The following is a 57,470-nucleotide window of genomic DNA, read 5'->3' as shown; positions in this document are numbered from 1 at the left end:
CTACCGCAGCACGTACTTCTCCCACATCTGGGCGGGCGGCTACAGCGCGGGCTACTACTCCTACATCTGGAGCGAGGTCCTCGACGCCGACACCGTCGAATGGTTCAACGAGAACGGCGGGCTGCTGCGCGAGAACGGCGACCGGTTCCGCCGGGAACTGCTGTCCAAGGGCGGCAGCGTCGACCCGATGGCCGCCTTCCGCGCGTTCCGGGGCCGGGACCCCGAGATCACCCCCCTGCTCGCCCGCCGCGGCCTCCTGTGACCGTTCGGGCTTAGGATGACGAAGCGGCGGGAGGACCGGTCTCGAGCTCGGCGATGGTCGACCTCAGCCATTCCTTCTCCGCCGTGGAGATCGCCTGCGCCATGACGAGCATGCCCCGGCGGAAGCGGTCCGTGGTCTCCGCGGCCTTGACCGGGCTGCCGGAACGATAGAAGAAGCTCGCAGGCGTCTCCAGGAAGCCGAGCCGCCTGCGAAGCACTCTGACCTGTTCCTCCGCCGGGATCACCGAGAGGAACGCGAGTAGGGTGAAGTACCGCGACCGGTCGCTGATCTCAAGGTCCGACGGCTCGCACAGGCGGCGCACCAGTTCCTCTCGGCCCGTCTCGGTGAGGGCCAGCACCTGGCGAGGAGCGGCTCCCGAGCCCTCCTCCTCACGCCGGTTCAGCATGCCGCTCTTCTCCAGGCGGACGATCGCAGGATAGAGCGCCCCATCACTCACCGGACGCACGTGCCCGCTCAGCTCGGCGATCCGTTGCTTCAGCTCATATCCGTGCATCGGCTCCTCCGCGAGAAAGCCGAGGATCGTGAGCGCCAGGTCTCCACTTGCCATGGGCACATCGTATCGCTATACCTCTAATCGAGATAACTCGAATCGAGGATAAGATGCCCAAACTCGTCCGCCTGGCACTACCCGTCTACATCGAGTTGCTCACCGCGGTCGTCGCGGTCGGCCTGATCGACACCTTCTGGGTCTCCGGCCTGGGCAGCGAGGCGGTGTCCGCCGTCACGATCGCCACCACCACCGAACATCTGGCCTTGGGGGCGATCCTGGCCCTCACCACCGGCACGACGGTGCTGATCGGCAGACGGGACGGCACGGCCCCGCTCGGTCCGCTGATCGGCACTTCGTGGGGACTGTGGGCGGCCTACAGCGTCGCCGTGCCGGTGCCCGGAGTCCTGCTGCGCGAGCCGCTGGCGCGGCTCTTCACCGACGACGCCGCGACGGCGGGGCTCGCCGCGGACTTCTACCTGGTGTCGCTCGCCGGTCTTCCCGCCTTCTTCGCCCAGACGCTGGTGGACGGCGTCTTCAAGGGCTTAGGCGACACCAGGACGCCAATGCGGACCGCACTGCTCTGCAACGGCCTGGTAATCGCACTCGATCCCCTGCTCATCTACGGCCTCGATCTCGGCGTGCCCGGGGCCGCCCTGGCCACCGTGCTCGCCCGCACGGTCTCGCTCGCAGTCGCGATCGCTCTGCTCGTACGGCGATTGCGGCGACGGCCGCGACGGCATGCCGCGCGCGATGCGCGACAGGGCGGAACGAACCTTCGCGAAGCCGCGACGATCCTGCGAACGGGCCTGCCGATGTCCGTCGACTTCCTGGCACGCAGCCTGGTCGGCATGGTCATGGCCGGGATAGTGGGCGGCCACGGGGTCGCCGCGCTGGCCGGCTACGGCATCGGCCTGAAGATCATGCTGGCCGGGACGATGGTCTTCTACGCCCTGCGCCAGGCAGCCATGATCAGCACTGCGAGGACGGACGGTGACGGCGCGGCCGCCGGATCAGCGCTGCGGCTCGGTCTGGCAGCGGGGCTGGGCACCGCCCTCCTCCTCAACCTTTCGGCTTCACCGCTGATCGGCCTGTTCAGCGACGATCCCGCAGTCACCGTCGAAGCCGTCTGGTTCCTCCGGTGCATGACGCTCTACCTGGTGCCGTTCGGCGGGCTCATCGCCATGGGCGGCGTGCTCCAGGCGAGCGGAAAGGGCGGCAGGCTGCTCGCCGCCACGCTGGCGGGATTCGCCGTACAGTTGCCCCTCGCATACTCGCTGAGCCGTCCGATCGGCATCACCGGCGTGTGGCTCGCCATGGCCGCGGGCGCGACGCTCACGCTCGCGGCCATGACGGTCAGGAGAGCTTGGCGAGAGCCGTACGGAGCCGGTCGAGAGCGCGCTCGCGGCCGAGGACCTCGATCGACTCGAACAGCGGAAGGCCCACGGTCCTGCCGGTGACCGCCACCCGCACCGGGGCCTGGGCCTTGCCGAGCTTGAGCCCGTGGGCTGTGCCGACCTCCTCCAGGGAGGACTTCAGCGACTCGGGATCCCAGTTGACCGACTCCAGCCGCTCGGCGTACCCGGCGAGGATCTCCGCCGCGCCCGGCTTCATGCCCTTGTCCCACGACGCCTGGTCGAAGACGGGCTGTTCGAGGAAGAGGAAGTCGACGTTGGCCGTGACCTCGGACAGGACGGCCACCCGGGTCTGGACCAGGGGCGCGACCCTGGCGAACACACTCCGATCCCAGGACGGGTCGAGCCACGGCTCGCAGCGGCCGATGAAGACCTCCAGCGGCAGTGCCCGGATGTACTCGCCGTTGAAGGCGCGCAGCTTCTTCTCGTCGAAGAACGCCGGCGACGGGTTCACGTCCTCCAGCCGGAACAGCGGCATCATCTCCGACCACGGCATGATCTCCCGGTCGTCGCCGGGCCCCCAGCCGAGCAGCATGAGGTAGTTGACCATCGCCTCCGCGAGGTAGCCCTCGTCCCGATAGGACTCCAGCGCGACCTTGTCACGGCGCTTGGACAGCTTCTGCCGCTTCTCGTTGACGATGACCGGCACGTGCGCCCACACCGGAGGCCGTACGCCGAGCGCCTCCCACAGGAGCTGCTGCTTGGGCGTGTTCGACAGGTGCTCCTCGGCGCGGACCACGTGGCTGATCCGCATCTCCATGTCGTCGACGACGTTGGCGAGGATGAACAGCGGCGACCCGTCGCCGCGCACGATGACGAAGTCCTCTATCGACGCGTTCGGGAACTCCACCCGCCCGCGTACCAGGTCGTCCAGCACGGTCACGCCCTCATCCGGGCTGCGGAACCGGATCGCGCCCTCGGCCAGGCCCAGGTCCCGGCAGTGGCCGTCGTAGCCCTGGTGCTCAGAGCCGGTCCTGGCCTTCACGTCGTCCCGCGTGCACGTGCAGTGGTAGGCCTTGCCGTCCTTGAGCAGCCGTGCCGCCGCCTCGCGGTGCTGCTGCTCGTAGGCTGACTGGAAATAGGGCCCCTCGAAGTTCGGCGAGTCGCCGTTGATGCCGATCCAGGCCAGGGCCGAGATGATCCCCTCGGTCCACTCCGGCCGGTTGCGCGCGGCGTCGGTGTCCTCGATGCGGAGCACGAACTTGCCGCCGGACTGTTCGGCCAAAGCCCAGTTGAACAGCGCGGAGCGGGCGCCCCCGACATGGAACATGCCGGTGGGCGAAGGGGCGAAGCGCACCCTAATCACGTGAGATCACCCGGTTAGTGAGAGTTCCGATTCCTTCAATGCCGACGCTCACCTCGTCGCCCACGGACATCGGGCCGACTCCGGCCGGCGTGCCGGTCAGGACGACGTCACCCGGCAGCAGGGTCATGACCGCGCTCACGTACGCGATGAGCGCGGGGACGTCATGCAGGAGCTGGGAGGTGCGGGCGCTCTGCCGCAACTCGCCGTTGAGCGTGGTCGTGAGCGCGACGTCGGCCGGGTCGAGCGAGGTCTCGATCCACGGGCCCAACGGGCAGAACGTGTCGAACCCCTTGGCCCTCGACCACTGGCCGTCCCTGGACTGCAGGTCCCGTGCGGTCACGTCGTTGGCGCAGGTATACCCGAAGATCACATCATGGGCCCGCTCAGCCGGCACGTCACGGCACAGCCGGCCGATCACGACGGCCAGTTCGCCTTCGTAGTCGACCCGCTGCGACAGCTTCTCCGGATAGGCGACGGGCTCCCCCGGCCCGACCACCGAGGTGCTGGGCTTGAGGAAGACGACCGGCTCGGCCGGCGGCTCGCCGCCCATCTCCCTGGCGTGGTCGGCGTAGTTCTTGCCGATCGCGATGATTTTGCTGGGCAGCATCGGTGCGACCAGTCGGACCTCCGCCAGCGGGTAGCGCTCGCCGGTGAACTCGACCCCGCCGAAGGGATGGCCCGCGACGTGGGCGATCACCTGCTCGCCCTCTTCCACCACTCCGAACGCGACTCCGTCGCCCTTGGAAAACCTCGCGATACGCACGTCACGAGCCTAGTACGCCCGGCCGGTGATCCGTGTCGGAGGCGAGCGGGCCGCGTGCCCCTCCGTATGGTGGTGCCGAATGGCCCGTAACCGGCCACCGAGAACCGAGTCGTACGGGAGTGCTCGTGCCTTCTGTCGTGAAGATCAACGTGCTGACGGTGCCCCAGGAGATGCGGCAGGAGTTGGAGAGGCGGTTCGCCGGCCGGGCGGGGATGGTCGAGTCGTCCGACGGGTTCGAGTGGTTCGAGTTGCTGCGGCCTGTCGAGGGAACCGACCGCTACCTCGTCTACACCCGCTGGCGGAGCGAGGAGGACTTCCAGCGCTGGCAGCAGAGCCAGGCCTTCCAGGCCGGCCACGCCCAGGCTCAGGGCCACGGACACGGCCACGGGCAGGGCCACGGGCACGACCAGGGCCCGGCGGCTACGGCCTCCGAACTGTGGTCGTTCGAGGTCATCGAGACCGCCACCCCCACCCCGTGATCTTGCCAATTCCGGCAGACCGAGACTCAGGGATGTTAACGATGTGATCAAAGTGGCTTGACCGCATTGATGTGATTCGGACAGCATGGCGCTTCCCGTCTTGAATCTGGCCGGAAGGAATCTGGCGTGCGCGGCCGCACTCAAGTCCTCAGGAAGCACGGCCCGGCTCTGTCCGCCCTGGTCCTTCTGGGCACCGTGTCGCCCCTTGTCCTTCCGGGCGGTCCGCCGGCGGCCGCCGCGTCGGTGGCGGGCGTGAAACAGACGGCCGAATGTCAGGGGGACTGGCTGCCCGCCACCCCCACCTCTTCGGAGATCATGGACGGCAAGCTGTCGTTTCTCGACTTCCCGGCCGTCAGCGTGGGCAAGGACGTCAACTGGCGGATGGATCCGTACCGGAACCGGTCCTGGCAGATGGTCTTCCAGTCGCTGCGCTGGATGGGCCGGCTGGTCGCCGACTACGAGACGACCGGCAACGGGGAATACCTCAAGCGGGCGGTCGAGATCGCCGAGGACTGGGTGGCGGACAACCCCTACGGCGGCCGCGGCACCGCCAAGTACGCCTGGGCGGAGCACCCCGTCGCACTCCGCGCCCCGGCCCTGGTCTGCCTGAGCCGGCATGTCAAGGGCTCCTGGCTCACCCGCAGCCTCGCTCAGCACGCGAAGTTGCTGGCCGATCCGAGCAAGTACGAGGCCGGTCACAACCACGGCTTCGACCAGGACATCGGTCTGCTGCGGATCGGCTGCCGCTACGGCAACAAGGGCTGGAAGGATCTGGCCCTGCGCCGCATGGTCAGGTCGGCGAAGCTCGACATCGACTCCGAGGGCGCCCTCATGGAGCAGGCCCCCCGCTACGCGATCTACGTCCATGAGCGGCTCAGGGTCGCGATGGACACGATCGACTACTGCGGGCTGAAGGCGCCGAGCACGCTGACGCGGCGCTGGAAGAACCTGACGGGGCACATCGCCGCGGCCACCATGCCGAACGGCTACCTGGTGCCCATCGGGGACGGCGGCGCCGACGTCCAGCCGACCGGCTTCGACCACGGCAAGAAGACCGTCGAGGTCTTCAAGGCGGGGTACGTCTTCGGCCGCACCGCCTGGGACGACCCGCAGTCGGCGTACTATTCGATCCGCTTCGGCCCGGGCCAGAAGTTCCACGGGCACGAGGACCACCTGGGCGTGACCTACTACGCCCAGGGCCGCTCCATCCTCACCGAGGCGGGCTTCCACTCCTACGAGGGCACTCCGTACCGCCGCTGGACATTGACGCCCGAGGCCCACAACGTGCCGGTGATGGTCGGCAGGAAGTTCCGCGGCCACACCGCGTCGCCCCTCACCCGCCGTTCCATCGGCAAGGACCGGCAGTCGTTCACACTGACCGACCTGGCGTACGGCGTGCGCCGCACCCGATCGGTGCTGGTCAATCATCACGATGACCTGATGGCCGTCCTCGACACCGGGGACGGGAAGCTGCGGAACCTGTGGCACTTCGACCCGGCGTTGAAGGTCGTCTCCGCGGAGCGGGGACGGATCGTGGTGGCGGACGGCGACTGGCGCGCCACTCTCGTCCAGCTCGCCATTCCGTCATGCCGGCCGATCGGGGGGCAACGGGTGGTCAGCGGGCAGACCAGTCCCTACCAGGGGTGGATCTCGCCCTCCTACATGAAGAAGGTGCCCGCCCCGGCGGTGGTATCCCCCGCGTCCGGGGCGCTGCTGACGGTCATCGTGCCCGGCACGGACAAGCCGAACGTCACCTGCTCGGGACGCACCGTGGCCGTCCAGACCTCCGGCGGCTCGGTGACCCTGCGGGTAGGCGCCTCGGGCACCCTGTCCTGACAATCAACGGGCCTGATCGACCACGGGCCTGATGCCCATCTCCCGGGCCGGCCTGTCCGGACAGGCCGGCCCGGGAAACCGCGCTCAGCTACATCGTCGCTGTCAGGCGTGGTGTCCCGCACGGAGGAGTCCGTACGTCACGGCCTGCTCCAGAGCCTGCCAGGACGCCTCGATGATGTTCTCGTCGACGCCGACGGTGGCCCAGTCGCCGGTCGAGTCGCTGGACGTGATCAGAACCCGGGTGATCGCGCCGGTGCCGTGCGTCCCTTCCAGGATGCGGACCTTGAAGTCGATGAGCTGGACGGCGGCGAGCTCGGGGTAGAGCTTCTCCAGGGCCAGCCGTACCGCCTTGTCCAGGGCGTTGACCGGGCCGTTGCCCTCGCCGGTCGCGACGATCCGCTCGCCCTTGGCCTGGAGTTTCACCGTGGCCTCGCTCACGACCTCGAAGGTCGCCGCGCCGGTGAGGGGGTCGACGACGGGGCGGCGTTCGACGATGACGCGCCAGGACTCGACGGTGAAGTACCGCTTGCGCTCGCCGGCGACGGTGTCGCGGAGCAGCAGCTCGAAGGAGGCGTCGGCGGCCTCGAAGGTGTGCCCGCGCGACTCCAGGTCCTTGACCCGCTCGACCAGCTCGCGGGACTGCTCCCCGGTCAGCTGGTAGCCCAGCTCGCGGCCCTTGAGCTCCACCGAGGCGCGGCCGGCCATGTCGGAGACCAGCATGCGCATGTCGTTGCCGACCATGGCGGGATCGATGTGCTGGTAGAGGTTGGGGTCCACCTTGATAGCCGAGGCGTGCAGCCCGGCCTTGTGGGCGAAGGCCGAGGCGCCCACATAGGGCTGGTGGGAGTTGGGCGTGACGTTGGTGACCTCGGTGATCGCATGGGCGATGCGCGTCATGTCGGCCAGCGCCTGCGGCGGCACGAGCTCGAACCCCCGCTTGAGCTGGAGGTTGGCCACCACCGTGAAGAGGTTGGCGTTGCCCGAGCGTTCGCCGTACCCGTTGGCGCATCCCTGCACGTGGGTGGCGCCGGCCCGCACCGCGGCCAGGGTGTTGGCCACCGCGCAGCCGGTGTCGTCGTGGCAGTGGATGCCGATCCGCGCCCCCGTGGCGGTCGCCTCGTGGACGACCTCGGCGAGCTCGTCGGGGAGCATGCCGCCGTTGGTGTCGCACAGCGCCACCACGTCGGCGCCGGCCTCGGCCGCGGTGCGCAGCACCTCGAGCGCGTAGGCGCGGTTGGAGCGGTACCCGTCGAAGAAATGTTCGGCGTCCAGGAAGACGCGCCGGCCCTCCGCACGAAGGTGGGAGACCGTGTCGCGGATCATCGCGAGGTTCTCCTCCAGTGTCGTGCGGAGGGCCAGCTCCACGTGCCGGTCATGGCTCTTGGCGACAAGCGTCACGACCGGCGCTCCGGATTCGCGCAGGGCGGCCACCAGCGGATCGTCGGCGGCCTTCACACCGGCCCGGCGGGTCGCGCCGAACGCGGCGAGCTGCGCGTGCCTCAGGTCGAGCTCGGTCTGAGCCCGCCTGAAGAACTCGGTGTCCTTGGGGTTGGCGCCCGGCCAGCCACCTTCGATGAAGCCGACGCCCAGACCGTCCAGGTGACGAGCGATCGCCAGCTTGTCGGCGACTGACAGGTTCAGCCCCTCCTGCTGGGCTCCGTCACGGAGCGTCGTGTCGTACACGTGGAAGCCGTCGTCGGTCATCTCTTCGTCTCCTTCGCGGGTCCGTCGTCGCCGCGCGCCCATCGGCCCCAAACAAAAAGACCCCTCACGGACGTGAGAGGTCTGCGCGCCGGCGTTGTCCCTTTAGTGGCCGGCGCGCCTGCCGATAATGAGCAGACCGTAGAACATGGTGCCTAGGAGTCTGCCACATGCTCCCAGCCTCTGGCACATCGATCTCAGAGTACGAGACGCGGACGAGTGCTCCGACCACGCTTCGCCCGCTCGCGAACCGCCATGGTTAGTGTGGTTCGCATGAAGGTTGCCGAGTTCATCGATACCGCAGTGGCCGAGTACACCATCGCGCACACCACCCCGCCCGACGATCTGCTCCGCGCCCTCACGGAGGAGACGCACCGGCTCGTCGGCGACGACGACACCATGCAGATCTCCCCCGAACAGGGCACGCTGCTCACCATGCTCGTGGGCCTCGTCGGGGCCCGCCGGGCCGTCGAGGTCGGCACCTTCACCGGCTACTCATCGATCTGCATCGCCAGGGGCATGCCGGCGGACGGCCGCCTCATCGCCTGTGACGTCAGCGAGGAATGGACGTCCGTTGCCCAGCGGTACTGGGACAAGGCGGGCGTCTCGGACAGGATCGAGCTTCGCCTCGGACCGGCCGCCGAGACGCTCCGGGCCATGCCCCGCGAGGAGTGGATCGACTTCGCCTTCATCGACGCCGACAAGGCCGGCTACCCGGTCTACTACGAGGAGCTTCTCGTACGGCTCAGGCCGGGCGGGCTGATCGCCGTGGACAACACGCTGCAGGAGGGCGAGATCGTCGACCCGGCCGCCGGGGGCAACGTGCCCGGGATGCGGGCGTTCAACGACCTGGTCAGCGCCGATCCGCGGGTGACCAGCATCCTGCTCCCCTTCGCCGACGGACTCACCCTCATCCGCAAGAACTGATTTTCGACAACCCCGGCGAGCGCCACGCTTTGTGACTACTTTATGTCTTGAGTCAATCACGTTGCGTTTTCCCGCCGGGAGGGGATGATGCTCTCATGGCCAAGGTCCTGGATCCACCCGCTACGACACCTGAAGAGACCGCACGCGCAGATCTCCAAAGCCTCTACAGGAAGATCTGCTTCAGCAGCGCGGAGCAGAAAGTCGAAATCCTCCGCGGCAGGGTCGTGATCAGAGAGGTGCCCACACTCGATCACAACAACGTCGTCTTCCGCCTGCTACTTCAGCTCATGTCGTTCGTGGACAGCAAGAAGTGGGTTATCTGCAATGACATCAAGATCTTCCTGGGCGCGCAGCTCGACCGATATCGGCCGGATGCCACTGTAGTGCCGCGGAGTCCCCGAATGTGGGATCCGGAGAACGTCTACGGAAACCAGACACTGCTTGTCGTCGAGGTCGTCTCTCCCAGCAGTCAGGATGACGACCACGTGATGAAGCCGAAGAACTGTGCCATCGCCGGGGTTCCGCTCTATTTGGTGATCGACACCTTCCAGAACGTCGCCCGGCTTATGGCCGAACCGAGCGAGAACGGCTATCAGCACCAGGTCGAAGTGACCTTGGGCAAGCCGTTGCCCCTGCCGGAGCCGTGGGATCTGACGATCGACACGGGCAAGCTGATCGAGGCCTGAGCCGTACGAGACGACTGAACGAGGGCCCGGCCGGATGGTTCCGGGCCGGGCCTGTTCCGTGGTTTCGGGGACTCAGCAGATCTTGTGGATCCAGTCGCGGGTGTCGGGGCGGAAGCCGTACTGAATGCCGACGAGCTCCTCGCGAATCTTCATGGTGACCGGGCCGGGGGTGCCGTCGCCCACGGCCCAGCCGCGGTCGGCGCCCTTGACGGAGCCCACGGGGGTGACCACGGCGGCAGTGCCGCACGCGAAGACCTCGGTGAGCTCTCCCGACTCGCAGGCCGACTGCCAGTCCTCGATCGAGATCTTGCCCTCCTCCGGCCGGAGGCCGAGCTCGGCGGCGATGCTGAGGATCGAGTCGCGGGTGATGCCCGGCAGCAGAGTGCCGGTGAGGGTGGGGGTGACCAGGCGGTCGCCGAAGACGAAGAAGAGGTTCATCCCGCCCATCTCCTCGACCCAGCGATGCTCGAAGGCGTCGAGCCAGACGACCTGGTCGCAGCCCTCCTGGACGGCCTGACGCTGGGCGACGAAGGCGGCGGCGTAGTTGCCGCCGCACTTGGCGAAGCCGGTCCCGCCGGGAGCGGCCCGGGTGAACTCGGTGGACAGCCAGACCGAGACGGGCTTGACGCCGCCGGAGAAGTACGAGGCGGCGGGCGAGGCGATCACCATGTACTTGTAGGTCCTCGACGGGTGGTTCACCCCGAGCGCCGCCTGCGTCGCGATCATGAAGGGCCGCAGGTAGAGGCTGTGGCCGTCGGTGGTCGGCACCCACTCGCGGTCGGTCTGCACGAGCAGCTCCAGCGACTGGACGAACACGTCCTCGGGCAACTCGGGCATGGCCATTCTGGCCGCGGACCTGTTGAAGCGCGCCGCGTTGGCGTGCGGCCGGAAGGCGACGATCGAACCGCCCGACTGCCGGTACGCCTTGAGCCCCTCGAACAGCTCCTGCGCGTAATGGAAGACCGACGTCGCGGGATCGAGGACCAGCGGGCCGTACGGCTGGAGCCGGGCGTCGTGCCAGCCGCGCCCCTCGGTCCAGTCGATGGAGATCATGTGGTCGGTGAAGAACTGCCCGAAGCCGGGGTTCGCCAATACTTCCTCACGCTCCCCCGCGCTGCGGGCTCGCGGATTGAGCTGCACATCGAAGCTGAGCTGAGTCATGGCGAAGATCCTTTTCTCGACGTCGTCGTCACGGTTCATTGTGCGGCGACGACCTGTCTAACGGAAAACTACGGCATTGGGCAGGTATGAAAAAGCGCATGGCGCCCCGCGGGCCGCCATGCGCATTGATCAGGTGACGGCCCGGATCACCCCGCTACTCGTGCCGCGATGTCGTCGCCGATCTCACGGGTCGCCCTGGCCGTCCAGGCTCCCTGCCGTTCGACCAGGTCGTCGGCGACGGCCTGCTCGACCCGGGCCGCGGCCTCGGCGGACCCGATGTGGTCGAGGAGCATGGCGATGGACAGGATGGTGGCGGTGGGGTCGGCCTTGCCCTGGCCCGCGATGTCGGGGGCGCTGCCGTGCACGGGCTCGAACATCGACGGCGCCGTACGGGCCGGGTTGACGTTACCACTGGCGGCCAGGCCGATGCCCCCGGCGATGGCCGCGCCGATATCGGTGAGGATGTCGCCGAAGAGGTTGTCGGTGACGATCACGTCGAAGCGCTGCGGCTGGGTGATGAAGAACATCGAGGCCGCGTCCATGTGGCAGTAATCGGTCTCCACGTCGGGGAACTCCTGGCTCACCCGGTCGACCGTACGCGCCCAGAGGTCGCCCGCGAAGGTCAGCACGTTGGTCTTGTGGACCAGCGTGAGCTTGCGGCGGGGCCTGGCCTGAGCCTTCTCGAACGCGTAACGCACGACACGCTCCACGCCGAAGGCGGTGTTCAGCGACTCCTGCGTGGCGATCTCCTGCGCCGTGCCGCGGCGCAGCACGCCGCCGGCTCCGGCGTACGGACCCTCGGTGCCCTCACGGACGACGATCATGTCGATGTCCTCGGGGCGGGCCTCGCCGAGCGGGGTCGCCACCCCGGGGAACAGCTTGACCGGGCGGAGGTTCACGTAGTGGTCCAGCTCGAAACGGAGCCTGAGCAGCAGCTCGCGCTCCAGGACGCCCGGGGGGACGCTGGGGTCGCCGACCGCGCCGAGCAGAATCGCGTCATAGCCGCGAAGCTCCTCCAGCACCGCATCGGGGAGGGTCTCTCCGGTCGCGTGATAGCGCTTCGCCCCGAGATCATATTCAGTCGTCTCGGCCTTGACGCCGACGGCGTGGAGGACCTTGAGCCCCTCGGCCACGACCTCGGCGCCGATCCCGTCACCAGGGATGACGGCCAGACGGATGTTGCTCGACTCCATGGGAGTACCTTACCGGGTGTCTCGGAGATCGAACGCCGATCTCACCATTCGGGCATTCCGGCTGATTGGTCGTGCCGAGCTCAGCGGACCGGCTGACCGCCGTTGTCACGACGGTCGAGCGCGATCTGCAGCGCGGCGGCGGCCTCGTCTTCGGCGTCCTCGGGACGGTTCCAGGGATACATCTCGTACATGGTGGATCTCATTCGCGAAGAAGAACGGGAGAAAGGAGAGCAGATCCGGGTCGCGGATCCCGGAATGTCGGCTCCGACTCGGCGTGGGTCACACGCTCTCGGTCACAGAAGCCGACGGCCGACGGCGCACAACGCCGCACACCGCGGCGGGCCGGCCCACCCTGATCAGGCCCCGCCGCGGCAGGTAATGAGTACGGATACCTGGCGCGTCATACCGTTTCAGGTTATCGCAGAATCTTGTAGGACGACCTAGTATCTCATTATGTGAGACAACAAGAAGCCCGTACGGCGGGGGCACCGCCGTACGGGCTCAGGAGACGAGGGCGACCCGGGACAGTCTCCGAGGTCCCGCTCAGTCCTCGATGTTCCGCTCGAGTCCCCGAGCTTCCGCTCAGTCCTCGAGGTTCACCGTGCGGCCGCCGTCGGCGCCGATCTCACCGGCGATCTGCTCGACGACGTCGGCCGGGATCGCCGAGTCGACGGTGAGCGCGATCAGGGCCTTGCCGCCCTTGACGTCGCGGGAGACCTGCATGGAGGCGATGTTGGTCCCGTGCTCGCCGAGCAGCCGGCCGACGGTGCCGACGATGCCGGGCCGGTCCGCGTACGTGAAGAACGCGAGGTGATCGGTCGGCTCGATCTCCATGGCGAAGCCGTTGACCTCGACGATCTTCGTGACCTGCCGGGGGCCGGACAGCGTGCCCGAGACCGAGACCGTACGGCCGTCGGCCAGCACCCCGCGCACGGTGACGACGTTGCGCCAGTCGGGGCTCTCGGAGCTGGTGACCAGCTCGACCACGGTGCCGCGGTCCTGGGCGAGCAGCGGGGCGTTGACGTACGTCACCGCGTCCTCGACCACGTCGGTGAAGACCCCCTTGAGCGCGGCGAGCTCCAGCACGCGCACGTCCTGGGAGGCGATCTCACCGCGGATCTCGACATCGAGCCGGGTGGCCACCTCGCCGGCGAGCGCGGTGAAGATGCGCCCGAGCTTCTCGGTGAGCGGCAGGCCCGGCTTGACGTCCTCGGCGACCGCGCCGCCCTGGACGTTCACCGCGTCGGGCACGAACTCGCCGGCGAGCGCGAGCTTGACGCTGCGGGCGACCTGGGTGCCGGCCTTCTCCTGGGCCTCGTGGGTGGAGGCTCCGAGGTGCGGGGTGGCGACGACCTGGTCGAACTCGAACAGCGGGCTGTCGGTGCACGGCTCCTTGGCGAACACGTCGATCGCGGCCCCGGCCACCCGGCCCTCCTTGAGTGCGGAGTAGAGCGCGTTCTCGTCGATGATCCCGCCGCGGGCGACGTTGACCAGGCGGACGGTCGGCTTGACCAGATGCAGCTCGCGGTCGCCGATCAGCCCGATCGTCTCCTTCGACTTGGGCAGGTGGACCGTGAGGAAGTCGGCCTGCGTCAGGACCTCCTCCAGCGAGAGCAGCCGGACGCCCATCTGCGCGGCCCGGGCCGGCTGAAGGTAGGGGTCGTATGCGACGAGCTCGACGCCGAACGGCTGCAGGCGCTGGGCGACGAGTTGACCGATCTTGCCGAGGCCCAGGATGCCGACGACCTTGCCGTCGAGCTCGACGCCGGTGTACTTGGACCGCTTCCACTCGCCGCCCTTGAGCGCGGTGTGCGCCTGGGCCACGTTGCGTGCGCCGGCGAGGATGAGCGCGACGGTGTGCTCGGCCGCGCTGGTGATGTTGGAGGTCGGCGCGTTCACGACCATGACACCGGCCTTGGTGGCCGCCTCGACGTCGACGTTGTCGAGTCCGACGCCCGCGCGGGCGACGACGCGCAGCTTGGGCGCGTTCGCGATGGCCTCGGCGTCCACCTGGGTGGCGCTGCGGACGATCAGGGCGTCCACGTCGGCGAGAGCCGGCAGGAACTGCGAGCGGTCTGCTCCGTCGGTGTGACGGACCTCGAAGTCCGCGCCGAGCACGGCGAGACCCGCGTCGGAAAGCTCCTCTGCGACAAGAACGACGGGCTTGTTCACTGGTGAGTCCTTCGAAAAGTTCGAGAAGTGCGACAGCACGGACAGTCGTCGAGTGTATCCGGGCTTGTGAAAGCTCTCACGAGCGATCCGCCATCCGAGACGGCGCCCATGTCGGCCGCCCGGGAGCCGGCCGGGCGGGGCCGGCGATGCGGGACCGACGGGCCGGCAGTGCGGGCCAGGCCGCCCCCTATGACGCGAGGAAGTCGCATGGCCGCCGTGTGTGATGGCCTGAGCCGTTGCCGTACCCAGTTTGGACCGGTCCTATTCGTGCGGCCCGCCATCTCGGTATTGATCGCACCCATCTTCGGGATTAGCCTGATTCGCTATGGTTCACCCCCTATTGTTCGGCCTATGAGCATCGGGAACCCCTCCCTGGGTGACGTTCTCGCACGGCACGGCAGCCCCCAGCAGTTGCTGTCAGCCCTAGCCGAGCGGGGCATCCTGGTGGCCGTCCGCCCCGACCGCTCCGTGGTGCTCGGCACGACGCAGAGCGGTGATCGCGTGCTGCTCGGCTACACGGCGCCGGCGACCTACGCCCGGCACCGCGGCAGCCACTCGTTGTCGGCCTGCGACGCCGACACCATCCTCGACATCCAGCAGGTCACGGGTGTCCGGGAGATCGTCATCGACGCGGCGGGTCCGGCGGCGGCAGCCGTACCCATCGACGACCTGCGGCGTCACCTCCAATCAAGCCGGACCGGTCCCACGCCGGCGGTGTCGGCGATGCGCTCGGCCGCCACCCCTGCGGCGTACGCCACCGGCGCCATGGCGACGGTGACCCGCTCGCAGGTGGCACACGCGGCTCCCCCGGCGGCCTCCGGCAGCCCGCCGTCGATTCCTCCCCTGGCCGCTCCACCCGTGCCCGCCCCGGAACGGGTGTCGGCCGCTCCCGGCTCCGTCCCACCCGCCCGGATCCCGGCGCCCCGCCAGCACCTGTCCGGTGCCATGCAGGTCGTCGACCCCGGCTATCGCCGGACGAGCCATCCGATCCTGCCCGCGCTCCGGGTGGCGGTCTCCGAACTGCTGCGCGACTACCCCCATGTGCACCACGTATGGATCTCCGAAGCCCGGACGGTCTCCGGGTCCTGGGGGCTCATGCTGCTCGTCAAGGTGCACACGGCGACGGGCGAGGACATCGTCCGGGACGTGCACCGCCGGGTCCGCGCCCGGCTGCCACAGCTCGCGGCCAGCGGGGCTCCGGTGCTCATGGCCCGGATCACGGACGCGCACACGGAACGCCGGATGATCGAGATCGGCGCCCACGTGGTCTGCCCGGACGCCAGGGGCTGACGCCTGGAGAGCTGAGCGGGGAGGAGAGCCGGCGGTCCTCGGCCGTGGCCCCGCTCAGCTCCCGTGCGGGCGCCCGACGGGCCGGGTCGTCGGCGTGAGCCTGCCCGGTTCCGCCGGGAACGCGCGCACTGACACGGTCGGACCGAAATCTCGGATGCGGACCTTCCACCCGAACGCTTGCTCGGCTTGAATGTCGGCATGGCCTCCTCGGCGGCGACGCCCCCCGCGACCGTCTCCCATGGTGTACGCCTCGGTTATGCGGTCGGCTCGTTCTGCACGGCCAACTTCACGGCCGTCCCCGGCCTCCTCCTGCTGTACTACATGACGAACGTGCTGGCGGTGCCCGCCGTGCTCGCCGGCCTCGTCCTGTTCCTGCCGAAGGCGTGGGACCTCCTCGTCAACCCCCTGGTCGGCCGCTGGTCGGACCGCACCTCCTCACGCTGGGGGCCGCGCCGGCCCTGGCTGCTGGCCGGGGCCGCCGTGCTCCCGGTGTCCTTCGCCGCGATGTTCAGCGGGCCGCCGCTCACCGGCGTCCCCGCCGCGGTCTTCGTGGGTGTCGCGTTCCTGTTCGCCTCCACCGGATACGCCCTGTACGAGGTTCCGTACAAGGCGATGCCGGCCGAGATGACGGGCGACTACCACGAACGGACCTCCCTGCTGCAGTGGCGGATGATCTTCGTCGCGGTCTCGGTGGCGCTCAGCGGAGTCGTCGCGCCGATGCTCGCCGGGGACTCGGCCGACGGCTATCGCCTGATGGGCATCACCTTCGCGGCGATCCTGCTCGCCGCGATGATCGGGTCGTTCCTGGGTACGGCTCGCGCCCCGTTCATCGGGCGGCAGCGATCGGACGGCACCCTCCGGTCCCAGCTCGCCGCCGTCAGGACGAGCAGACCGTTCCTGTGGCTGCTCGGCCTCAGCTCGGCCCAGAACCTCGCCGCGGGGGTCATGCTCGCCGGAGCCCCCTATTTCGCGGCCTACGTCCTGCGCGACACCGGCGCCACGAGCACGCTCTTCGCCGCGCTCGTCGGGCCGATGCTGGTCACCATGCCACTGTGGGTGCGGCTGGCCCGCAGGCTCGACAAGCGCGGCGCGATGATCCTGGCCGGGTCGCTGTTCCTGGTCGGCGCTTCGCTGCTCATCGCCACCCCCATACTCGGCTCCCTCTACGCCCATCTCGCCGTCGTGTCGATCGGGCTCGGATACGCGGGCCTGCAACTTCTGCAGTTCTCCATGCTCGCCGACGTGATCGCCCACGACAGCACGGTGAGCGGCGAGCGCCGCGGAGGCGTCTTCACCGGACTGTGGACGGCCGTCGAGAACGCCGTGTCCGCCTTGGGCGCCACCGTCTACGGCGCGGTGCTCGCCACAGGCGGCTTCATCTCCTCGAATCCGGAGAACCCGGTGGCGCAGCCGGACAGCGCGCACACGGCGGTCATCCTCGGCGTGACCCTCGTGCCCGCCCTCATGTCGCTGGCCGCGGTGCTGATGACGCTGAGATACGACCTCACCGCCGACCGGCTCGCGGCCCTGGCCGACGACGACACGGCCTCCGGCGGTACGGCGCCCGGCGACACGTCCGAAGCCGAGGGCACCACCGCCTGACACCGCTACGGACGGTGCTGGAGTGCTTGCAGGGAGACATTGGAACGTAGGTATTTTCGTGACTTTTGTGATTTTTTCGGACAATAGAGGTTGAGGACACCATAATGCGGTTTCCAACCAGCCTTCGGGCCGCGTACCTCGGACCTTGTCCTGATGAGGGCGCGGCTCAGGGAGTGTCGCGCAGGTCTCGCCACGAGGAGCACCCGCAGCAGTCGGCGAGATCCCGCGACCCGACCTGTCCCCTCAACTGGAGGAAAGATCGTGAACAGAGCGCTCGGAGCGGCCCTGTGCCTCGGCAGCCTCACGGTGATCAGCCTGCCGGTCAGCGCCGCCCAGGCGACGACCGAGCATCTCGGCTGCCGGGTCGCCGCCGCCAAGCCGTACGTCACGGAGAGCGGAAAGATCAGCGCCGCCGGTTACCGGATCGGATGCACCGGCCCGGCGAAGGTCCGGGTCCGGCTCTGGAAGGCCGTGACAGGCCCGGACCGTGCGGTGAAGAGCGGAGCCAAGGTCACCGAGAGCGGGCGCCTCACGCTTACCGTGCGCTGTGCGAACGGCGTGTTCTACACGACCGTCACCGACTACCGCGGCAACACGTCACGGTCGAGGGCCACCCGGGTGAACTGCGCCTCGACGCCGCCCAACGGGAACGGCGGGGCCTCGACGGGCAGCGACTCCACGAGCGGCGGACCGGCGGGCAGCGGTTCGACAGGCGGCGGTTCGACAGGCAGCGGTTCGACAGGCGGCGCCCAGAACGGGGGCACCACCAACGGCGGCTCCACGGGCAGCGGTCCGGCGACAGGGCCGGGTGTCGTGGGCACCGATCTCGAGAACGAGGTGGTGCGCCTCACCAACGTCGAGCGGGCCAAGGTCGGCTGCGGACCGCTGACGCACGACGCCAAACTGCACACGGCGGCCTACGGCCACTCGGCCGACATGTCCGCCAAGAACTACTTCAGCCACACCTCTCAGGACGGCCGTTCCTTCGCCGATCGCATCAGGGCGACGGGGTACTCCTACACCGCGATCGCCGAGAACATCGCCAAGGGCTACCAGACCCCGGAAGCGGTGGTCCAGGGCTGGATGAACAGCTCCGGCCACCGCACCAACATGCTCAACTGCAGCTACACGGACATCGGCGTCGGCTACGTCAAGGCCGGCGGCCCGTACTGGACCCAGGATTTCGGCAAACACTAGCCCCCCAGCCGTGGCGGGCGGGGGTGGGCACGGGGGGACACGCTCACGATGGTTGTGAAGTCTGGGCGCTGGAATGAGGTGGAATGCGAAGGTCTTCTGGACACTGCGCCCGGCCAAGTCGGATACTCCAGTCATGAGCTCTCCCCCGGTTCGCGCCTCGGACGGGGACCGCGACCGCGCCCTCGACGAGCTCCGCAGCCGTGCCGCCGAAGGCCGTCTGTCCATGGACACCTTCATCGGCCGCGTCGACATGGCGCTGCGCGCACAGAGCCGCGGTGAGCTCGATGAGCTGGTCGCGGACCTCCCGCAGCGCGGGCGTTGGCGTAGGCGGATCACGGAGGCCGTGGCCGCTGTGTCGGATCTCAGCCATCGGGTCGAGTCCGCCTGGCGGCGTCCTCGCCTGCCCAAGCTGGCGCTGCCCACCGACGACCGTGCTCGGTACGTGGTGGGCCGCGGGCCCGCCTGCGACCTGGTGCTGGCGGATCTCACGGTCTCCCGGGTGCATGCCGAACTGCGCCGTGACGACGGCTCGTGGCTGCTGGTCGATCTCGGCTCGATGAACGGCACCCGGCTGAACGGCTGGCGCCTGGTCGGACCGGCCCGGGTACGGGCGGGCGACGAGATCGCGTTCGGCGACTCCGCGTTCCTCGTGTCCGCTTCCGCCTGAGCGCACGACGATGAGAGCGGCGCCGCCCGGAAGGGCGACGCCGCTCTCACGCGTCAGACCGAATCGATCAGCTCGGTCAGGACTGCTCGCCGCCCTTGAGCCAGCTCATCATCGGGCGGAGCTTGGCGCCGGTCTGCTCGATCGGGTGCCCGGCCAGCTCCTCGCGGTAGCGCTTGAAGTTGGTCTGGCCCGAGTCGAACTCCTCGACCAGCTCACGGGCGAAGCGGCCGTCCTGGATCTCGTCCAGGATGCGGCGCATCTCCTTCTTGGTCTCCGCGTTGACCACGCGCGGGCCGCGGCTGTAGCCGCCGTACTCCGCGGTGTCGGACACCGACCAGTACATCTTCGAGACGCCGCCCTCGTACATCAGGTCCACGATCAGCTTCATCTCGTGAAGGCACTCGAAGTAGGCGACCTCGGGCTGGTAGCCCGCCTCGATCAGCGTCTCGAAGCCGGCCTTGATCAGCTCGGAGACGCCGCCGCACAGCACGGCCTGCTCACCGAACAGGTCGGTCTCGGTCTCCTCGGTGAAGGTCGTCTTCAGCGCGCCGGCCCGGGTGCCGCCGATGCCCTTGGCGTACGACAGCACGAGCGGCCAGGCGTTGCCGGTGGCGTCGCGCTCGACGGCGACGAGACACGGCACGCCGCGTCCCGCGGTGTACTGGCGGCGGACGAGGTGGCCGGGGCCCTTCGGCGCGACCATCGCGACGTCCACACCCTCGGGGGCCTCGATGAGGCCGTAGCGGATGTTGAGGCCGTGGCCGAAGAACAGCGCGTCGCCCTCGACGAGGTTCGGCGCGACGTGCTCGGCGTAGAGGTGCCGCTGGATGTGGTCAGGGGCGAGGATCATCGTGAGATCGGCCTCTTCGACGGCCTCCGACGGCGTGAGCACGCGCAGCCCGTCGGCCTCGGCCTTCTCCCGGCTCTTGGAGCCCGCCGGCAGGCCGACCCGCACGTCCACGCCGGAGTCGCGCAGGCTCAGCGCGTGGGCGTGGCCCTGGCTGCCGTATCCCAGTACGGCGACGTGCCGACCCTGGATGACCGACAGGTCGGCGTCGTCGTCGTAGAAGATCTCAGTCACATGCTTGCCTTTCCGAATGATGGTCGCGACAGACGTCGCCGGTCGCGACACGTGCTTTCGACTCCGACAGCGGCGCAGCGCTCACGCGCTGCGCTCCAGCGCCCGGAGCGAGCGGTCGGTGATGGAACGGGCACCGCGGCCGATGGCCACCATGCCCGACTGCACGAGCTCCTTGATGCCGTACGGCTCCAGGACCCGGACGAACGCCTTCAGCTTGTCACTCGTGCCGGTGACCTCGATGGTCACCGCGTCAGGGGCGACGTCGACGCACCGGGCCCGGAAGAGGTTGACCACTTCCAGGACGTGGGAGCGGCTCTCGGCGTCGGTCCTGACCTTGAGCAGCATCAGCTCGCGCTGCACCGATTGGGCGCTGTCGAGCTCCACGATCTTGATGACGTTGACCAGCTTGTTGAGCTGCTTGGTGACCTGCTCGAGCGGCAGGGCCTCAACGTTGACGACGATCGTCATGCGGGAGATGTCGTCGTGCTCGGTGGGCCCGACGGCCAGCGATTCGATGTTGAAACCGCGGCGGCTGAACAGCGCGGCCACGCGCGCGAGCACGCCCGGCTTGTTCTCGACCAGGACGGACAGCGTGTGAAGGCTCATGCCGCCCCTCCTTCGGCGCAGGTCTGGTTGCCCCGCTCGCTCATTCTTCGCTCTCCCACTTCGGCGCCATGTCACGGGCGTACTTGATGTCGTCGTTGCTGGTCCCGGCGGCGACCATCGGCCAGACCATCGCGTCCCGGTGGACGACGAAGTCGACCACGACCGGCACGTCGTTGATCTCCATCGCCTTGCGGATGGTCGCGTCGACGTCCTCGGGCCGCTCGCAGCGCAGGCCCACACAACCGTACGCCTCCGCGAGCTTCACGAAGTCGGGGATCCGCCTGACCTGCTGCAGGTCGGTGTTGGAGTACCGCTCGTCGTAGAACAGCGTCTGCCACTGCCTGACCATGCCGAGGCTACCGTTGTCGATGACCGCGACCTTGATCGGCACGCCCTCGATCGCGCACGTCGCCAACTCCTGGTTGGTCATCTGGAAGCAGCCGTCGCCGTCGATGGCCCACACGGTCGCGTCCGGCCGGCCCATCTTCGCGCCCATCGCGGCCGGAACGGCGAAGCCCATCGTGCCGGCCCCGCCCGAGTTGATGAACGTGCCCGGGTTCTCGTACCCGACGAACTGGGCCGCCCACATCTGGTGCTGACCGACACCCGCGACGTAGTACGCCTCGGGGCCGACGATGGCGCTCAACCGCTCCATGACGTACTGCGGGGCGAGCGAGCCGTCCGCGAACTGCTCGTAGCCCAGCGGGTAGGTCTCCTTGTAGCCGTTGAGTATCCGCCACCACTCGCTGTAGTCGCCCTTGCGGCCCGCGGCCTGCTCGCCCCGCACCACCGCGATCAGGTCACCGATGACCTCACGGCAGTCACCGACGATCGGCACGTCCGCGTGGCGGTTCTTGGAGATCTCCGCCGGGTCGATGTCGGCGTGGATGACCTTCGCGTTGGGCGCGAAGCTGACGAGCCGGCCGGTCACCCGGTCGTCGAACCTGGTGCCGAGCGCGATCAGAAGGTCCGACTGCTGGAGCGCGCCGACCGCCGAGACCGTGCCGTGCATGCCGGGCATGCCCATGTGCTGGGGGTGGCTGTCGGGGAACGTGCCACGCGCCATGAGCGTGGTGACGACGGGGATGCCCGTGAGTTCGGCGAGCTCACGCAGCTCGGCCGAGGCTCCGGCCTTGTGCACGCCGCCGCCGACGTAGAGGACCGGCCGGCGGGCCTCCGTCATCAGCCTCGCCGCCTCGCGGATCTGCTTCGAGTGCGGCCGGGTCACCGGGCGGTAGCCCGGGAGTTGCATGACCGGCGGCCAGGAGAAGGTCGTCGTGGCCTGGAGCGCGTCCTTGGCGATGTCCACCAGCACCGGTCCCGGACGGCCGGTGGAGGCGATGTGGAATGCCTCCGCGATGGTCCGGGGGATGTCCTCGGCCTGGGTGACCAGGAAATTGTGCTTGGTGATCGGCATGGTGATGCCGGAGATGTCCGCCTCCTGGAAGGCGTCGGTCCCGATCATCGGGGAGGCCACCTGTCCGGTGATCGCCACGATCGGCACCGAGTCCATATAGGCGTCGGCGATCGGGGTGACCAGGTTGGTCGCCCCGGGGCCGCTGGTCGCCATGCAGACGCCGACCCGCCCGGTCGCCTGCGCGTATCCCTCGGCGGCGTGGCCCGCGCCCTGCTCGTGCCGTACAAGGACGTGCCGGACCTTGGTGGAATCGTAGAGAGGATCGTAGGCGGGGAGGATGGCGCCGCCCGGGATCCCGAACACCGTGTCGACCCCGACGTGTTCCAGTGCCCGCACGAGGGCCTGAGCACCTGTCATTTGTTCGGTCATCGGCTCGTTCCTTGTGGAGAGCTTGTGGCTGGTGGTGTCTGCTGGCACAAAAAACGCCCCATCCGCTGTGCGGAGTTGGGGCGCGCGCAGGACCGAGGGCTTCGTCAGGCTGCGCGCCTGCGAAGTACTACGAGGATCCCACCGCTATGCATGCCTCCACGATGTCCGATCGACCCTGGCGGAGTCAAATCATGTGGAATACCCGTCTCGCCATCCGAGATGCGGGCGGCAGGCCCCGGCGGGGGCCTCAGCCGGTGTTCTGCAAGGTGGTGCGTTTGAGAGAGTCGATGCGGTGGGCCGCGGTGGGGCGGCCGACCAGGTAGCCTTGGCCGCGCGTGCAACCCATCTCACGCAGCAGATCCAGCTGCTCGGGGCGCTCGATGCCCTCCGCTACGACGATCAGCCCCAGGTCGTGCCCGAGCCGCACGATCGTACGGGTCAGCAGCGTGAGGGTCTCGTCGCGGCCGAGTCCTGAGACGAACGACGGGTCAATCTTGATCATGTCTACGGGGACCTGGCGAAGGAACGCGAGCGAGGCGTAACCGGTGCCGAAGTCGTCGATCGCCAACCGCACACCGAGGGCGCGCAGCTGCGACAGCCTGCCGATGGTGTCCTCGGCGTTCTCGACCAACATCTCCTCGATGACCTCGAGGGTCAGCGCGTCGGCGGGCAGCCCGCTGTCGGTCAGCGCCTCCGACACCGTCTCGACGAACCGCGGAGCGGTGATCTGGCGGACCGACAGGTTGAGCGACAGGCCGATCTCCCATCCCTCCGCCCGCCACGCGGCGACCTCGCGGCACGCCTCGCGCAGGATCCATTCGCTCAGCGGCACGATGAGCCCGGTGTCCTCGGCGGGCCCGAGGAACTGTTCCGGCGGCACGAACGTGCCGCCGCGGCACCACCGGACCAGCGCCTCGACCGCCATGACCCGTGCCGAGGCCAGGTCGACCACGGGCTGGTACTCGATCGCGAACTGGTTCTCCAGCAGCGCCCGCTGCAGGTCGGAGGCGATTTCCAGGCGGCGCAGGACGTCGGCGTGCATATGGGTGGCGAAGACCTCCACCCGCCGCCCGCCGAGCCCCTTGGCCCGCGACATCGCCACGTCGGCATTGCGCAGCAGGTCCCCCGCGGTCAGCCCGTCCTCGGCGAAGGCCACGCCGACGCTGGCGGTCAGCGCCATGTCCCGGTCGGCGACCCGGAACGGCTCCGACGACACCGTGCGGAGAAGCCGCTCCGCCAGGTCGACCGCGGTCTGTGCGTCGCTGCCCGACATGCCACTGCCCGCCATGCCACTGCCCGCCATGCCGCCCTCCAGCAGCACGGCGAACTCGTCGCCGCCCCATCGGGCCAGCGTGCCGTCCGACCGTACGGCTGAGCGCAGCCGCCGGGCGGCCTGACCGAGCAGGTAGTCGCCGCTGGCATGGCCGACGGAGTCGTTCACGGCGGTGAACCCGTCGAGGTCCAGGAAGATCACGGCGGCGCCGCCGGCGCCGCGATGGGTGAGGACCTCCCTGACACGCTCCTCGAAGTAGGCCCGGTTGGGCAGCCCGGTCACCCCGTCGTGGAAGGTGAGGTGGGTCACCTGGTTGCGCAGCGCGACCTGGTCGCTCATGTCGCGTACGGTGACCAGGATCAGCTCGTTGTTCCGGACATGTGGGGTGGCGACCGACTCGGTCGGCCGCCAGGTGCCGTCCGCCGCCCTGATCCGGCAGCCGATGCGGCAGATCTCCTGAGAACGCGCGCCGCCGTCCTCGTCGGCGCCGGCCATGCGGCGCAGCAGTGCCTGGAGGCCCGGTACGTCCTCCGGATGGATGTAGTCGAAGATCGAACGGCCGGTCAGCTCGTCCGGGCGGTAGCCGTACATCGCCTCGACGTCCCGGCCGATCTCGTCGATCAGGCCGCCGTGGTCGCAGACCAGCACGACATCGCCCGTGTTCTCGGCGAGCCGGCGCAGTTGCCGTTCGCCCACGTCGACCAGGCGGCGCATTCCCGCGGTCTCGACGAGCAGCACGAACAGGCGGCCGAGCAGCACCAGCACGGTGGAGCCGGCCGCCACCGCGAGCGTCCCGTCCGGGCCGGCCACGCCGTACAGGGTCACCACGACGGTGGCGACGGCCACGAGGACGAGCGGAGTCGCCGCGGCCAGCACACGGGGGGGCACGGCGGCCGGCATGGGGGGCGGCTTGCGCGGCCGCTCACGCTGCGTCCACGGGGCGGCGGCGAGGACAAGGAAGGCGGCCGGGGCGACGAGGCCGGCCGCCAGCGGCGGCACGTCCCCCTGCAGCCGGGCGAGCGCCGTGGCGAGTTCGGAGACGGTGACGGCTCCCAGCACGCCGACGCCGGTGAGCCCCACGACACGGTTGCCCGAGCGGGACGCGACGACGGCCGGCGCCACGGCACATGCCGCGAGAAGGCAGACCACGGGAAGCGCCATCGTGAAGAAGAAGGCACCGGCGTCCTGCGCCTTGTGGAATGCCGGCCCGAGGAGGGCCACCCAGCCGACCGCGAAGATCGACGCCGCGCTCAGGTAGGCGTCGGCACCCTGTCTGAGGACCCCGCGGCTGTACGCGGGCGGTTGCACGGACAGGCCGGTCCCGATCGCCAGCAGCAGCGACCCGGCCAGCATCAGCAGGTCGGCGAAGGTGAGCACGAACGGGGTGCCGTCGGCGGCCGGCCGCACTCCGACGCCGAGCAGCCAGGTCAGCGAGCCGCTGGCGAGCCACCGCCAGCCGGCGGGCTGCCGCCGGTGGGCGGGCGCTACCCGGGCCGCGGCCGTGATGAGCGAGCCCGCCGCGAGAAGACCCGTGACGACCCCGGCGACGGCCACTATCAGGGTGGACGCTCCCCCTGTGATCAGGGCGGCGACGATGCCCGCCATGCCGATCCCGCTCGCGGCGGCGACCGCGGCCCAGGGATGACGCATGCCGTTCACACGCGTCGCCTCTGCTTCTGTCGGATCCGCTGCCGCCGCTTCCGACGCGCCCCGCTCCGATGTGCCCCGCTCCGATGTGTCGCGGTCCGATGTGCCCGGGCCCGCCACAGACGCGTCTTCCGCAGCGGAATCCTCCGCGGCGGGTCCGGCGAACGTCGTGTCGTCGGCCGTCTCATGGGTGGGAGATGGAGCCGCGCCTGGGTCGTCATCTCCGGTCGGGTGCGATGTCACTGCCCCTCCCGTTCCTTGAGACTCGGCCGTCCCTCGATTCGGCCGTCCTCGACTCGGCTTTACTCTCCCTGTCACAGGGTCAGTGTGCGCACAGCCGCTGATCGAGAGTGGGACAACACCCGAGTCGTCACCGATCTGATAAGCAGCCGTACACGATGGAGTTCACGCTACGCACCCAAGGTCACGGGGTAGGCACGTTCCGGAATCCTTTGAACCGATGCCGTGTTCGGTGCCTGATCAGTACTGACCCGTGATCACGTTGGCGAGCGGGCGGCCGGTCAGATAGCGGATGATCTGCTCTCTGACCAGTTTCCGGGTGCGCCGGGCCGAGGCGGGGGTGCTGCCGGCGACGTGCGGGGTGATGAAGACGCCGGGGGCGGTCCACAGCGGATGCTCCGGCGGCAGCGGCTCCTCGGGAGTCACGTCGAGGACGGCCCGCAGCCGCCCGGCGAGCAACTCCGGCAGCAGCGCGTCGGCGTCGACGACGGAGCCCCGCGCGGCGTTCACCAGGACCGCGCCGTCCTTCATCGCGGCCAGGAACTCGGCATCCACCATTCCCGCGGTCGCGGGGGTGGCGGGCACCAGCAGCACGACCACGTCGGCCGCCGGGAGCAGCCCGGGCAGTTCGTCCTGGCCGTGCACGTCACCGTTCCCGCTCTGCCTGGCGGTCCGCGCCACCCGGATGACGTCCACCTCGAACCCGGCCAGGCGCCGCTCCACCGCCGCACCGATCGAGCCGTACCCGACGATGAGCACGGTCGAGTCGGCCAGCGCCGCGGTGTGGTGGTAGTCCCATTCGCACCGCTGCTGCGCGAGGGCGAAACCGGGGAACTCCCGCAGGATGGCGATCATCGCACCGACCACCCACTCCGCCGTGCCCGCGTCGTGTACGCCCCGGGCGTTGCAGAGCACCGCGTGCTCGGGCAGATGCGGCTGGTACGCCTCGACGCCCGCGGTCACGGTCTGCAGGAGGCCCAGCTTGCCCATGCGGCCGAGCAGGTCCGGAATTCCGGGCAGCCAGCCGAGCCGCGGCACCCAGATCTCGACCTCCTCCGGCGCACCGGGCAGGGTTCCGTTACCGTCGTAGATCGAGCAGTCCAGCCTCGGGAGGCCCTCCGGGAGATCGGCCAGCGCGTCCATGATGTCCTGCGAGGGAACCCAGACCTTCATGGCACAAACCTTAGATCAATGCCGCGGGGAACCTTCCGTACCGGTCACGAGTATGGGTGGAGGAGGAGGTTCGAACAATGGTCGCAAGGGGCAGGGCGGAGACCGGTGCCGAACATGCGGTGAGGCGGGCCACCGCACCGCGCACCGCCATCACGATGGTGGTGATCGCCGTGCTCAGTACGGCGCTGGCCGCGTGCTCGGGGACGGACGGCGGATCGGCGCCTCCCGCGTCGAGGGTGGCGACCGCGCAGCCGTCGGCGGACGGGAGCGATCCTGCCTCGGTCGACGGGCCGCGCACGCTGGTGAGGGGACTCTCCGTGCCCTGGGCGATCGCGTTTCTGCCCGGTGGGGACGCACTGGTGACCGAGCGGGACTCGGCGCGGCTGTTCCGTGTGACCCCGCAGGGCCGGCGGCGGCAGATCGACGTGATCGAAGGCGTGTCTCCGAGTGGGGAGGGCGGCCTCCTCGGGGTGGCCGTTTCCCCCGCATACTCCACTGATCGCTACATTTTTCTCTATTTCACGGCTGATGACGACAACCGGATCGTCCGGTACCGCTACGGCGACCGCGGACTGTCCGACCCGGTGGCGATCGTGACCGGCATCCCGAAGGGGGGCATCCACAACGGCGGCCGCCTGGCCTTCGGCCCCGACGGCTGCCTCTACGCGTCGACCGGTGAGACCGGCGACGAGGGGCAGGCCCAGGACCGGGACTCGCTCGCCGGCAAGATCCTCCGGATGACACTCGACGGCAGGCCCGCCCCCGGCAACCCCTTCGGCAGCCTCGTCTGGACGTACGGCCACCGCAACGTCCAGGGCCTCGCCTGGGACGGCGACGGCAGGATGTACGCCACCGAGTTCGGCCAGAACACCTACGACGAGATCAACCTGATCGAGAAGGGCCGCGACTACGGCTGGCCCGACGTCGAGGGCGTGGGCGGCAAGCCCGGGTTCACCGACCCGCTGCTCACCTGGTCCACCGACGAGGCGTCCCCGTCCGGCCTCGCCTATGCCGAGGGCTCCCTGTGGGCAGCGGCCCTGCGCGGACGGCGGCTGTGGCGCGTTCCGCTGGACGGCTCGGGCCGGCCGGGCCGGCCCGTCGCCCTCTACTCCGGGGAGTACGGCAGGCTGCGCGCAGTGGCCACGGCCCCCGACGGGACGCTGTGGGTGAGCACCAGCAACCGGGACGGCCGGGGAGACCCGCGCGACGGCGACGACCGGATCCTGGTCATCCCGCCATCGAGGTCAACGGGCTGACCCTGGCCAGGTCGTGTTCAGCAGATCACCTCGGCGCGGGGCTCGTACACGGTCCGGAACTCCTGCCGGCGCACAACCGTGCCGTTCTGCCGCAGGACACGCGTCACCTGAGCGGTGAAGCCGTCCCTGCCGGGCGTGGGAACGCAGGCGCCGCCCGCTCCGCTGACGGGAGTGAGATGCGTGGTGGCGCCGATGACCGGTCCCTGGAGTTCCACATCGAACCGTTTGGTGCTCCACAGCACGATCCGCAACGCGCGTTTGGTGACGTACGCCTGGACCAGCACGCCGTGGGGCGAGTCGTTCCGCCACTTCAGGTCCGGCAGCGGGGAGGAGACAGCGGCCTCCAGACCGACTGGAGCCCCCTGCTGATGGACATCCGGCGGCACATAGTCGACCACCTCCAGTCCCGCGCGTACCACGGCGTTCAGCATGGCCGTGGCGAACGAGGAGATCCCGGGCACGTCCGTTCCACTCTGCCCGCGGATCACCGTCGCACTCGCCACGCCGCCGAACCCCGACGCGGCGTCCCGCCTGCCGAGGACCTGGTTCAGCGAGAACGTCTCCCCCGGCCCGACCAGGCGGTTGTTCACGAGCCGGGCGGCAGCGCCGACGTTGTCGGTGCTCGGCGAGCAGCAGGCATTGGGAACGGTGAACCTGGCGATCTCCTCCTTGATCCCCTTCTTCGACGCGTCCTCGTCCGAGACGAGGGGTGGCCCGTCGACCGTCGTCACTCGGACAGTGCGGCTGACGCCGCCGTCGAGGGCACTGATCACGTCGGCGGCCAACCGCTCGGTGTCGATGCGTTTGCCCGGCCGGGCGTGAACGAGTCGCGGCCCGCCGCCGGCGATCACGAAGGTCGCGTCCCTGGCCGCCTCCCTCCGATCGATGAACCACCGCCCCGCGGCTTGCCGTTCCAGTCCGGCGAGCGCACGTCGCGCGTCGAACGCCGGGCGCAGGGCGCCGTGATCGGGCACGAAGGTGAGGTGATCCGCGATCGTGGCGGGCGGAAGCTGGACGGAGGTCACCCCGTCGGTGAGCGTGAGCGGCGCGGCGACCGCCTGCCTGGCCCAGTCCAGCGCGCGTCGCACCTCGGCTCTGGCGATCTTCGGCCGGTCCACCTGGGTCACCACGGAAACCGTGACCTCCGGGGCGAGATAGGCCTTCGCGATCTGCCGGGCGACCGTCTCCCGGTCGATCCGATAGCCGACCCTCGGATACACGGGAACCGGGGTGAGTCCCCGGAACTCGACGCCCCCTTCCCGGCCCGGGCTCTCCACGACCGAGACGATCTCCTTGTTCACCGCGGCGGCCAGGGTCGGCTGGTGAACCGAGGTCACCGGCCGGATCTCCCGGCCGCTGGTCAGCGCGTTCCAGACCTCCACCGGGCTGGGGAAACCCGTCTCCACCCGCGCCAGCGTGGCCCCCACGTCGAGACTCAGGCCGGCGTCCTGCGGATTGACGGTGAGCCGCCGGGTGCCCTGCCGTACGATGATCGGCGTTCTGGTCTGGGCGTACAGCCGCTCACGCAGATCCTTGGCCGCCTGCTCCCTGGTCTGCCCGCCGATGTCGACGCCGAGGACGGTGGTGCCGGGCAGGACCCGCCCCGTCATCACGAAGGCCGGCACCAGATAGGCGAGAAGAAGCAGGCCGATCACGCCGACCAGGATGTAACGGAAAAGGGCGCTCTTCGGCTCCGAATCAGGGTCGAGCACGGACGGTGGGGGCTCCTCGCGCACCGTCCTGTCGGCGACGGGCCACGGTTCCATGATCGGCGGGGGCGGCGGCAGGCTGTTCTGGTGGTCGGGCCGGCCGGGCGTGACCGGGTGCGGCATGCGGTCACCGAAGATGTCGGCCGACACTCCGCGGGGCAGCGACGCCGAGCCGGGGCGTACCGGATGCTTCCTCGCGGCCGTGGACGGCGATGACGGAACGGAAGCCGCACCCCGCGGCGTGGTCACGGACCCGACGGGCGGATCCGGCTCGGCAGACGAAGCCGGGGCGGGCTCGGGAACGGGCGGGGCGGGCTCGGGAACGGGCGGGGCGGGCTCGGGAACGGGCGGGGCAGCCGCCGCGAACGGATCCGACGGCGGATCGATTGACGCTCCGGCGTTCCGCACGCCTCGGTCTCCTCCAGCTCGGGGCAAAACTTCCTTCAGTTAACCGTAAAGCACCCTCCTCTGGATACACACCAGCCCCCCACGTTGCCACCACCCCCACCCATGTCGTGATCTTGCGAGAATTCGCAAGATCACGGTGGGGGTGGGGCGACCTGGGACAACTCGGGGCCAATCCCTTAGGGAACTCCGGGTCAGCTCTGGACGCCGAGCTTCTCCAGGATGAGCTCACGCGCCCGACCGGCGTCGGCCTTGCCGCGGCTGGCCTTCATGACACCGCCCACCAGGGCTCCCACCGCCGCGATCTTCCCGCCGCGCACCTTGTCCGCCGCGTCGGCGTTGTCCGCCAGCACCTGGTCGATGATCGCCGACAGCTCGCCCTCGTCGCTGACGATGCGTAGGCCGCGCTTCTCGACGACCTCGTCCGGGCTGCCCTCACCGGCCAGCACGCCCTCGAGCACCTGGCGTGCCAGCTTGTCGTTCAGCGCCCCGGAGGCGACAAGTTCGGTCACCTTCGCCACGTCCGCGGGAGTGATCGACAGGTCGGCCAGGGCCGTACCGGACTCGTTGGCCCGCCGGGCCAGCTCGCCCATCCACCACTTGCGCGCGTCCGCGGCCGGAGCGCCCGCCGCGACCGTCGCCTCGACCAGGTCGATCGCGTCGGCGTTGTGCATGGCGGCCATGTCCAGGTCGGACACGCCCCACTCCTGCTGGAGGCGCTTACGCCGTACGGACGGCAGCTCCGGCAGCGCGGCCTTCAGCGAGGCGACCCACTCCGGGTCGGGCGCCATCGGCAGCAGATCGGGCTCGGGGAAGTACCGGTAGTCCTGCGCCTCCTCCTTGGATCGACCGGAGGTCGTCTGGCCGGTGTCCTCGTGGAAGTGGCGGGTCTCCTGGACGATCCGGCCGCCCTCGGCGAGGACGGCGGCCTGGCGCTCGATCTCACCCCGGACCGCCCGCTCGACGCTGCGCAGCGAGTTGACGTTCTTGGTCTCGGTGCGGGTGCCCCATTCCGCCTCTCCGCGAGGCATCAGCGAGACGTTCACGTCGCAGCGCAGCGAGCCCTGCTCCATCCGGACGTCGGAGACGCCCAGCGAGCGCATGACCTCGCGCAGCTCGGTGACGTACGCCTTGGCGACCTCGGGGGCGAGCCGGTCGGTGCCCGTGATCGGCTTGGTGACGATCTCCACGAGCGGGATGCCGGCCCGGTTGTAGTCGACGATCGAGTAGTCCGCGCCGTGGATCCGCCCGGTGGCGCCGCCGACGTGGGTCGACTTGCCGGTGTCCTCCTCCAGGTGGACCCGCTCGATCTCGACCCGGACGATCTTCCCCTCCACCTCGACGTCCAGGTAGCCGTCGACGCACAGCGGCTCGTCGTACTGGCTGATCTGGTAGTTCTTCGGCATGTCCGGATAGAAGTAGTTCTTCCGGGCGAACCGGCACCAGGTCGCGATCGAGCAGTTCAGCGCGAGGCCGATCCGGATCGTCGACTCGATCGCCTCGGCGTTGGCCACCGGCAGCGAGCCGGGCAGCGCGAGGCACACCGGGCAGACCTGCGTGTTCGGCGGCGCGCCGAACGTCGTGGAGCAGCCGCAGAACATCTTCGAGGCGGTGCCCAGCTCGACGTGCGTCTCCAGCCCCAGCACCGGCTCGAAGCGCCCCAGCGCCTCGTCGTACGGCATGAGCGTCGCTGTATCAGCCATAACGGAAACCCAGATTCTCCAGTGCGTTGGTCATATCGGTCCACCAGCAGGCGAAAGCTGGCAACTTTCGCAATCTGCCGATCTCTATCTGTTCTGCCAGCCGTTCCAGGAAGTCCTGTAGGAACTTCGTGTGCTCGTCTGATCTCCCGGTTCGCGTGGCCGCGCCGATGAGCCGACCCAGTCTTTCCTTCGGATCCTGAAGCTGCTCGACGGTCCCACGCAAATCGGCGGCGAACTCCGCCACCTTCACAGAGGGCAGGCCCAGCACCCGGCGCAGGGCGTCGAGGTCCGCGAGCGCCCACGCCTCGGTCTCGCGCAGCGGTACGACGGCGACGAGCGGCTCGTCCGCCGCGAGGTCCCGCCACGCGTCCCGCATCCGCCGGACCACCTCCTCCGACTTGCCCGACGGAGCACCGTCGCGGTGGAACAGCAGAACGTCGAAGGTTCCGCGTACGTCCTCGGCAGCGGCAATCACCTTCGCGGGCTGCTGCGTGTCCGCGTCGAGGCACATTACCGGCAGCACCTCTACGATCCCGTCGAACTCCTCCGCGCACAGCTGCTCGACGGCACGGCGAAGCAACGGCGCGAGGAACCATGCGTCGGAGACGCCTTCTCTGGCCAGCACGCAGCTCAACGCTCGCATCACATGCCCCCGGCGGCGACTCGGAACCGGTTCAGCTCCGCCTCGGACACCGCCGGAACACCGGAGGCGTCCCGACGCGGCGCCTCTCCGACGGCCGCCAGGCGGCGAGGCCGAGTCACCGCGCTGGAGGCGGTGCCGCCCCCGACACGCGTCACACTCTCCAGGAAGACGATCTCGTCCCGAGGTACGACGTCGAGCAGCACGGGCGAGTGGCTGGTCACGAGCACCTGAGCCCCGGCTTCGTCGCCCCAATCCCGCCACGACCGCAGCCACTCCCGGTCCCCCACCTCATCGCGGAGGATCTGCATGAAATCGCGCAGCCTCTCCGGGAACACACCGTTCTCGGGCTCCTCAATGGCGAGAAGCCCTCGACGCCGGGGATCGTGCAGCGCCGCGAGCACCGCGAGGATCCGCAGCGTCCCGTCGGACGCCTGGTCCGCTTCGAAACCCGTATGGTGCCGCGACCTGAAACGCAAACGGACGTCTCCCCGCTGCTCATCGGCGACGAGATCGAAGTCCGTGATCTCCCTCACCAGCCGGGAAAGGCGAGCTTTGACGAGCGGAAGCACTCCCTCTGGGTACTCATAGTCAGCTGTCGCCTCCAGCACCCCCTGGAGATAGCCGGCCAGCCCGGTCCCCTCCGGCGACATGGCCATCTCGTGCCCGAGCGGACTTGGGCGAGCCAGCTCGGTCGGCTCCAGCCGCAGCACCATCATCGACTCGAGTTCGTCGGCACAGACCGTCCCCGGCACCCAATCCAGGTAGTCATCCTCGTACGAGCCCACACCCTGGCTTCGTTCGGGAATCGTGAGGCCATCCCCCGTCCTGATGGCCGCACGTGTGGCCGGAGGCGGAAAACGCTCCTTGTCCGAGAATCGCGGGGAACCGAGCGGATGGAAGGTCTCCTCTACGACCCTGAGCACCTCACGCTTTGCCTGAGGCACGAGGCGCAGCTCCGCCTCCCAACGCCAGGAGCCCGGAAAGTACCCCGCGTCCTCATCCGGGCATCGAGCGTCGAGGTCTGACCGGGCGAGCGAGAACTCCAGCGCGAAGCGCATGCTGTCCACCGGAGTTCCGTCCGACCTCCGGTGGAAGAGCGACGCGGCGTCCCCCCTGGCCGCGGCGACCGCGTCGACAAGGCGGTCTCCCCGGGCTACCGCCGCCGCGAACATCAACGCGTCAAGCAGGTTGGACTTCCCGCTGGCGTTTCTGCCGATGACGGCGAGGAACGGCGGGATGTCGAGCTGGAAGTCCACGAAGGACTTGAAGCCGTCGATCTCGATGCGCGTGATCACGCGGCGGTTCCTCCTCTCGGAAGAACGCCTAGAGTGCGGGAGCCTTGGCGCCCGACAGCGAGCCGGACAGATCTGCTGCTCACAGGTAACCAAGTCCCTTCAGAGCCTGCTGAGTCTCGTCCAGCCACATCCTGTAGGCCGGAACAGCCGCCAGTTTCTTCAGATCAATGTGTCGCGCCAGCGAGGAACGGCAGTCGTCGTCTTCCATGCCCGTGCCGGCTACCACCTGCCTGAGCACGACCTTGGGATCTTTGACCCCCTCCACTGCCTTCGGCGGAGTTGGGAGCACGTTCACATTCGCTCCCCTGACCTCGCGGAAGGCCTCCGCGTCGGCGAGCATCCACGCCTCGGTCTCGATTTTGGGTATGAGTACCACCGGCCGCACCGTCTTGTCCCAGCATTCGAGCGTCAGCAGCTTGTCCGCTTTGGATCGCTCCCTGTGATCGTGATGGATGAAGACGATGTGGCACCCATCGGCCAGCCTCTCGACCTCTTCGCGTACACGCATCTGATCGGCGACGGTCCGAATCTCGGCGACCTCGACCTCCATCAATTCGACGTCGTGTTTGAGCGATGCGGACGTCAGGAAAGCCCTCAACTGCCGCTGGATGAGGGGCGCCAAGAACAGTTCGTCGCTTCTCCCCTCAGCGATCAGGCCCGGGACCAGTGGACGGCTCACAACGTGTCCTGCTGCACGTATGACAGGACCCGCCGGACCTGCCGTGGGGAAACGTAGGTCCCCTTCTCGCCGGATTCCGCTACTGGACGAGCGACCGTGACGGTGGACGGCGCCTTCCCTTGACTCACTCTCAGAACCGGGTCGAAGAACACCACTGAACCAGAGAAGTCCGTACGGAACTCGGACAGCAGGACCGGAGAGTGGGTGGTGAGCAGCACCTGCCGTGTCAACGGATCGAAGACGTCGGAAGAGGGATCGGAAACCTCCCGACGCAGGCGACGGACCAGCTCTCCGATCCTGCTGGGGTGCAGGCCGTTCTCGACCTCCTCGATAGCCAGGGTGGAACCCGAGTCCTTGTCGTGCAATGCGGTGAGGATGGCGATCGCACGGAGCGTGCCGTCGGAGAGCAACGGAGGTGGAGTACGGGCTCCCTCCCGGAACACGACGTCGAAATCGGCCTCCTGCCTGCGCGAGTCGAACACGCTCACGATCTCGCTCACACCCGGAATGATCGCCGCCAGATCGACTCCGACCCGCCACAGCCTGTCCTCACCCAGCAGCCGGTGCAGCACCGCTGCGAGGTTTTCGCCAGACGTCTGCAGTGGCCGCCGGTCCGGAGCCTGCGCCGGCGTCCGCATGACCGCGGGATCGAGCGCAAGCGGCGGCCATGTGGCGGACTCTCCTCTGAGGAGAGACAGCAGAAGGGAGTCCGGGCCGGCTGTGAACGGTACGTAGTCGGGATTGCCGTCGGCGAGATAGGCATCCCGAGAGCTGCGAAGTGTCTCCCGCACGGCATCACCGGTGCGCCAGCGGTCGACCCACCCCACATTCTCCAGTTCGCTCGCCCAGACCGCTGCATAGCGCGCCGTAGGCGCGCCGTTCTCCCATCGGAACCGCACCCCGCAGCGCAGTGCGAGCGGACCATAGGGAGATGCGGCGATCATACCGATGACGATCCGCATCTCGTCCGCGACCTGCCCCGTCTCATCTCTGTGGAACAGGTCGCGCGCTACCCCTCTGGGCTGTCCCAGCAGGGCATCCTGCACGCCGTTGCGCACCACGTCGGACATGAAGCGGAGCGCGTCGAACAGATTCGACTTTCCCGACCCGTTACGGCCGACGATCAGCAGGAACGGCGGGATGTCGAGCTGGAAGTCCAGGAAGGACTTGAAGCCGTCGATCTCGATGCGGGTGATCACGCCGCCGTTCCCCTCCCTCCGGAGCTAGAGCGCGGGGGCCTTGGCCAGCAGCGGGCCGCCCCACCGGCTCTCGTACGCCTTCTCCACGGCGGCGCCGACCCGGTAGCACCGGTCGTCGCCCAGCACCGGGGCCATGATCTGCAGCCCGACCGGCAGGCCGTCCTCGTCGGCGAGGCCGCACGGCACGGAGATCGCGGCGTTGCCGGCCAGGTTGCTCGGGATCGTGCACAGGTCGGCGAGGTACATGGCCATCGGGTCGTCGGCCCGCTCCCCGATCGGGAACGCCGTCGTCGGCGTCGTCGGCGACACCAGCACGTCGACCTGGTGGAAGGCCGCCTCGAAGTCCCGCATGATCAGCGTGCGGACCTTCTGCGCCTGCCCGTAGTAGGCGTCGTAGTAGCCCGACGACAAGGCGTAGGTGCCGAGCATGATGCGCCGCTTGACCTCGGGGCCGAATCCGGCCGCCCGGGTCAGCGCCATGACCTCCTCCGCGCTGCGCGTGCCGTCGTCGCCGACGCGCAGGCCGTAGCGCATCGCGTCGAACCGGGCCAGGTTGGACGAGCACTCGGACGGCGCGATCAGGTAGTACGCCGGCAGTGCGTACGCGAACGACGGGCAGGAGATCTCGACGACCTTGGCGCCGAGGGACTCCAGCAGTTCGACGGCCTCATGGAAGCGGGCCAGGACACCCGCCTGGTAGCCCTCGCCGCCGAACTCCTTGACCACGCCGACCCGCAGACCGGCCACGTCCGCCTGCCTGGCGGCCTCGACCAGCGGCGGGACCGCCGCGTCGATCGACGTCGAGTCGAGCGGGTCGTGGCCGGAGAACGCCTCCTGCAGCAGCGCGGCGTCGAGCACGTTGCGCGCGAACGGCCCGGGCGTGTCCAGCGACGACGCGAACGCGATCAGGCCGTACCGCGATGAGCCGCCGTAGGTCGGCTTCATGCCGACGATGCCCGTCACCGCGGCCGGCTGGCGGATCGAGCCGCCCGTGTCCGTGCCGGTCGACAGCGGCGCCTCGTACGCCGAAACGGCGGCCGACGAGCCGCCCGACGAGCCGCCGGGGATGCGGGACCTGTCCCACGGGTTGCGGGTCACTCCGTAGGCCGAGTTCTCCGTGGAGGAGCCCATCGCGAACTCGTCCAGGTTGGTCTTGCCCAGGATGACCAGCCCGGCCTCGCGGAGGCGGCGGGTCACGGTCGCGTCGTACGGCGGCCGCCACCCTTCGAGGATCTTCGAACCGGCCGTGGTCGGCATGTCGGAGGTGGTGAACACGTCCTTGTGCGCCACCGGCACGCCCGCCAGCGGGCCCAGCCGCTCGCCCCGGGCGAGCCGCTCGTCGACGGCGCGAGCCTGGGCGAGCACCGACTCCGCTTCGACGTGCAGGAACGCGTTGATCTCACCGTCGACGGCGGCGATGCGGTCGAGGTGCGCCTGGGCGACCTCGACGGCGGACGCCTCGCGGGAGGCGACGAGCCGACCGAGTTCGGCCGCGGTCTGGTGAATCAGGCTCATGCTTCCTCCCCCAGGATCCGCGGCACGCGGAAGCGGTCCTCCTCGACGGCGGGCGCACCGGACAGCGCCCCCTCGGGCGTGAGGCCGGGCCGTACCTCGTCGGGACGGAACACATTGGTCAGCGGCAGCGCGTGCGAGGACGGCGGGATGTCCCCGGCCGCCACCTCGGAAACGCGGGCGACCGCGCCGACGATCTGGTCGAGCTGGGCTGCGAAGTGGTCGAGCTCGTCGTCGGCCAGCGCCAACCGGGACAGCCGGGCGAGGTGAGCGACCTCATCGCGGGTTATGGCGGACATGAGTCGTCGAACCCGTTTCATGGATGGAGAATGGACCTTGGACCTTCCCATCCTAGGGCTCGCCTGGGCCGACGTGTCCGCTCCGGCGTCCCGCCCGACACGACGTACGGCACGAGCCGTACGGCCGTGCGAGGTCAGCGTGAGGCGAGCCGGGCGGGGTCCTTGGGACGGTCGGTGAACGCCTCGCTCAGGCGAGTGCGCAGCCAGACCGTCGCCTCCTCGGGAGGCATCGGTTTGGCCAGCCACCAGCCCTGTCCCGCGTGGCAGCCCATCTCGTGCAGCTGGGCCGCGACCTCCGACGACTCGACCCCCTCGGCGACCGAGTGCAGCCCGAGGGAGCGGACCAGATCGATGATCGACTGGACGATGCGCTCGTCGTCGGCCGACTCGCCGACCCGCCGGATGAACGACGCGTCGATCTTCACCTCCGAGACCGGCAGCCGCTGCAGGCGCACCAGGGAGGAGTAACCGGTGCCGAAGTCGTCGAGCGCGAGCTGAACGCCGAGCTTGGCCAGCGTGCGTACCGCGTCCGCCGTGTAGGCCTGATCGGTCATCAGGATGCGTTCGGTCACCTCGAGCCGGATCACCGCCGGCGGCAGGCCGAACTCGCTCAGACCGGCTTCCAGCTGCTCGGGGAGGCTGGAGTCGAGCAGGTCGCGCGCCGACACGTTGACCGAGATCGGCACCTCGATGCCGTCGCGCCACCACCGGTCCGCCTGCTCCAGCGCCCGCTGGATGACGTACCGGGTGATCTCGCGCATCAAGTACGACTGCTCGGCGAGCGGGATGAAATCACCCGGCGAAACCAGGCCGCGCGCCGGATGCCACCAGCGCAGCAGCGCCTCCATGCTCTCGACCCGCCCGTCGTCCAGGCTCACCTTGGGCTGGTAGTGGAGACCCAGTTCCCCTCCGTCGAGTGCCTGGCGCAGGTCGCCCAGCAGGCTCAGCCGCTCGGGCGAGTTGCGGTCCTTGTCCGGCAGATAGAACTCCACACCGGTACGGCCCTCCTTGGCCAGGTACATTGCCACGTCGGAACGTTGCAGCAGCAGTTCGAAGTCCGGCGCGTGATCGGGGTAGAGGGCGATGCCGACCGAGGCGTCGATGTCGAAGGTCATCCCCTCCAGACGCACCGGTTCCGTCAGCGCCACCCGCAGCCGCGAGGCGACCTCCTTCGCCGCATGGGCGTCCCTGATGGAGGGCAGCAGCACGGCGAACTCGTCGCCGCCGAGCCGGGCCACCACGTCGCCCGGCCGCACGCTGTGGGTGAGACGGTGCGCCACGATCTGGAGCAGGCGGTCGCCCACCGGGTGGCCGAGCGTGTCGTTGACCTCCTTGAACCTGTCCAGATCAAGCAGCAACAGGCCGACTCTCTCGTCCGGACGTGCCTCGGCCAGCGCCTCCTCGGTGCGCAGGATCAGCATCTTCCGGTTGGGCAGGCCGGTGAGGCCGTCGTGCGTGGCCTGGTGATCGCGGCGCAGCGAGAGCGTGGTGGTGAAGTAGATGGCGATCAGCGGCGCGATGAACAGGGGGATCAGGGCCGGCGAGTGCTCCATCACGACGGCTACGAGCGGCGCGAGACCGAGCAGCGCGCCGTATCCGAGGGACTGCGGGCCGATCGAGGACCGGATCACCCGGCCGACCGGCCTGCGCTCGTGCAGCGCCACGGCGCCGCACACGAGCCAGCCGCGGACCATGAAGTACGCCAGACCCGCCAGCACGATCGCGGGGATGCCGGCGCCGTCGGGAACCCACGGCGAGCCGGGGCTCGGGTGGATGCCGAACGCGCCCAGCACCACGGCGGCCGCGGTGCACGCCAGCGTCACCATGGCGAGGTTGAACAGGATGCGGTGCCAGGCCCTGTGATGCGCCAACCCGGTGACGATCATCGCCACGGCCTGCATCAGCACCGCCGTCGGAAGGTCGTAGTGCATGAGCGCGGCGAAGGTGAACATCGTCGAGGTGGGGGTGCCTCCGACCAGGGAGGCGGAGGAGTTGACCATGACCGGCCGCAGCTCGCCCAGCACGACGAGCACCAGGACCAGCCACAGCAGCGGCGTCCGGGCGACCTCCACCAGTCCGCCGAGGCCGGGCCTCACCTGCGCGATCACCAGCGCCAGGATGCCCGCCGCGGTGACCACGGTGAGGTAGGCCCACAGAGGAGAACCCGGGCGTGGACCCGTGTCCCGGGTGTCCAGCGGACCCGGGTTCGGACTCGCGATCCCGCCGATCTCGGGCACGGGCCGGAGACTACGCGGGAAAGCGGCAAACGGCAGAAGACTGCGTGATTGCGTCATGAGTAAGAAACCCCCCAAGAGGTCACTATGGGAGGGTACGGCCTCCGGGCCACTTCGCGAAACCGGTTGCGTACCGTCCGTTACCGGAGATTTCGGGAGATGCGCCCTCATCAGTGGCAGGGCGGCTTCCAGGGCGAGGTCTCGGTGACGGCGGGCCCCAGCGCGATCAGGGGCTGGACGGTCAAGTGGACACTCCCGAGCGGCCTCCTGATCACCCGCTGATCAGTCCGCCGATGACCCCGGGCGTGCCGTACGGCCCCCAGCCGTACGGCACGCCCCTTTTCTCGGCCGTACCGAGGTGTGCCTGCCTGCCGCAGGGGTAGTGACCTGCGCTGGGCGGCCCGCGACCGCCGCCGCACCCCCTCGGAAGGGTGAGAGTTTTGACTGCTATCGAACAGCTCGACGACAAGGGGCTGCTGGACCTGTCCCGCCGTACCGACGCGCTCGGCGTGCTGTCGCTCTATGCGGACGCCGATCCGACCGCGAGTCCCAAAGCGGCGGCGATCGACATGAACAACCGGTACCGGGAACTGCAGCGCCGGATCGGGGAGGACGGCCCCTCCGAACGGGGCGGCGAGATCGGCGCCGCGCTGGAACGGCTGAGGCCCGAGCTGGAGCGTCTCACACACCCGATCGAGCCCGGTCGCGGCCGAATCACGTTCGCCGGGCTGACCGGCGACTGGGCCCTCCGCCTGGACACCCAGATACCGGTGCCCAATCGTGTCGTGCTCGATGATGGGCCCTTCATTCACCCGCTGCTGGAGCTGCTCGACGAAGGCCGACCGGCCGGCGTGATCCTGGTCTCGGCTCAGGACGCACGGCTGTTGGAGTGGCGGCTCGGGAAGCTCCAGCCCTTGAGCCGGCTGGAGCAGGAGGAGGCCGAGGCGTCACACGAGAGGGCGGGCCAGATCGGAGGCGGCCCCCCAGGCCAGTTCCACACTCCTGTGACCGAGCAGCGGCAGGCCCGCCGGCAGGACCGTGCGCAGCGGTTCCTGGACCGGGTGGCGGAGGTCGCCGCGGACATGGCGGGCGAACGACGGTGGGAGCGGATCCTCGTCAGCGGCGGAGAACGCTGGACGGAGCCGGTCGCCGCGAGGCTTCCCGAAACGCTCCGTGGCCGGGTGATCCAGGACGTCCGGGTGCTCACGGGCCTGGATGACGAAGGGCTGCGGAGTGCGGTCACCGAGCGGCTACACGAGGATCACTCCTCGCGGGAGCGGCGGCTGGCCGAGCAGATTCGGGAGGCCGGCCTCGGCCAGACCGGTGCGCTGGGCCCATCCGAGGTGACCGCGGCGCTGAACGAGGGTCGGGTCGCCCATCTGGTCTACGACCCGGAGGTCCGTTACTCGGGATCGGTGGGCGTCGATGGCGCGTTGCACGCGGAGGCCGAGACCGGCCTCGGCGGCGAAGCCGGCACACCGGAACCGCGCTTGACCGAGCGGCTCGTCGAGCGTGCGCTCGCCACCGGAGCGCGGGTCAGCCCGGTCGAGGGCGCCGCCACCGACGTGCTCAGCGAGGCGGTCGGCATCGGCGCCCTCCTGCGGTGGTGAGCACGCCTCAGCCGATCGGCAGGCCGGTGTAGTTCTCCGCGAGTTCGGTGGCGGCCGCCGTTCCGGTGGCGATGCGGTCGAGCTGGGAGAGCTGCAGCCGGGTGTCGAACGGCGACTGGGCCGGATCGGTGTGCAGCGTCGTCGTCATGAAGTAGGAGAAGTGCTCGGCCCGCCAGGCCCGCCGCAGGCAGGTGGCCGAATACTCGTCCAGCAGCTCCGCCGACCCGGTCGCGTGCAGGTGGGCGAAGGCCCTGGCGAGGACGACGACGTCGCTGAACGCGAGGTTCAGGCCCTTGGCCCCCGTCGGCGGCACGATGTGCGCGGCGTCACCGGCCAGGAAGACCCGGCCGTGCCGCATCGGCTCGGCGACGAAGCTGCGCATCGGCAGCACGGACTTGGCGGTGATCGGACCGCGTTCCAGCTTCCAGTCGCCGTCGACCGCGAACCTCGCGTCGAGCTCGTCCCAGATCCGCTCGTCGGGCCACTGCGCCGGGTCCGTGCCGTTCGGGACCTGGAGGTAGATGCGGCTCACCGTGGGGGAGCGCATGCTGTGCAGCGCGAAGCCCCGCTCGGAGTGCGCGTAGATCAGCTCATCGCATGACGGCGGCACGTCGGCCATGATGCCGAGCCACGAGTACGGATAAGTCCGCTCATAGGTGGTGAGACCCGGCATGGCGGCCCGGGTGATGCCGTGGAAGCCGTCGCAGCCGACCACGTAGTCACAGGTGAGCGTACGCTCACCGCCCTCGTGGGTGAAGTGGACGACAGGTTGATCGGTATCGATGCCGGTCACCGCCCGGGCCTGCGCCTCGAACAGCAGCGGGCCGCCACCCTGCCGGAACCGCAGGGCGATCAGGTCCTTGACGACCTCGGTCTGCGCGTAGACCATCACGCGCCGACCACCGGTGAGCGAGGGGAAGTCGATCCGGTGCGAGCGCCGGTCGAACCGCAGCTCGATGCCGTCGTGGACGAGACCCTCCCGGTCCATCCTCTCCCCCGCGCCGCACTCGCGCAGCACGTCGACCGCGCCCTGCTCCAGGATGCCGGCACGCTGGCGCTGCTCGACGTAGGCCCGGTCGCGGCTCTCCAGTACGACGCTGTCGATGCCGGCGAGGTGCAGCAGCCGGGCGAGGAGCAGCCCGGCCGGGCCGCCGCCGATGATGCCGACGGTTGTGTGCATCAGCCTTCCCTTTCTTCGCTCAGAATCCGGTCGGCGACCGCGAACGCCGAGTTGGCGGCGGGAACCCCGCAGTAGACGGCCGTCTGGAGCAGGACCTCCCTGATCTCCTCGGGCGTGAGACCGTTGCGCAGCGCGGCCCGCACGTGCAGGCCGAGCTCCTCGTGGTGGCCGCGCGCCACCAGGGCCGTCAACGTGATGCAGCTGCGGGTCCGGCGGCTCAGCCCGGGGCGGGTCCAGATCTCCCCCCAGGCGTAGCGGGTGATGAAGTCCTGGAAGGGCGCGGTGAAGTCGGTGGCGCCCGCGACCGCCCGGTCCACGTGCCGGTCCCCCAGCACCGCCCGCCGTACGGCCATGCCCGCGGCGTGCCGGGAGGCGTCGTCACGGGGAGGTGCTTCAGCGGCGGCGGACGCGAGATGTCCGAGCATGGCGGCGAGCACCGGCGCCGGCCGCTCGACGTTGGCGAGGTGCGCGGCGCGGGCGACCTCGACGAGCGACGCGCCGGGGATGCCGTCGGCCAGTTCGCGGGCGTGTGCCGGCGTGGTCGCGGGATCGTCCCGCCCCGCGATCACAAGTGTGGGTACGGCGATGCGCGCCAGGTCACCGCGCAGGTCGTAGGAGGCGAGCGCGTCACAGCCGGCGGCGTAACCGGCGGGGTCGGCCGCGCGCAGATCGTCCAGCAGCGCCGCCGCCCGGGACCGGGGAAAGCTCGGAGTGAACCATCGGGTGGCGCTCATGTCGACGAGCGGGGCCGTGCCCTCGGCCCGGACCAGGGCCGCCCGCTCGTGCCAGGCCGGGGGCTCGCCGAAGCGCGCCGACGAGCAGACCATGGCGAGCGAGGCGACGCGCTCGGGGTGATGTAGGGCGAGCCAGGCGCCGACCCCGCCGCCGACCGAGATCCCCGCGTAGTCGAAGCGATCGACGCCGAGGGAGTCGGCCAGCGCGAGCACGAGCCGCCCCAGATCGGCGATCGTGGTCGCACCCGGGGTGGTGTCCACCACATCCGCCAGAGATCCGCCGTGTCCGGGCAGGTCCCAGCGGATCACCCGCCGGTCCCGGGCCAGCGCGGGCACCTGGGGGTCCCACACGGCCAGGGACGTCCCCATCGAGGGTCCCAGCAGCAGCGGCAGGTAACGGTCCTCGGACGAGGGCCCGTCGATCCGGTGGTGAAGCATGCCCGTCATCGTCTCTCCTCAATGCCCAGTGGGAGCGCCCGGCGGGAGGCCCGGTGCGAGGCCCGGTGCGAGGCCCAGCGCGCGGTCCACGAGGACGCCTGCCAGACCCGTGTACCCCGCCGGATCGGTCAGTTCGCGCAGCCTCTCCTCGCCGAAGGCCGCCGCCACGGCCGGATCGGCCAGGAGCGCCGCCACCAGCCCGGCCCCGCCATGTTCCGCCCGCGCCTGTACGGCCCGTGTTTGTACGGCCCGTGTTTGTACGGCGTGGGCGGCCGCCTTGACCGCCCGCGCTGCGCGTTCGCGGCCCAGTTCGGCGGCGAGCGCGACGCTGAGCCGCTCCGAGACGATCAGGCCTCCGGTGAGGTCGAGGTTGTCGCCCATCCGCCGCGGATGCGCCCGAAGCCCCTCGGCGAGTTCCGCGGCGGCCGCCGCGGAGCCGCCGACCAGGCGCAGCGCCTCCCGCATCGGCTGCCACTCGGCGTGCCAGGCCCCCGGCGGGCGCTCGTCCTCGGCCGCGAGTGATCCGTACAGCACGGCGGCCAGGGCCGGGACCTGCCGGGCGGCCGAGGCGATCAGGACCGACGCGACCGGGTTGGCCTTCTGCGGCATGGCGGAGGACCCGCCGCCGATGTTCTCAGAGACCTCGCCGATCTCGGTGCGCGACAGCACGAGCACGTCGGCGGCGAGCTTGCCCAGCGCGCCGGAGGCGAAGGCCAGCGCCCCGGCGAGGTCGGCGATGGGCGTGCGCAGCGTGTGCCACGGCAGCGCCGGCTCGGCCAGTCCGGTCTCCGCGGTGTACGCCGCGAGCAGCCGCAGCGCGCTCTCCGGACGCCTCTCCCGGAGGGCGTGCTCCTGGGGTGCGTGCTCCTGGGCTGCGTGCTCCTGGAAGGCGGCCAGCGTGCCGGCGGCACCCCCGAGTTGGGCGGGCAGCGCGGCCCGGACAGCGGCCAGGCGGTCGCGGGCAGCCGTCACGAGGCTCCGCCAGCCGGCCGCTTTCAGGCCGAACGTGGTCGGCACCGCGTGCTGGGTGAGGGTCCGGCCGGGCATCGGAGTGTCGCGGTGCTCGGCGGCCAGGCGGGCGAGGGCGGCAGCCGTACGGTCCAGGTCGGCCAGGATCGGCTCCAGCGCCCGCGCCGCGACGAGCATCGCGGCCGTGTCCCAGATGTCCTGGCTGGTGGCCCCCCGGTGGACGTACGGCGCGGCCTCGGGGTCGTGCCCGGCCACGGCCGCGGTCAGATCGGCGACCAGCGGGATCACCGGGTTGCCTCCGGAACGGGCCCGCAGCGCCAGGTCGCGGACGTCGAACCGGGACGTCTGCCCGGCCGCGGCGGTGACGGCCGCCGCGGCGGCGGACGGGGCGAGCCCCAGCGCGGCCTGTGCCCGGGTCAGCGCGGCCTCGGCGTCGAGCATGCCCCGGACGAACGCGGCATCACCCGTGAGCGCCTCGACCCGCGAACCGGCCACGATCGGAGTGAGCAGCCCGACATCCTGTCCGTCAGCCGGATGCCGGTCACTCGAAGGCAAGGAAGACCGTCTCCTCGTGGACCCCGTCGGCCTGGAGCCGTACGTCGAAACGGTAGACGCGCTCGTGCTCGGGCACGGCGAGCAGGGTGGCCCGGCGGTGCGGCGGCAGCGAGGCCAGCAGCGGCTCGCCGTCGATGTCGGTCAGTTCCGGCAGGTAGGCCCGGGTGAACAGGTGGTGCAGCAGGCCGCGTGCGAAGACGCAGACCGAGATGTACGGCACGCCGCCCGGCGGAAGGGTGCGCAGCAGATAGTGGCCGTCGGCGTCGGCGGCGACCCGGCCGAACCCGGTGAAGGCGAGGCCGTCGCGTCCGATCACCGCGCCGGTGACCGGGTCACGTCGCAGGGAGCCCGGTGCGCCCGCCCGCGACCCGTCGGGAGCGGGCTGCCAGAACTCCAGCAGCGCGTCCGGGATGGGCGCGCCGGCGCCGTCGTACACCGTGCCGTGCAGGGTGATCGTGTCCGGGTGCCCGGCGGGGGCGATGTCGCCGCCCCCGGCGAACGGCAGGGCGTACCCGTAGAACGGACCGACGGTCTGGGACGCCGTGGGCGGCAGGCTCGTGCTCATCGGCCCTCCTCCATCCAGGTCGCGGCCGGGCCGTCCAGGACGATGTCCCAGCGGTAGCCGAGCGACCACTCATGGGTGGACAGGTTGTGATCGTAGTCGGCGACGAGGCGGCGCCGCGCGGAATCGTCGGTCACCGCCTGCATGATGGGATCGAAGTCGAACAGCGGGTCCCCCGGGAAGTACATCTGGGTGACCAACCGCTGGGCGAAAGCCGTGCCGAACAGGGAGAAGTGGATGTGCGCGGGCCGCCAGGCGTTGTTGTGGTTCCGCCATGGATAGGGGCCGGGCTTGATCGTGACGAAGGAGTATCGCCCGTCGTCGTCGGTGAGGCACCGTCCGACGCCGGTGAAGTTCGGGTCGAGCGGGGCGGGGTGCTGGTCGCGCTGGTGGGCGTACCGCCCGGAGGCGTTGGCCTGCCAGATCTCGACGAGCTGGCCGCGCACCGGGCGGCCGGCCCGGTCGAGCACCCGCCCGGTGACGAGCATCCGCTCGCCCAGGGGCTCACCGAGGTGCTGGCGGGTGAGGTCGTTGTCGAGCTCGGTCACGTCGGTGACGCCGAAGACCGGGCCGGTCAGCTCGGCCGCCTCGGGATCGCGCGGCACGACGAGAGCATGCTTGGGGTGGCGCAGCACGCTGCTGCGGTAGGGCGGATAGTCGCGATCGGGGTGATCACGCCGCGGCCCGCCCTCCGCCACGGCCTTGCCGTACGCGTCACGGATCTCGGCGATCTCCGCGCTGATGGTCTGCTGCGTTTCGAGTCGCGGTGGCTGCGGTGGCGTTCCGGGCGGGTTCGTCATGGTCGGCTCCCTTTCAAGGCCCTGTTAGCGAAAGGCCGCGTCTGTCGCAAGAACGTGTCATCTCTCAAGAACGAGCGCGAGGCCCTGACCGACGCCGATGCAGAGTGTCGCCAGGCCGGTGCCGGAACCGGCCGCGGCGAGCTGGTGGGCGACCGCCCCCGCCAGGCGCGCCCCCGACGCACCGAGCGGGTGGCCGATGGCGATGGCGCCGCCGCGGGGGTTCACGATCGTCGGGTCGAGCTCGGGCCACTCGCTGAGGCAGCCGAGCGCCTGGGCGGCGAACGCCTCGTTGAGTTCGACGACCGCGAGATCGCCCCAGCCCGTTCCGGCCCGTGACAGCGCGCGTCGCGCCGCCTCGACCGGGCCCAGCCCGAAGAACTGGGGTTCGACACCGGTCACCGCCGAGGCTCTGACCCGCGCCAGCGGTTCACCGCCGACCGCTCGCAGCCCTTCCTCGTCGCACAACAGCAGGGCCGCCGCGCCGTCGCTCAGCGGCGAGGAGTTGCCCGCCGTGACGGTTCCCGCCGGGCTGCCTTTCCGGAAGGCCGGTTTGAGCTTGGCCAGCGCCGCCATCGACGTGTCGTCGCGGATCGCCTCGTCGCGGGGCAGGTCGACCCCGTCGACCGGGACGACCTCGGCGTCGAACGCGCCGTCCCGCCACGCGCGGGCCGCCTTCTCGTGGCCGGCCAGCGCGAACGCGTCCTGGCTCTCGCGGCTGACGCCGTACCGGTCGGCGATCAGCTCGGCGCCCTCGCCGAGCGCGACCGTCCACTCGCCCGGCATTCGCGGGTTGACCATGCGCCAGCCGAGCGTCGTCGACAGCAGTTGCTGGTTGCCGGCCGGGAAGGCGCGGTCGGGCTTGGGCAGCACCCACGGCGCGCGTGACATCGACTCGACGCCGCCCGCGATCATGATTGAGGCGTCGCCGACCGCGATCGCGCGATATGCCTGGATCACGGCCTCCAGGCCGGAGCCGCACAGGCGGTTGACCGTCGTGCCGGGGACGGTGACCGGCAGCCCGGCCAGCAGTACGGCCATGCGGGCGACGTTGCGGTTCTCCTCCCCCGCGCCGTTGGCGTTGCCGAAGACGACGTCGTCGATCCTGGCCGGGTCGAGGCCGGGTGTTCTGTCCGTGATGGCCCGGACGACGTGGGCGGCCAGGTCGTCGGGCCGGATCCCCGCCAGCGCCCCGCCGTACCGGCCGAACGGCGTACGGACGGCGTCGACGATGTAAACGTCACTCACTGCGGCATCATCCTTGATCGTGTCTGCTTCCGTCAGGCGGCCTTCAGCGCGCGGAGCGCGGCCAGCTCGGCATCGGTCGGCGGCGCGGTGACGGCCACGTCGGCGGCGGTCTTCAGCGGCCAGCCGGTCGCGGCGCGGGCCTGCTCGACGGTGGCACCGGGGTGCAGGTCGGTCAGCACCAACTCGGCGGTCCCCGGGTCGGGGCGCATGACGCCGAGGTCGGTGATCACCGCGACCGGGCCGCGTCCGCGCAGGCCGAGACGCCCGCGGTCATCAGGTCCGCCGCCGTGGCCGACCGAGGTGACGAAGTCGAGCCGGTCGACGAAGTTGCGGGTGGAGTGGCGCAGCACGATGAGCACCTCGCCGCAGCTCGCCGCGATCTCCGGTGCACCGCCCGCGCCGGGCAGCCGTCCCGGCGGCCGGTCCGGGCCGCGGTCGACGAGCGTGGTGTTGATGTTGGCGAAGCGGTCGACCTGGGCCGCGCCGAGGAAGCCGACGTCGATCCGCCCGGCCTGCAGCCAGTAGTTGAACATCTCGGGCACCGACACGACGGCGTCGGCCGTGTCGGCGAGCTCGCCGTCCCCGATGGACAGCGGCAGCCTGGTCGGCTTGGCGCCCAGCGCTCCGGACTCGTAGATCAGGACGAGATCCGGGCGGACGGTCCGGCGGGCGAGGTTCGCGGCGGCACTGGGCAGGCCGATGCCGACGAAACAGGTCTTCCGCACACCGGCCAGCGCCCTGGCCGCGTTGACGGTCATCAGCTCGTCGGAGGTCCAGTCGCTCATCGGGCCGCCGCTCCCGTCAGGATGTGCTCGCGAATCCAGGCGGTGAACTTCTCACGATCACGGGAGATCGGATCCCACGCCTGGTAGAAGTCGTTGTCCCGGACCGAATACCCGGCGGCGTACGACGGGTGGGCTCCGCCCGGCACCCGCGCCACCGCTGTGACCACCCAGCCGGGCAGGACGACCCCGCCGGGGCTCGGGGTCAGCTCGTCGACGATCTCCTCGACCGTGACCAGCACCCGCCGGGCCGCCAGCGCGGCCTCCTTCTGCACCCCGGTCAGCCCCCAGAGCTGCACGTTGCCCTCGCGGTCGGCCTGCTGGGCGTGGATGACGGTGACGTCCGGGTTGATCGCTTTCACGGCCGCCAGTTCCTCGCCGGTGAAGGGGCAGGTCACCGTGGCCACGGTGTCGGTGCGGCTCGCCAGGTCGGTGCCGCGATAACCGCGCAGCACCGCGAACGGCAGGCCGGAGGCGCCCGCGACGTAGCGGTTGGCCATCCCGGCGTGACTGTGCTCGTCCAGCTCGAGCGGGCGCGGCCAGCCGTTCTCGACGGCGTCACGGAAGCGGTGCAGCGAGCCGACCCCGGGGTTGCCACCCCAGGAGAAGATCAGCTTCTTCACCAGGCCGGTGCCGATGAGCTGGTCGTAGATCACGTCGGGTGTCATCCGTACCAGCGTGAGGTCGGTGATGCCCTGGCGGATGATCTCGTGGGCTGCGGCGAACGGGATGAGGTGGGTGAAGCCCTCCATGGCGACGCAGTCGCCGTCGTGGATCAGCTCCGCCACCGCCTCGGGCAGGGTGCGGATATCAGCCATTTCCGTCGTCGTCTCTCATCCTCACGCCGTACTCGTCTTCACGACTCGTCTTCACGCGGGGGTCCCGCACGACCCGGCGGAGGCCGAGATCGGGGACGATCGCGCTTGTTCGCCTGGCGAACTGTAGTTCATTATTGTCGAACCAAGTTTTGTCCACCACCGGGCAGGTGTCAACGTCCGCACGTGGTGAGGAGCGGGTACGGCACGGCCGCAGGGGGAGAGCACGATGACAGAGGCGACGACCGGCGAGGCCCTGCCGGCGGGCGATCCGCCGAAGGAGGCGGTCGGCCCGCTGATCCGCGGACTGGCCGTGATCCGGCGCCTCTCCCTCGCCGGGGGGCGCCGCACCGTGAGCGACCTGACCCGCGACGCCGGCCTCGCCCGATCGACCGTCGACCGGGTGCTCGGCACACTCGTCCGGCTCGGCTACGTGCGACCGGCCGGCCGCGACGCGGTGCTCGCCCCGGCGCTGATGGAGCTCGGCAACGCCTATCTGGCCGCCTCACGGCTTCCCGGACTGCTCGGGCCGTACGCCGACCGGCTCGCCGACGAGCTCGACGAGTCGGTCTCGCTCGCCGTTCCGGACGCCGACGGTGTCCGCTTCGTCCACCAGGCGCCGCGGCGGCGCAGGATGACGGCGGTTTTCCGCGTCGGCGACCTGCTCCCCGCCGAGTGCGCCGCGCCGGGGGCTCTCTTCGCCGCCGACTGGTCCCCCGCCCAGTGGGAAAGGTGGCGCCTGCGCGTGGTCTCCGACCCCGGCTACGCCGGTTTCCCAGTGCTGCCTCCCGACAGTGCCCACGGGGCGGACTCGTTCGAGGATCGGGCGGCCCAGGCCCGGCAGAAGGGTTGGTCGGCCGACGACCAGCTGATCGAGCCCGGACTGGTCGCGGTAGCCTTACCGGTGCGCGACGCCACCGGGCGCGCGGTGTGCGCGGTGAGCGTGGTCAGCCATACCAGCAGGCACGATGCGGCATCACTGTGCGCCGCGATGCCGCCCAGACTGCGCGAAACGGCCGCGGCGATGGAGCACGCGCTCACCGCTCCCCCCGCTCTCGGACCGGTGGGCACCGCGCGGACCCGTCTGTCCGACGAGGGCCCGGAGCTCGTCGAGTCCCTCGCCCGGGGCCTCGCCGTGCTCACCGGGTTCACGACCGCGGCGATGTCGCTCTCCGCCCTGGCCGAGGCCACCGGGCTGCCCCGGGCGACCGTACGGCGGGCCCTGATCACCCTGGCCCACCTGGGTTATGTGGCCGCCGAGGACAGGCTGTTCCGGCTGACGCCGCGCGTGCTCGACCTCGGGTACGCCTGCCTGGCCCGGCTGACGCTGCCCCAGATCGCGCAGCCGCACCTGACCTGGCTGGCCGGCGAGGTGCGGGACTCGGCGTCGATGGCCATCCTCGCCGGGGACGACATCCGGTACGTCGCGCGGGTGCCCACCGAGCGGATCATGAGCGTGGACATCACGGTGGGCACCCGCTTCCCCGCGTACGCGACGTCGATGGGCCGGGTCCTGCTGGCCGGGCTGGGCGATGCCGACCGTGCCGCCTATCCGGCCCGCGCCGACCTGCGCCCGCTCACCCGCCACACGGTCACGTCGCCGGTACGGCTCGCCGAGCTGCTCGACCAGGTCAGGCGGGACGGGTACGCCCTGGTGGACCAGGAACTGGAGGAGGGGCTGCGGTCCATCGCCGTCCCGGTGCGCGACCGCGCCGGCGAGGTCGTCGCGGCCGTCAACGTGTCCACGCACGCGCACCGGCAGACCGCCGAGGGGACCCGCGAGGCCGTACTGCCCCAGCTCCGGGAGGCCGCCGCCCGCATCGAGCACGACCTCCACATCGCCACCCGCTTCGCCCGCATCCCCACGGCCTGACTACTCCGGGGCCACACTGATCGCCACGGCGTCGTCGTTGTCGCCGTAGGCCTAATTGAGATCAAGGGGATGAGAGAAGCGGTCCCGAGGCATTGCCGGCGTCACGCTGCTCACTGCGGCCTCCGCCGCACTCACTGTCAGGCGTTGTGGGTGCGCGTGCCAAGAGATTAGGCCACACTGGAGGCATGAGCAGCCAGGATGCGGCGTCGTTGCCATCACGGTGGGCTGGCGCGGACGAGGCTATGCCCTCGTCCCTGGACGAGTTGGCCGGCCCCGATCACGGGGTGGTGATGCTACCGGTCGATCTCGCATGGTCCGGCCGTCGGAGCTTCGACCTGGCCGATCCCGATCAGCGGTACCTCTGCTACATGACTGTGCTGACCGCCGGGGTCACCCGCGAACACTACACCCGATGGTTGAACGCCGACCTCCTGCGTGCGCAGTGGTCACGACTCCGCCTGCCCCGACCGCTGCGTCGGCTATGGCAGGACCACTTCCCCGAACTGCGAACTTCAGTTGCCCGCCCTGCTTGAAGGCGACCACGCGCTGCTGATGCAAGCCGCCCTGCCCGTCTGCGACAGGTACGGCCTGGTCCTGGCCGGCGGATACGCGATCAAGGCGCACGGCCTCGTCACCAGGCCTTCCGACGACATCGACTTCGCCACTGCAAGCAGCGCACCGATGGAAGAAATCGTCAACGCTCTTGCACATACCTACCAGCAGGCCGGTCTTGAAACCTCCGTGATCTCGGCACAGGACCGAAAAGGGCATCTGCTCGTGCGGTTTCCACATAGCACCAGATATCGCATCGACATCCTCAAGGAACCGCTGAACCATCCTCCGTCGATCATGAGCTTCGGCCCTGTCCTCTCGATGGAGGACGCGGTGGCCCTCAAGGTGGGCGCTCTGCACGATCGCGGCCTACCCCGCGATCTCATCGATGTGCACGCGGCCACCGAATACTTCAGCGACGCGGAGCTGGCCGCCATGGCCAGGCGCGTCCTCGGTGAGGACTTCTTCCCCGAAGACCTGCGCGACCAGCTCGAACACGCCGCCGTCTACCAGGACGAGGAGTTCGCGGTGTACGGCTGCGGGCCAGACGAGATCAATGCCATGAGGGCATGGGCGCAACAGTGGGCCGACCGACTCGGCCTCGAACTGGCCGAAAACGAACTTTGGACGGATAAGACATCCGACTGAACACAACCTCGGGGCCCGGCTTTACGCCGAGCAGTCTGGCCCGGATAACCTCCAGGCTCGGCGCCTGATTGGGCCGCTGACACCCACGCTCGGCCGTACCGGAAGCGGCCCAGGCCTACTCGTACCGCGGGGAGATCCCTTGAACGGCGTCGGCGAGAGTGGCCAGGCTGGCCTCCTCCCGCTTACGTTCGTGGCCGATCCATTCCTTTCCCTCGGCGGCGACGCCCTCGAGAACGTGCAGCGTGTTTCCGAGCCCGGCGGCATCGAGCGTCACCCGTGACACGGATCGCTCGTCCTCCCCCGGTTCGACGACGGCCTGGAGAGCCTCGATCATCTTGACCTTGATCGGTTCGCCGTTGACAAGGGTGAGCTCGAATGATCTGCCGCCGTCGTCGGCCTCGGTGGCATGGACCGCCGCGATGGCGTCGTAGCGATAGCTGATCCTCCCCCTGTCATGGAAGCTCGCCTCGACGAAGTCGAGGTCGGCGGTCATCTGCCGTACGCCGTCCGCGGTGAGCAGGAAGATCAGGAGTCTGTATCTCGTATACCGCCAGGGTCCCTTGCTGACCCGCGCCCGCTTGTAGGACTTGCCGGGCGCCTCGATGAAGGCATGGGCGACGACATCGCTCGGCTCCAGTTTGTAGTGCCCCATCGCCTCCTCCATCAACGCCTTGCGGTCGCAGTCCAGCCAGTGAGCCATTTCAAGATCGGACGGTCTGTCCGCGAGCTTGGCGGTCCATCGTTCGAAGGCCGCCTCGCGACCGGCCAGGGATCGCCGAGCGTCCTCCCGTTCTGCGGCGAATCTCCTGTGCTCCAGGACGATGCGCAACCAGCCCAGGGCGGCGACCCGGCCGGCCGCCGCGGCGATGACCGCGGCGACCACGGCGTGAAAAGGCTGGACCTGCAGAGCAGCCCAGATCATCGTCGCTCCGCCCGCGGTTGACGCGGCGACCCCGAGCACGAACAGGCCCTTCGTGGACGGTGCGACCCGGAGCCGGTCGCGATAATCCCACAGCGTGCCCCTCTCCCAGCGCTGTCTCACGTCGCTGACGAGATATCTGACGAGCCACGCGACCTTTTCGGCATCGGTCCTGCTCTCGCGATAGATGTCGACCACCTCATCGCGCAGCGTCCGCCGGATCCCGGCCGTGTGAGCCAGCCACTGCGCCCTTTCCGTGTTCCGCGGGACGTACCTCGCGAAATAATGGTCGAACTGCCGATCGATCTTGCCTGCGAAGCCCCGTTGCGCGGCGGCGGCGGGCTTCGGGCCGACGGCCAGATAATCCCGATCCTTGTCCCGGCGACGTTCGACCAGAAACCGCCATTCCACGCCGTTCCGCCAGCACACGTAGCAGCCGACGCCGAAGAGCAGCAGGGCGGGGAGCGTCGAAAACCAGGCATGCTGCCACGCTGGCACCCCGATGAAACAGGCGGCCGCCAGCGACAGGATCGAGGCTGTGATCGATCGACCCCGGTCGCCGATCGTGGTCGTGACCGGATTCGGCTGCCGTACCCGCGCCCCGGTGGGACTGGGCTGGAAGAACATCCAGGTGCGGTCCAGACGCCGCCTGTCACATCGGTCCTTTCTCGCCGACTCGAAGGCGCGCGCCCACAGAACATCCTGAATGGAACCGTTCAGGAACATCTCAAGATGCTGCTGGATCTCGTCCCGCTGGATCCGGCCCAGCCGGTTGAGCTCCGCTTCGACGGTAGCGGGAACGACGTCGCCTTTCTGCAGAGACGTCAGGAGACGACTGATCACGCCGATCGCTTCGCTCCACTCGTCGATGCCGCCGACGATCCGCCCCTGAGCGATGCGCAACATGGCCAGGTCTTCCTTCGGCAACTGCCGCAACGTGCGGCCGCTCAGCAGGGCGAGCAGCAGATAGAAACAGGACCGGCTCGTCACGTAGTCTTCCGCAACCGCTTCGCCTATGTGCTCCCTCGCCTTGGCGGGCACCCCGCCGCGCAGAAAACGGAGGCCCACCTCGAATTTCCGCTGTGGCGAGTCACCGGGGAAGATTTCGTAGAAGTTGACGGCGTGCACGGTCTGCGCCTGGACACCGACGGTGGCCGAGCCGTCCGCGATGTTCGTCGTGCTCCCACCCGGAGCATTCACGAGACGCCTCGGACCGCGGCGATGACGGCCGCCACCTTCGCCGCCAGATCGGCCACGTCCACCAGCAGGCCGCGTAGCTTCTTGAGGGCGATCATCGCTCGGCTCTTGCCCTGCTCCGTGCTCGCCGCCAGGGATTCGGAGACGACCGCGAGCTCCTCCTGCGCCGCGGTGAAGGTCTCCTCGTCCACTTCTCCCGCCGTCCGAGCCTTTCGGAGTCGGGCGTGAAGGTCCGCGAGCCGCGCCGCCGGATCGAGGCCGGACTCCGGCGATCGTCCGATCGAAACGTCGCCATGGATGTGCCCGGCCTGCACGCCCACCCAGGCGTTGCCGCCGGCGACATTCCTGATGTCTCCACCCATCGGCTTGTCCTCCGCCCTTCCCGTCCTGTCGGCAGGCCGACCATGATGTGATTCCCGAGCCAGTTCCTCGGCCAGTGCCGTGGCGAACGCCGCCGCGTTCACCACCGCTCTCCGCTGCCAGTCCGCGCCGTCGGTGGCCGCCTTGGTGCCGTCCGCCCGGTCGCTCACGCCGCGTACGATGATCACCGGCAGCGACCTGTTCAGGTGGGCGGCCTGCGCCGCCCCGGCCGCCTCCATCTCGATCGCGAGCGCGTCGTTGTAGGTCCGCCGAACCCACTGGGCGTGCGCGGAGATCGGCGAGTCCTGCACGACCTCGCCAGCCGCGATCGGTCCGAAGCGGACGTTCGGAGCGGGTACGCCATCGGGGAGGTGGCGCTTCCAGGTGCCGTCGCGATAGAGGTGACGGGCGATCTGATCCGACTCGTGCGAGATCTCCCAGACCCGAGGACGCGCCTTGAGTCCGTCGTCCTCGCTGGTGCCGCCGTGATAGGCGTAGACGTGGGTCGCCACCACCACGTCGCCCAAGCCGACTTGGGGCCACAGGGCACCGGCGACTCCCACGAACAGCAGGGCGAACGGATCGAACTCGGCGATGGCCCGCTCGGCGAGCACCGCCGCCGGATGGTTTCCCTTGCCGACCAGCCCAAGGACGGCCGGGCACCCGCCATTGGCGAGCCGGCCGACCTCGAAACGGGTGCCGGCGCGGTGGCGATGCGGCCGCACGTCGGTCAGGTGCTCCCTCACGGCCTGGTACTCAAGGTCCAGCGCCGTGAGAAACACGATGGGACGCTCCTTGCTCATGGGTTTGCGCCTCCTTCGGGCATGGTCTGAGCTGTACGGCCGTCTTTACGGCCGTCAGACCCCTCGGCCACGGCCTGCGCCGAACGGACCATCGGGGGGTAGATCGCCTGGACCGGGCCCGCCTTGAACATCCGGGCGGGCCGGCCGCCCTCCGTCCGCCGCATGGAACCGGCCGCGACGATGAAGCCGCGCGCGCTCTGGACCTTGCGGTAGAAGTTCCGGGGGTCCAGCCGGACCCCCCACACCGCCTCGTAGACCTGCTGGAGTTCCGAGATGGTGAAGGTCTCGCCGCAGAAGGCCGTCGCGAGTGCCGAATGTTCCAGCTTCACCCGCGCCCGTTCGACGCCGTCCGCGAGAATCCGCCGATGGTCGAACGCCAACTCCACGTTTGAGGACATGGCGTGCTCCACCGGCCTCCAACTGGCCTCCGCCGCGTCGGTGCCGGCGACGGGCTCCGGCAGACGCGGCGCGATCGCCAGATAGGCGACCGACACCACACGCCCGCGAGGATCACGCCCCGGTTCTCCGTACACCCCCAGCGGCTCCAGATGCGGCACGTCGGCCAGGCCCGCCTCCTCGAACAACTCCCTGTGCGCCGCCGCGACGATGTCCTCCTCCTGATCGCGGAGAAAACCTCCCGGCAGGGCCAAGGCGCCGCGAAAAGGCTCGACACCACGTTCGATGAGCAGCACATGCAGGCGGGAGCCGCGCAGAGTCAAGATCACAAGGTCGACCGCGAGCAGAACCCGCGGGGCCTCCCATCGGTCGTCGTCCATGCGCACACGCTAGCTTCTTGTCAGTCTGACAGGAAGTCTCGGTAAGCATTCACTATCCATCTCCGACATGTGACTCGGCCACATCTCGGCACCGGGCATCAAATTGGACAAGAACGCCGATATCTCCCCGGTTATCGCTACTACCGATATCCGGTAATCCTCCTTTTCACGGTGGTTAACCGTGGCCTATCCGGCTATGTCTGCTTAGCCTTGACGGGGGCCGTCAATCGCATCGCTGAGGGGAATCCGCCGCGCCTCGCAACCGCCGCACCCGCTCCCCTATCGCGTGGCGCCGTACGGCAAGGGAGGGATGTCGTGGACGGATTCGTCGGGGTCAATCCCGCCAACCTTGAGGAGTTGGCGAAGCGCCTGCACCGGCTGCACGAGGTGCTGTCACGCAACGGACCGCTGATCCGGCAGACGATGCAGCGGTGGGGCAGCGAGGTCAGCCTCGCCCCGCTGGCCCGCCTGACCGACGCGGCCCTGGACGACGCCCGCGACATGGACGCGCGTACAGCACGGGCGCACGACCTGGCGAACCTGAAAAGCCTGGATCCGGCGACGCTCAGGCCCCGCGGGGAGTGGGTGCTCACCGGTCTGCCGTCCAGATATCTGGATCTCGACTGGACCGCCACCGGGCAGAGCGGCGCCCAGGCCGTACAGGACGTGCAGGCGCTGAACGACGTCCTGGCCACCGCCTCCGGCAGTCCGGAGCGGGCGCGTCCCGACCTGGCCCAGGTGGCGCGG

General features: G+C 69.7%; 50 protein-coding genes (1 of these 50 running past the window's edge). 17 read left to right on the top strand and 33 right to left on the bottom strand.

The window, feature by feature from the left end:
* Positions 1-262, top strand: partial view of a M3 family metallopeptidase gene (locus tag Mth01_RS14540; RefSeq protein ID WP_204016378.1) — the 3' end only. It extends 1,718 nt beyond the left edge of the window; only the last 262 of its 1,980 coding nucleotides appear in the window; its start codon lies off the left edge, out of view; the stop codon is at positions 260-262.
* Positions 263-272: 10 nt separating this feature from the next.
* Here the strand turns inward: Mth01_RS14540 and Mth01_RS14535 are convergent, their stop codons facing one another.
* Positions 273-830 (bottom strand): PadR family transcriptional regulator, encoded by a 558-nt coding sequence (locus tag Mth01_RS14535; RefSeq protein ID WP_204016377.1) that lies wholly within the window; start codon positions 828-830, stop codon positions 273-275.
* Between the two features lie 53 nt (positions 831-883).
* Between Mth01_RS14535 and Mth01_RS14530 the strand changes: the two genes are divergently transcribed.
* Positions 884-2,230, top strand: a complete 1,347-nt coding sequence (locus tag Mth01_RS14530; protein WP_204016376.1) for an MATE family efflux transporter — start codon at positions 884-886, stop codon at positions 2,228-2,230.
* On the opposite strand, the gene gltX is transcribed toward Mth01_RS14530, so the two are convergent.
* Positions 2,127-3,455 (bottom strand): glutamate--tRNA ligase, encoded by a 1,329-nt coding sequence (gltX, locus tag Mth01_RS14525; RefSeq protein WP_239089670.1) that lies wholly within the window; start codon positions 3,453-3,455, stop codon positions 2,127-2,129. The two genes, Mth01_RS14530 and gltX, sit on opposite strands and share 104 nt — an antisense overlap.
* A gap of 28 nt (positions 3,456-3,483) precedes the next feature.
* Entirely contained in the window at positions 3,484-4,254 is a 771-nt protein-coding gene (locus Mth01_RS14520; protein ID WP_204016374.1) for a fumarylacetoacetate hydrolase family protein, read from the bottom strand.
* A 125-nt stretch (positions 4,255-4,379) separates the two neighbouring features.
* Between Mth01_RS14520 and Mth01_RS14515 the strand changes: the two genes are divergently transcribed.
* Together Mth01_RS14515 and Mth01_RS14510 are read left to right on the top strand one after the other, a co-directional pair.
* The gene (locus Mth01_RS14515) at positions 4,380-4,733 is read left to right on the top strand and encodes an antibiotic biosynthesis monooxygenase family protein (RefSeq protein ID WP_204016373.1); all 354 of its coding nucleotides are present in this window, start codon (positions 4,380-4,382) and stop codon (positions 4,731-4,733) included.
* 126 nt (positions 4,734-4,859) lie between these two features.
* The gene (locus tag Mth01_RS14510) at positions 4,860-6,569 is read left to right on the top strand and encodes a heparinase II/III family protein (RefSeq protein ID WP_239089663.1); all 1,710 of its coding nucleotides are present in this window, start codon (positions 4,860-4,862) and stop codon (positions 6,567-6,569) included.
* 102 nt (positions 6,570-6,671) lie between these two features.
* On the opposite strand, the gene cimA is transcribed toward Mth01_RS14510, so the two are convergent.
* Positions 6,672-8,273: a citramalate synthase gene (cimA, locus tag Mth01_RS14505; RefSeq protein WP_204016372.1), complete on the bottom strand. Its 1,602-nt coding sequence runs from the start codon at positions 8,271-8,273 to the stop codon at positions 6,672-6,674.
* Between the two features lie 270 nt (positions 8,274-8,543).
* Between cimA and Mth01_RS14500 the strand changes: the two genes are divergently transcribed.
* Positions 8,544-9,197: an O-methyltransferase gene (locus tag Mth01_RS14500; protein WP_239089662.1), complete on the top strand. Its 654-nt coding sequence runs from the start codon at positions 8,544-8,546 to the stop codon at positions 9,195-9,197.
* A gap of 95 nt (positions 9,198-9,292) precedes the next feature.
* A complete protein-coding gene (locus Mth01_RS14495; protein WP_204016370.1) occupies positions 9,293-9,883 on the top strand; it encodes a Uma2 family endonuclease in 591 nt (196 codons plus the stop codon).
* 72 nt (positions 9,884-9,955) lie between these two features.
* Here the strand turns inward: Mth01_RS14495 and Mth01_RS14490 are convergent, their stop codons facing one another.
* The 4 genes from Mth01_RS14490 to serA form a co-directional block, all read right to left on the bottom strand.
* Positions 9,956-11,044: a branched-chain amino acid aminotransferase gene (locus Mth01_RS14490; RefSeq protein ID WP_204016369.1), complete on the bottom strand. Its 1,089-nt coding sequence runs from the start codon at positions 11,042-11,044 to the stop codon at positions 9,956-9,958.
* A gap of 146 nt (positions 11,045-11,190) precedes the next feature.
* Positions 11,191-12,237: a 3-isopropylmalate dehydrogenase gene (locus Mth01_RS14485; protein ID WP_204016368.1), complete on the bottom strand. Its 1,047-nt coding sequence runs from the start codon at positions 12,235-12,237 to the stop codon at positions 11,191-11,193.
* Between the two features lie 80 nt (positions 12,238-12,317).
* The gene (locus Mth01_RS30135) at positions 12,318-12,440 is read right to left on the bottom strand and encodes a hypothetical protein (protein WP_275408945.1); all 123 of its coding nucleotides are present in this window, start codon (positions 12,438-12,440) and stop codon (positions 12,318-12,320) included.
* 379 nt (positions 12,441-12,819) lie between these two features.
* The gene (serA, locus tag Mth01_RS14480) at positions 12,820-14,409 is read right to left on the bottom strand and encodes a phosphoglycerate dehydrogenase (RefSeq protein ID WP_204016367.1); all 1,590 of its coding nucleotides are present in this window, start codon (positions 14,407-14,409) and stop codon (positions 12,820-12,822) included.
* A gap of 351 nt (positions 14,410-14,760) precedes the next feature.
* Here serA and Mth01_RS14475 point away from each other — a divergent pair, with 351 nt between their 5' ends.
* The 4 genes from Mth01_RS14475 to Mth01_RS14460 all read left to right on the top strand — a co-directional run bounded on the left by Mth01_RS14475 (position 14,761) and on the right by Mth01_RS14460 (position 19,165).
* A complete protein-coding gene (locus Mth01_RS14475) occupies positions 14,761-15,699 on the top strand; it encodes a hypothetical protein (RefSeq protein WP_204016366.1) in 939 nt (312 codons plus the stop codon).
* 177 nt (positions 15,700-15,876) lie between these two features.
* Positions 15,877-17,301, top strand: a complete 1,425-nt coding sequence (locus Mth01_RS14470) for an MFS transporter (RefSeq protein WP_239089661.1) — start codon at positions 15,877-15,879, stop codon at positions 17,299-17,301.
* Positions 17,302-17,562: 261 nt separating this feature from the next.
* Entirely contained in the window at positions 17,563-18,498 is a 936-nt protein-coding gene (locus tag Mth01_RS14465; protein ID WP_204016365.1) for a CAP domain-containing protein, read from the top strand.
* Between the two features lie 133 nt (positions 18,499-18,631).
* Positions 18,632-19,165, top strand: a complete 534-nt coding sequence (locus Mth01_RS14460) for a DUF1707 and FHA domain-containing protein (RefSeq protein WP_204016364.1) — start codon at positions 18,632-18,634, stop codon at positions 19,163-19,165.
* Positions 19,166-19,241: 76 nt separating this feature from the next.
* Here Mth01_RS14460 and ilvC read toward each other — a convergent pair whose 3' ends face one another.
* From ilvC to Mth01_RS14435, 5 genes are all read right to left on the bottom strand, one after another.
* On the bottom strand, positions 19,242-20,237 hold the full coding sequence (gene ilvC, locus Mth01_RS14455; protein ID WP_204016418.1) for a ketol-acid reductoisomerase: 996 nt from the start codon (positions 20,235-20,237) through the stop codon (positions 19,242-19,244).
* A gap of 90 nt (positions 20,238-20,327) precedes the next feature.
* The gene (gene ilvN / locus Mth01_RS14450) at positions 20,328-20,852 is read right to left on the bottom strand and encodes an acetolactate synthase small subunit (protein ID WP_204016363.1); all 525 of its coding nucleotides are present in this window, start codon (positions 20,850-20,852) and stop codon (positions 20,328-20,330) included.
* Positions 20,853-20,892: 40 nt separating this feature from the next.
* The gene (locus Mth01_RS14445; RefSeq protein ID WP_275408944.1) at positions 20,893-22,686 is read right to left on the bottom strand and encodes an acetolactate synthase large subunit; all 1,794 of its coding nucleotides are present in this window, start codon (positions 22,684-22,686) and stop codon (positions 20,893-20,895) included.
* 199 nt (positions 22,687-22,885) lie between these two features.
* Entirely contained in the window at positions 22,886-25,561 is a 2,676-nt protein-coding gene (locus Mth01_RS14440) for a GGDEF domain-containing phosphodiesterase (RefSeq protein WP_239089668.1), read from the bottom strand.
* Positions 25,562-26,038: 477 nt separating this feature from the next.
* Entirely contained in the window at positions 26,039-26,971 is a 933-nt protein-coding gene (locus Mth01_RS14435) for a 2-hydroxyacid dehydrogenase (protein WP_204016361.1), read from the bottom strand.
* A gap of 155 nt (positions 26,972-27,126) precedes the next feature.
* Here Mth01_RS14435 and Mth01_RS14430 point away from each other — a divergent pair, with 155 nt between their 5' ends.
* Positions 27,127-28,227 (top strand): PQQ-dependent sugar dehydrogenase, encoded by a 1,101-nt coding sequence (locus Mth01_RS14430; protein WP_204016416.1) that lies wholly within the window; start codon positions 27,127-27,129, stop codon positions 28,225-28,227.
* Positions 28,228-28,244: 17 nt separating this feature from the next.
* Here Mth01_RS14430 and Mth01_RS14425 read toward each other — a convergent pair whose 3' ends face one another.
* The 9 genes from Mth01_RS14425 to Mth01_RS14385 form a co-directional block, all read right to left on the bottom strand.
* Positions 28,245-30,344 (bottom strand): VanW family protein, encoded by a 2,100-nt coding sequence (locus tag Mth01_RS14425; protein ID WP_204016360.1) that lies wholly within the window; start codon positions 30,342-30,344, stop codon positions 28,245-28,247.
* 191 nt (positions 30,345-30,535) lie between these two features.
* Complete coding sequence (gatB, locus tag Mth01_RS14420) at positions 30,536-32,044, bottom strand: Asp-tRNA(Asn)/Glu-tRNA(Gln) amidotransferase subunit GatB (protein ID WP_239089659.1); 1,509 nt, start codon at positions 32,042-32,044, stop codon at positions 30,536-30,538.
* Complete coding sequence (locus Mth01_RS14415; RefSeq protein WP_204016359.1) at positions 32,037-32,687, bottom strand: DUF4276 family protein; 651 nt, start codon at positions 32,685-32,687, stop codon at positions 32,037-32,039. The genes gatB and Mth01_RS14415 overlap by 8 nt, the downstream gene beginning before the upstream one ends.
* A complete protein-coding gene (locus tag Mth01_RS14410; RefSeq protein WP_204016358.1) occupies positions 32,687-33,982 on the bottom strand; it encodes an AAA family ATPase in 1,296 nt (431 codons plus the stop codon). The genes Mth01_RS14415 and Mth01_RS14410 overlap by 1 nt, the downstream gene beginning before the upstream one ends.
* 79 nt (positions 33,983-34,061) lie before the next feature.
* The gene (locus Mth01_RS14405; RefSeq protein ID WP_204016357.1) at positions 34,062-34,661 is read right to left on the bottom strand and encodes a DUF4276 family protein; all 600 of its coding nucleotides are present in this window, start codon (positions 34,659-34,661) and stop codon (positions 34,062-34,064) included.
* On the bottom strand, positions 34,658-35,860 hold the full coding sequence (locus Mth01_RS14400; RefSeq protein ID WP_204016356.1) for an AAA family ATPase: 1,203 nt from the start codon (positions 35,858-35,860) through the stop codon (positions 34,658-34,660). Before Mth01_RS14400 ends, Mth01_RS14405 begins: the two co-directional genes overlap by 4 nt.
* Positions 35,861-35,884: 24 nt before the next feature.
* The gene (gene gatA, locus Mth01_RS14395; RefSeq protein WP_204016355.1) at positions 35,885-37,375 is read right to left on the bottom strand and encodes an Asp-tRNA(Asn)/Glu-tRNA(Gln) amidotransferase subunit GatA; all 1,491 of its coding nucleotides are present in this window, start codon (positions 37,373-37,375) and stop codon (positions 35,885-35,887) included.
* On the bottom strand, positions 37,372-37,671 hold the full coding sequence (gene gatC, locus Mth01_RS14390) for an Asp-tRNA(Asn)/Glu-tRNA(Gln) amidotransferase subunit GatC (protein ID WP_204016354.1): 300 nt from the start codon (positions 37,669-37,671) through the stop codon (positions 37,372-37,374). The genes gatA and gatC overlap by 4 nt, the downstream gene beginning before the upstream one ends.
* A gap of 134 nt (positions 37,672-37,805) precedes the next feature.
* Positions 37,806-39,908 (bottom strand): putative bifunctional diguanylate cyclase/phosphodiesterase, encoded by a 2,103-nt coding sequence (locus Mth01_RS14385; RefSeq protein ID WP_239089658.1) that lies wholly within the window; start codon positions 39,906-39,908, stop codon positions 37,806-37,808.
* Between the two features lie 156 nt (positions 39,909-40,064).
* Here Mth01_RS14385 and Mth01_RS29720 point away from each other — a divergent pair, with 156 nt between their 5' ends.
* Both Mth01_RS29720 and Mth01_RS14375 read left to right on the top strand, forming a co-directional pair.
* Positions 40,065-40,187 carry a cellulose binding domain-containing protein gene (locus tag Mth01_RS29720; RefSeq protein ID WP_308440798.1) on the top strand — a complete coding sequence of 41 codons (123 nt, stop codon included), beginning with the start codon at positions 40,065-40,067 and terminating at the stop codon, positions 40,185-40,187.
* Positions 40,188-40,345: 158 nt separating this feature from the next.
* Entirely contained in the window at positions 40,346-41,515 is a 1,170-nt protein-coding gene (locus Mth01_RS14375) for an MSMEG_1130 family ribosome hibernation factor (protein WP_204016351.1), read from the top strand.
* 7 nt (positions 41,516-41,522) lie between these two features.
* Here Mth01_RS14375 and Mth01_RS14370 read toward each other — a convergent pair whose 3' ends face one another.
* The 8 genes from Mth01_RS14370 to Mth01_RS14335 are packed head-to-tail and all read right to left on the bottom strand — an operon-like array spanning position 41,523 to position 49,598.
* Positions 41,523-42,695 (bottom strand): 4-hydroxybenzoate 3-monooxygenase, encoded by a 1,173-nt coding sequence (locus tag Mth01_RS14370; protein WP_204016350.1) that lies wholly within the window; start codon positions 42,693-42,695, stop codon positions 41,523-41,525.
* Complete coding sequence (pcaDC, locus tag Mth01_RS14365) at positions 42,695-43,876, bottom strand: bifunctional 3-oxoadipate enol-lactonase/4-carboxymuconolactone decarboxylase PcaDC (RefSeq protein ID WP_204016349.1); 1,182 nt, start codon at positions 43,874-43,876, stop codon at positions 42,695-42,697. Before pcaDC ends, Mth01_RS14370 begins: the two co-directional genes overlap by 1 nt.
* A 9-nt stretch (positions 43,877-43,885) precedes the next feature.
* Positions 43,886-45,391 (bottom strand): 3-carboxy-cis,cis-muconate cycloisomerase, encoded by a 1,506-nt coding sequence (gene pcaB / locus Mth01_RS14360; RefSeq protein WP_204016348.1) that lies wholly within the window; start codon positions 45,389-45,391, stop codon positions 43,886-43,888.
* The gene (gene pcaG / locus Mth01_RS14355) at positions 45,378-45,956 is read right to left on the bottom strand and encodes a protocatechuate 3,4-dioxygenase subunit alpha (protein ID WP_204016347.1); all 579 of its coding nucleotides are present in this window, start codon (positions 45,954-45,956) and stop codon (positions 45,378-45,380) included. Before pcaG ends, pcaB begins: the two co-directional genes overlap by 14 nt.
* Positions 45,953-46,753 (bottom strand): protocatechuate 3,4-dioxygenase subunit beta, encoded by an 801-nt coding sequence (pcaH, locus tag Mth01_RS14350; protein ID WP_204016346.1) that lies wholly within the window; start codon positions 46,751-46,753, stop codon positions 45,953-45,955. The genes pcaG and pcaH overlap by 4 nt, the downstream gene beginning before the upstream one ends.
* A 57-nt stretch (positions 46,754-46,810) precedes the next feature.
* Positions 46,811-47,998: a thiolase family protein gene (locus tag Mth01_RS14345; protein WP_204016345.1), complete on the bottom strand. Its 1,188-nt coding sequence runs from the start codon at positions 47,996-47,998 to the stop codon at positions 46,811-46,813.
* Positions 47,999-48,030: 32 nt separating this feature from the next.
* Complete coding sequence (locus Mth01_RS14340) at positions 48,031-48,783, bottom strand: CoA-transferase subunit beta (RefSeq protein WP_204016344.1); 753 nt, start codon at positions 48,781-48,783, stop codon at positions 48,031-48,033.
* Positions 48,780-49,598: a CoA transferase subunit A gene (locus Mth01_RS14335; RefSeq protein ID WP_204016343.1), complete on the bottom strand. Its 819-nt coding sequence runs from the start codon at positions 49,596-49,598 to the stop codon at positions 48,780-48,782. Before Mth01_RS14335 ends, Mth01_RS14340 begins: the two co-directional genes overlap by 4 nt.
* A gap of 226 nt (positions 49,599-49,824) precedes the next feature.
* Here Mth01_RS14335 and Mth01_RS30280 point away from each other — a divergent pair, with 226 nt between their 5' ends.
* The 3 genes from Mth01_RS30280 to Mth01_RS14320 all read left to right on the top strand — a co-directional run bounded on the left by Mth01_RS30280 (position 49,825) and on the right by Mth01_RS14320 (position 52,668).
* The gene (locus Mth01_RS30280) at positions 49,825-51,468 is read left to right on the top strand and encodes an IclR family transcriptional regulator domain-containing protein (protein WP_204016342.1); all 1,644 of its coding nucleotides are present in this window, start codon (positions 49,825-49,827) and stop codon (positions 51,466-51,468) included.
* 185 nt (positions 51,469-51,653) lie between these two features.
* Positions 51,654-52,001, top strand: a complete 348-nt coding sequence (locus Mth01_RS14325) for a hypothetical protein (protein WP_204016341.1) — start codon at positions 51,654-51,656, stop codon at positions 51,999-52,001.
* A complete protein-coding gene (locus Mth01_RS14320) occupies positions 51,985-52,668 on the top strand; it encodes a nucleotidyl transferase AbiEii/AbiGii toxin family protein (RefSeq protein WP_204016340.1) in 684 nt (227 codons plus the stop codon). The genes Mth01_RS14325 and Mth01_RS14320 overlap by 17 nt, the downstream gene beginning before the upstream one ends.
* Positions 52,669-52,783: 115 nt before the next feature.
* Here the strand turns inward: Mth01_RS14320 and Mth01_RS14315 are convergent, their stop codons facing one another.
* The 3 genes from Mth01_RS14315 to Mth01_RS14305 are packed head-to-tail and all read right to left on the bottom strand — an operon-like array spanning position 52,784 to position 56,723.
* Positions 52,784-54,787 carry a hypothetical protein gene (locus tag Mth01_RS14315; protein WP_204016339.1) on the bottom strand — a complete coding sequence of 668 codons (2,004 nt, stop codon included), beginning with the start codon at positions 54,785-54,787 and terminating at the stop codon, positions 52,784-52,786.
* Positions 54,784-55,947, bottom strand: a complete 1,164-nt coding sequence (locus tag Mth01_RS14310) for a 5'-methylthioadenosine/S-adenosylhomocysteine nucleosidase family protein (RefSeq protein ID WP_204016338.1) — start codon at positions 55,945-55,947, stop codon at positions 54,784-54,786. The genes Mth01_RS14315 and Mth01_RS14310 overlap by 4 nt, the downstream gene beginning before the upstream one ends.
* Positions 55,944-56,723 carry an NUDIX hydrolase gene (locus Mth01_RS14305; protein ID WP_204016337.1) on the bottom strand — a complete coding sequence of 260 codons (780 nt, stop codon included), beginning with the start codon at positions 56,721-56,723 and terminating at the stop codon, positions 55,944-55,946. Before Mth01_RS14305 ends, Mth01_RS14310 begins: the two co-directional genes overlap by 4 nt.
* 315 nt (positions 56,724-57,038) lie before the next feature.
* Between Mth01_RS14305 and Mth01_RS14300 the strand changes: the two genes are divergently transcribed.
* Positions 57,039-57,470, top strand: a 432-nt coding sequence (locus Mth01_RS14300; protein WP_204016336.1) for a hypothetical protein, incomplete at its 3' end; no start/stop codon positions are given.

Origin of the sequence: Sphaerimonospora thailandensis (genome assembly GCF_016863115.1) — a bacterium.
Classification (GTDB): Bacteria; Actinomycetota; Actinomycetes; order Streptosporangiales; family Streptosporangiaceae; genus Sphaerimonospora; species Sphaerimonospora cavernae.
The sequence above is the reverse complement of the archived record's forward strand: the minus strand, read 5'-3'. Positions and strand labels throughout refer to the sequence as shown.

Bases quoted from the DNA above. Each gene is read 5' to 3' on its own strand.
- Mth01_RS14535 (WP_204016377.1), bottom strand. From the start codon at position 830: ATGGCAAGTGGAGACCTGGCGCTCACGATCCTCGGCTTTCTCGCGGAG.
- Mth01_RS14530 (WP_204016376.1), top strand. From the start codon at position 884: ATGCCCAAACTCGTCCGCCTGGCACTACCCGTCTACATCGAGTTGCTC.
- gltX (WP_239089670.1), bottom strand. From the start codon at position 3,455: ATGTTCCATGTCGGGGGCGCCCGCTCCGCGCTGTTCAACTGGGCTTTG.
- cimA (WP_204016372.1), bottom strand. From the start codon at position 8,273: ATGACCGACGACGGCTTCCACGTGTACGACACGACGCTCCGTGACGGA.
- Mth01_RS14500 (WP_239089662.1), top strand. From the start codon at position 8,544: ATGAAGGTTGCCGAGTTCATCGATACCGCAGTGGCCGAGTACACCATC.
- Mth01_RS14495 (WP_204016370.1), top strand. From the start codon at position 9,293: ATGGCCAAGGTCCTGGATCCACCCGCTACGACACCTGAAGAGACCGCA.
- Mth01_RS14490 (WP_204016369.1), bottom strand. From the start codon at position 11,044: ATGACTCAGCTCAGCTTCGATGTGCAGCTCAATCCGCGAGCCCGCAGC.
- Mth01_RS14485 (WP_204016368.1), bottom strand. From the start codon at position 12,237: ATGGAGTCGAGCAACATCCGTCTGGCCGTCATCCCTGGTGACGGGATC.
- Mth01_RS30135 (WP_275408945.1), bottom strand. From the start codon at position 12,440: ATGAGATCCACCATGTACGAGATGTATCCCTGGAACCGTCCCGAGGAC.
- Mth01_RS14475 (WP_204016366.1), top strand. From the start codon at position 14,761: ATGAGCATCGGGAACCCCTCCCTGGGTGACGTTCTCGCACGGCACGGC.
- Mth01_RS14460 (WP_204016364.1), top strand. From the start codon at position 18,632: ATGAGCTCTCCCCCGGTTCGCGCCTCGGACGGGGACCGCGACCGCGCC.
- ilvN (WP_204016363.1), bottom strand. From the start codon at position 20,852: ATGAGCCTTCACACGCTGTCCGTCCTGGTCGAGAACAAGCCGGGCGTG.
- Mth01_RS14440 (WP_239089668.1), bottom strand. From the start codon at position 25,561: ATGCGTCATCCCTGGGCCGCGGTCGCCGCCGCGAGCGGGATCGGCATG.
- Mth01_RS14435 (WP_204016361.1), bottom strand. From the start codon at position 26,971: ATGAAGGTCTGGGTTCCCTCGCAGGACATCATGGACGCGCTGGCCGAT.
- Mth01_RS14430 (WP_204016416.1), top strand. From the start codon at position 27,127: ATGGTGGTGATCGCCGTGCTCAGTACGGCGCTGGCCGCGTGCTCGGGG.
- gatB (WP_239089659.1), bottom strand. From the start codon at position 32,044: ATGGCTGATACAGCGACGCTCATGCCGTACGACGAGGCGCTGGGGCGC.
- Mth01_RS14415 (WP_204016359.1), bottom strand. From the start codon at position 32,687: ATGCGAGCGTTGAGCTGCGTGCTGGCCAGAGAAGGCGTCTCCGACGCA.
- gatA (WP_204016355.1), bottom strand. From the start codon at position 37,375: ATGAGCCTGATTCACCAGACCGCGGCCGAACTCGGTCGGCTCGTCGCC.
- gatC (WP_204016354.1), bottom strand. From the start codon at position 37,671: ATGTCCGCCATAACCCGCGATGAGGTCGCTCACCTCGCCCGGCTGTCC.
- Mth01_RS29720 (WP_308440798.1), top strand. From the start codon at position 40,065: ATGCGCCCTCATCAGTGGCAGGGCGGCTTCCAGGGCGAGGTCTCGGTG.
- Mth01_RS14370 (WP_204016350.1), bottom strand. From the start codon at position 42,695: ATGCACACAACCGTCGGCATCATCGGCGGCGGCCCGGCCGGGCTGCTC.
- pcaDC (WP_204016349.1), bottom strand. From the start codon at position 43,876: ATGACGGGCATGCTTCACCACCGGATCGACGGGCCCTCGTCCGAGGAC.
- pcaG (WP_204016347.1), bottom strand. From the start codon at position 45,956: ATGAGCACGAGCCTGCCGCCCACGGCGTCCCAGACCGTCGGTCCGTTC.
- pcaH (WP_204016346.1), bottom strand. From the start codon at position 46,753: ATGACGAACCCGCCCGGAACGCCACCGCAGCCACCGCGACTCGAAACG.
- Mth01_RS14340 (WP_204016344.1), bottom strand. From the start codon at position 48,783: ATGAGCGACTGGACCTCCGACGAGCTGATGACCGTCAACGCGGCCAGG.
- Mth01_RS14335 (WP_204016343.1), bottom strand. From the start codon at position 49,598: ATGGCTGATATCCGCACCCTGCCCGAGGCGGTGGCGGAGCTGATCCAC.
- Mth01_RS30280 (WP_204016342.1), top strand. From the start codon at position 49,825: ATGACAGAGGCGACGACCGGCGAGGCCCTGCCGGCGGGCGATCCGCCG.
- Mth01_RS14325 (WP_204016341.1), top strand. From the start codon at position 51,654: ATGAGCAGCCAGGATGCGGCGTCGTTGCCATCACGGTGGGCTGGCGCG.
- Mth01_RS14310 (WP_204016338.1), bottom strand. From the start codon at position 55,947: ATGAGCAAGGAGCGTCCCATCGTGTTTCTCACGGCGCTGGACCTTGAG.
- Mth01_RS14305 (WP_204016337.1), bottom strand. From the start codon at position 56,723: ATGGACGACGACCGATGGGAGGCCCCGCGGGTTCTGCTCGCGGTCGAC.